Annotated in this window: 33 protein-coding genes and 2 pseudogenes; 14 read left to right on the top strand and 21 right to left on the bottom strand. The window is 71.8% G+C overall.

Annotated elements, in window-relative coordinates; translation table 11 throughout:
• The 3 genes from G3I19_RS07840 to G3I19_RS07830 form a co-directional block, all read left to right on the top strand.
• Nucleotides 1–1,052 (top strand): alpha/beta hydrolase (locus tag G3I19_RS07840; RefSeq protein ID WP_164261091.1); only part of this gene is annotated, 1,052 nt, incomplete at its 5' end.
• 128 nt (nt 1,053–1,180) lie between these two features.
• The gene (locus G3I19_RS07835; protein ID WP_164261089.1) at nt 1,181–1,363 is read left to right on the top strand and encodes a CsbD family protein; all 183 of its coding nucleotides are present in this window, start codon (nt 1,181–1,183) and stop codon (nt 1,361–1,363) included.
• A gap of 152 nt (nt 1,364–1,515) precedes the next feature.
• Nucleotides 1,516–2,133: a TlpA disulfide reductase family protein gene (locus tag G3I19_RS07830; protein WP_164261086.1), complete on the top strand. Its 618-nt coding sequence runs from the start codon at nt 1,516–1,518 to the stop codon at nt 2,131–2,133.
• Nucleotides 2,134–2,227: 94 nt separating this feature from the next.
• Here the strand turns inward: G3I19_RS07830 and G3I19_RS07825 are convergent, their stop codons facing one another.
• From G3I19_RS07825 to G3I19_RS07790, 8 genes are all read right to left on the bottom strand, one after another.
• A complete protein-coding gene (locus tag G3I19_RS07825; protein WP_164261083.1) occupies nt 2,228–3,871 on the bottom strand; it encodes an adenosine deaminase in 1,644 nt (547 codons plus the stop codon).
• 142 nt (nt 3,872–4,013) lie between these two features.
• Nucleotides 4,014–5,270 carry a cytochrome P450 gene (locus tag G3I19_RS07820; RefSeq protein WP_164261080.1) on the bottom strand — a complete coding sequence of 419 codons (1,257 nt, stop codon included), beginning with the start codon at nt 5,268–5,270 and terminating at the stop codon, nt 4,014–4,016.
• A gap of 31 nt (nt 5,271–5,301) precedes the next feature.
• Nucleotides 5,302–6,624: a cytochrome P450 gene (locus G3I19_RS07815; RefSeq protein ID WP_239074056.1), complete on the bottom strand. Its 1,323-nt coding sequence runs from the start codon at nt 6,622–6,624 to the stop codon at nt 5,302–5,304.
• Nucleotides 6,621–7,229 carry an ATP/GTP-binding protein gene (locus tag G3I19_RS07810; protein ID WP_164261077.1) on the bottom strand — a complete coding sequence of 203 codons (609 nt, stop codon included), beginning with the start codon at nt 7,227–7,229 and terminating at the stop codon, nt 6,621–6,623. The genes G3I19_RS07815 and G3I19_RS07810 overlap by 4 nt, the downstream gene beginning before the upstream one ends.
• Complete coding sequence (locus G3I19_RS07805) at nt 7,207–7,572, bottom strand: DUF742 domain-containing protein (protein WP_164261074.1); 366 nt, start codon at nt 7,570–7,572, stop codon at nt 7,207–7,209. Before G3I19_RS07805 ends, G3I19_RS07810 begins: the two co-directional genes overlap by 23 nt.
• Entirely contained in the window at nt 7,569–7,979 is a 411-nt protein-coding gene (locus tag G3I19_RS07800; protein WP_164261071.1) for a roadblock/LC7 domain-containing protein, read from the bottom strand. The genes G3I19_RS07805 and G3I19_RS07800 overlap by 4 nt, the downstream gene beginning before the upstream one ends.
• Before the next feature lie 2 nt (nt 7,980–7,981).
• Nucleotides 7,982–9,544 carry an ATP-binding protein gene (locus tag G3I19_RS07795; protein ID WP_239074055.1) on the bottom strand — a complete coding sequence of 521 codons (1,563 nt, stop codon included), beginning with the start codon at nt 9,542–9,544 and terminating at the stop codon, nt 7,982–7,984.
• 301 nt (nt 9,545–9,845) lie between these two features.
• Entirely contained in the window at nt 9,846–10,691 is an 846-nt protein-coding gene (locus tag G3I19_RS07790; protein ID WP_164261105.1) for a DUF5753 domain-containing protein, read from the bottom strand.
• A 105-nt stretch (nt 10,692–10,796) separates the two neighbouring features.
• Between G3I19_RS07790 and G3I19_RS07785 the strand changes: the two genes are divergently transcribed.
• Complete coding sequence (locus G3I19_RS07785; RefSeq protein WP_164261069.1) at nt 10,797–11,282, top strand: ATP-binding protein; 486 nt, start codon at nt 10,797–10,799, stop codon at nt 11,280–11,282.
• A gap of 50 nt (nt 11,283–11,332) precedes the next feature.
• Here G3I19_RS07785 and G3I19_RS07780 read toward each other — a convergent pair whose 3' ends face one another.
• The 4 genes from G3I19_RS07780 to G3I19_RS07765 form a co-directional block, all read right to left on the bottom strand.
• Complete coding sequence (locus tag G3I19_RS07780) at nt 11,333–12,133, bottom strand: ABC transporter permease (RefSeq protein ID WP_164261066.1); 801 nt, start codon at nt 12,131–12,133, stop codon at nt 11,333–11,335.
• A complete protein-coding gene (locus G3I19_RS07775; protein ID WP_164261063.1) occupies nt 12,121–13,164 on the bottom strand; it encodes an ATP-binding cassette domain-containing protein in 1,044 nt (347 codons plus the stop codon). Before G3I19_RS07775 ends, G3I19_RS07780 begins: the two co-directional genes overlap by 13 nt.
• A gap of 66 nt (nt 13,165–13,230) precedes the next feature.
• Complete coding sequence (locus G3I19_RS07770) at nt 13,231–13,437, bottom strand: MbtH family protein (RefSeq protein ID WP_164261059.1); 207 nt, start codon at nt 13,435–13,437, stop codon at nt 13,231–13,233.
• Nucleotides 13,434–23,789 carry an amino acid adenylation domain-containing protein gene (locus tag G3I19_RS07765; protein ID WP_343235020.1) on the bottom strand — a complete coding sequence of 3,452 codons (10,356 nt, stop codon included), beginning with the start codon at nt 23,787–23,789 and terminating at the stop codon, nt 13,434–13,436. Before G3I19_RS07765 ends, G3I19_RS07770 begins: the two co-directional genes overlap by 4 nt.
• Before the next feature lie 350 nt (nt 23,790–24,139).
• On the opposite strand from G3I19_RS07765, the gene G3I19_RS07760 reads away from it, so the two are divergent.
• A complete protein-coding gene (locus G3I19_RS07760; protein ID WP_164261040.1) occupies nt 24,140–24,463 on the top strand; it encodes a hypothetical protein in 324 nt (107 codons plus the stop codon).
• Between the two features lie 103 nt (nt 24,464–24,566).
• On the opposite strand, the gene G3I19_RS07755 is transcribed toward G3I19_RS07760, so the two are convergent.
• From G3I19_RS07755 to G3I19_RS07745, 3 genes are all read right to left on the bottom strand, one after another.
• Complete coding sequence (locus G3I19_RS07755; RefSeq protein ID WP_164261037.1) at nt 24,567–25,061, bottom strand: DUF2867 domain-containing protein; 495 nt, start codon at nt 25,059–25,061, stop codon at nt 24,567–24,569.
• Between the two features lie 155 nt (nt 25,062–25,216).
• Complete coding sequence (locus G3I19_RS07750) at nt 25,217–27,616, bottom strand: phosphoketolase family protein (RefSeq protein ID WP_164261034.1); 2,400 nt, start codon at nt 27,614–27,616, stop codon at nt 25,217–25,219.
• A 39-nt stretch (nt 27,617–27,655) separates the two neighbouring features.
• A complete protein-coding gene (locus tag G3I19_RS07745) occupies nt 27,656–28,333 on the bottom strand; it encodes a universal stress protein (protein ID WP_164261031.1) in 678 nt (225 codons plus the stop codon).
• A 236-nt stretch (nt 28,334–28,569) separates the two neighbouring features.
• On the opposite strand from G3I19_RS07745, the gene G3I19_RS07740 reads away from it, so the two are divergent.
• The 3 genes and pseudogenes from G3I19_RS07740 (at nt 28,570) to G3I19_RS07730 (ending at nt 32,696) form a co-directional block, all read left to right on the top strand.
• Nucleotides 28,570–29,229 carry a response regulator transcription factor gene (locus G3I19_RS07740; protein WP_164261102.1) on the top strand — a complete coding sequence of 220 codons (660 nt, stop codon included), beginning with the start codon at nt 28,570–28,572 and terminating at the stop codon, nt 29,227–29,229.
• 562 nt (nt 29,230–29,791) lie between these two features.
• Nucleotides 29,792–31,642, top strand: a pseudogene (locus tag G3I19_RS07735) (2-oxoacid:acceptor oxidoreductase subunit alpha); the annotation flags it as partial.
• Nucleotides 31,635–32,696 (top strand): 2-oxoacid:ferredoxin oxidoreductase subunit beta, encoded by a 1,062-nt coding sequence (locus tag G3I19_RS07730; protein WP_164261028.1) that lies wholly within the window; start codon nt 31,635–31,637, stop codon nt 32,694–32,696. The pseudogene G3I19_RS07735 and the gene G3I19_RS07730, both read left to right, overlap by 8 nt.
• Nucleotides 32,697–32,809: 113 nt before the next feature.
• Here G3I19_RS07730 and G3I19_RS07725 read toward each other — a convergent pair whose 3' ends face one another.
• On the bottom strand, nt 32,810–33,208 hold the full coding sequence (locus G3I19_RS07725; protein WP_164261025.1) for a helix-turn-helix domain-containing protein: 399 nt from the start codon (nt 33,206–33,208) through the stop codon (nt 32,810–32,812).
• Between the two features lie 120 nt (nt 33,209–33,328).
• On the opposite strand from G3I19_RS07725, the gene G3I19_RS07720 reads away from it, so the two are divergent.
• Both G3I19_RS07720 and rarD read left to right on the top strand, forming a co-directional pair.
• Nucleotides 33,329–34,183, top strand: coding sequence for an SDR family oxidoreductase (locus tag G3I19_RS07720; RefSeq protein WP_164261022.1), 855 nt, complete (start codon nt 33,329–33,331; stop codon nt 34,181–34,183).
• Between the two features lie 184 nt (nt 34,184–34,367).
• Nucleotides 34,368–35,372: an EamA family transporter RarD gene (gene rarD / locus G3I19_RS07715; RefSeq protein ID WP_164261019.1), complete on the top strand. Its 1,005-nt coding sequence runs from the start codon at nt 34,368–34,370 to the stop codon at nt 35,370–35,372.
• 81 nt (nt 35,373–35,453) lie between these two features.
• On the opposite strand, the gene G3I19_RS07710 is transcribed toward rarD, so the two are convergent.
• The 5 genes and pseudogenes from G3I19_RS07710 to G3I19_RS07690 form a co-directional block, all read right to left on the bottom strand.
• Nucleotides 35,454–36,035 (bottom strand): TetR/AcrR family transcriptional regulator, encoded by a 582-nt coding sequence (locus G3I19_RS07710; RefSeq protein WP_164261016.1) that lies wholly within the window; start codon nt 36,033–36,035, stop codon nt 35,454–35,456.
• Between the two features lie 191 nt (nt 36,036–36,226).
• A pseudogene (locus G3I19_RS07705) lies at nt 36,227–37,048 on the bottom strand (ABC transporter permease); the annotation flags it as partial.
• Between the two features lie 415 nt (nt 37,049–37,463).
• The gene (locus G3I19_RS07700) at nt 37,464–38,399 is read right to left on the bottom strand and encodes an ABC transporter ATP-binding protein (protein WP_164261093.1); all 936 of its coding nucleotides are present in this window, start codon (nt 38,397–38,399) and stop codon (nt 37,464–37,466) included.
• A 386-nt stretch (nt 38,400–38,785) separates the two neighbouring features.
• Entirely contained in the window at nt 38,786–40,069 is a 1,284-nt protein-coding gene (locus G3I19_RS07695; protein WP_164261013.1) for an outer membrane lipoprotein carrier protein LolA, read from the bottom strand.
• 405 nt (nt 40,070–40,474) lie between these two features.
• Complete coding sequence (locus G3I19_RS07690) at nt 40,475–41,485, bottom strand: polyprenyl synthetase family protein (RefSeq protein WP_164261010.1); 1,011 nt, start codon at nt 41,483–41,485, stop codon at nt 40,475–40,477.
• A gap of 177 nt (nt 41,486–41,662) precedes the next feature.
• Here G3I19_RS07690 and G3I19_RS07685 point away from each other — a divergent pair, with 177 nt between their 5' ends.
• The 4 genes from G3I19_RS07685 to G3I19_RS07670 all read left to right on the top strand — a co-directional run bounded on the left by G3I19_RS07685 (nt 41,663) and on the right by G3I19_RS07670 (nt 47,169).
• A complete protein-coding gene (locus G3I19_RS07685) occupies nt 41,663–43,177 on the top strand; it encodes an oligopeptide:H+ symporter (RefSeq protein ID WP_239074054.1) in 1,515 nt (504 codons plus the stop codon).
• A gap of 12 nt (nt 43,178–43,189) precedes the next feature.
• Complete coding sequence (locus tag G3I19_RS07680; RefSeq protein WP_164261004.1) at nt 43,190–45,187, top strand: CocE/NonD family hydrolase; 1,998 nt, start codon at nt 43,190–43,192, stop codon at nt 45,185–45,187.
• 111 nt (nt 45,188–45,298) lie between these two features.
• Complete coding sequence (gene fahA / locus G3I19_RS07675; protein WP_164261001.1) at nt 45,299–46,525, top strand: fumarylacetoacetase; 1,227 nt, start codon at nt 45,299–45,301, stop codon at nt 46,523–46,525.
• Nucleotides 46,522–47,169, top strand: a complete 648-nt coding sequence (locus tag G3I19_RS07670; RefSeq protein WP_164260998.1) for a GPP34 family phosphoprotein — start codon at nt 46,522–46,524, stop codon at nt 47,167–47,169. Before fahA ends, G3I19_RS07670 begins: the two co-directional genes overlap by 4 nt.
• Nucleotides 47,170–47,504 lie beyond the last annotated feature (335 nt).

The following is a 47,504-nucleotide window of genomic DNA, read 5'->3' as shown; positions in this document are numbered from 1 at the left end:
CCCGCACCGCGGCGGCCGGCATCCCCTATCCGGCGGCCGACGGCACCATCGACGCCAACGCCGCGTGGGCCAAGCGCGTCGCCGGCGCCTGTGCCCGGCACGCGGGCCGGACACTGCCCTTCTTCAACACGGTCAGCATCGCCCGGGACATCAACCGGATCCGGATCGCCCTGGGGCTGCGGACACTCTCCTACACGGGCACCTCGTACGGCACGTACGTCGGGCAGGTCTACGCCTCGCTGTTTCCCGCGACATCGGGCCGGGTGCTCCTGGACAGCACCGTCCCGCCGGGCGGGGTCAAGGCGGCCATCCAGAACAAGGGCCGCGGCGCCGAGGACGCCTTCGGCGGCTTCGCGCGGTGGGCCGCGGACCGGGACAGTACCTACCACCTGGGCGGGTCGCCGCCGGACGTACGGCGGACGGTCCTGTCCACCGTGCGGGAGCTCAACGCGACACCGCTGCCGCTGATGACCGGGAAGAGCCTCACCGGGAACCAGCTGCTGGAGGCCGAGGAAGCACTGCTCGAACAGCGGGACGACTTCCCCGGGCTTGCGGAGCTGCTCGGCGCGGCCCACGCCGGCTCCGTCCCGGCCGACGTCACGTCGAAGCTCCAGTTCGGCAGCGTGTTCCCGGACAACTTCTTCAGCGCGCAGGACGCCATCGTCTGCAACGACACCCGCTGGCCGAAGGAGGTCGCGGGCTACCGGCGGGCGGTCGCCCGCAGCGCGTCCCGGTTCCCGCTGACAGCGGGCTCTCCGGCGAACATCTGGCCCTGCGCCTTCTGGCCCGTGACCGGCTCCGAGCACCCGCCGAAACCGGTGCCGCGCGGACCGCACAACATCCTCATGGCGCAGAACACCGCGGACCCCTCGACTCCGCTGAGCGAGGCCCGCCGGACCCTGCGCGCCTTCGGGGACCGGGCGGCGATGGTCACCGTCGAGGCGACCGGCCACGGGGTGGCCATGTCGAAGGGGTGCGCGGCCGACGCGGTGGCGGACTTCCTGCTCGGCGAGGGGCCGGCGCGGTCACGGCACTGCCCCGCGGCGCGTTGAGACACCGGAGGGCGAGTGACGGTGAGTGACGGCGGCCCAGCCGCACGATCGGCTCCGATATCAGGCGGTATGCCTGGAACAGTCCTACCGTGAGCTGGTCAGCGATCCCCACCGTACGAGGAGCAGCAATGGGCGACGACAGCGCCATGGACAAGATCAAGGGCAAGGCCAAGGAAGCAGCCGGCAAGATGAGCGGCGACAAGCGCCAGGAGGCCGAAGGCAAGGCCGACCAGGCGAAGGGCAAAACCAAGGACACCCTCGGTGACGCGAAGGACCGCGCCCAGGGCGCGAAGGACTCGTTCACGGACTGACGCCCTCGCGCACCGCGGGCCCCCGCCGGAAGGCGGGGGCCCGCGGTATGTGTCCGGCTGGGGCGAGGCCACCGAGCCAGCCTCGCCGGGGCAAGGCCGGCCGGACGCCGGGGCCTTCCGGTGCCCTGCAGCGGTCATGCGAAAATTTTCACATGAAACCCGCGTGCCTCACCCGAAACCCTGACGGCCGCCGCACCCTCCGGTTCGGTATGGCGGCGGCCGTCTGTATATGCACCCTGACGGCCTGCGACTCCGGTTCGGGCGGGGGCAGTTCGGCCGACGGCGGCCAGAGGGCAGCAGGCGGCGGGATCACCACGGTGGCGAAGGCCGACCGTGTCCCGGCTCCCCAGCTGTCGGGAAAGACCCTGGACGGCGCCACACTCGATGTAGGCACGGCTTACCGGGGGAAAATCGTCGTACTGAACGTATGGAGCTCATGGTGCGGCCCGTGCCGCGGTGAGGCCAAGAACCTGGCGGAGGTGTCGCGGCAACTCCACTCCCGCGGCGTCCGGTTCGTCGGGATCAACACCGGTGACCCCACGGCGGGCACCGCCCTGTCGTTCGAGAAGGAACGGGGCGTGCCATATCCGAGCCTGCACGACCCGGCGGGCAAGCTCCTGCTGCGCTTTCCCCGGGGGAGTCTCAACCCGCAGGCCATCCCCTCCACGGTGGTGGTCGACCGTGACGGCCGGATCGCGGCACGGGCCGCCGGAGGCGTCAGTGTGGCTCAACTGCGCACGATGCTCGACCCGTTGACCGCCCGAAAGTAGCCGGAAACGCAGCGGCAGGGAAGGAGAAAGGAGGGCAGGCCGGGCCGCTGGGAGTGCGGCCCGGCCTGCCCCGGACGGGAGACGGTCCGGAGAACTACGCCTGGTGACGGGCCTCGAAGGCGGCGCGCTCGGTTTCGTAGCGCCACTGGAGCGTGGCCTTGGGGCTGGCGTTCAGCAGCTCCCGGCAGCGCGCGGTGACCCTGCCCGTGCGGGGGTCGCTGGTGGCGCAGGCGGCGGTGGGGCGGTGGTCGCCCACGGCGCGCCAGAGGCTGCGTCCCTGGATGAAGGCGTGCTCCAGTGAGGTACGGGCGCTGTCGCGCAGCTGACGGTACGACAGGTGGTGCTCGGTGACGGCGCGGGCGTACTCGACGGTGATGTCGGTGCCCGACACGCCCTGGTCGTCGGTGGACAGCGCCACCGGGACACCCGCGGCCAGGTAGCGGTTGATCGGGTGGCCGGCGCCGCAGACTTCGAGGATCTGGCAGTTGCTGGTCAGCGGCACCTCCACCGCGATGTGGCGGCGCGCCATGGTGCGCAGGAGCTGCTGCGGCCGGTCCTCGTCCATGATGTCGACACCGTGGCCGATGCGCTCGGCGCCCGCGGTCTCGACGGCGTCCCGGACGTGGAACCTGAGGTCTTCGCGCGGGGCCACCTTGCTGGTCAGTTCACCGGCGTGCAGCGTGACATGGGCTGTGCGGTAGACCGAGCGCAGGTACTTGATCATGCGCATCTGCAGGTGGTAGTCGCGCAGCGCGACGGGCGCGTCCTCGGCCTGTACCAGGTTCACCCCCACATAGCGGGGGTCCTTGTCGGCCATCTCGAAACCCGCGAGGAGCTGGGTGAAGACGAACTGCGGGTCGGCGGCCCGGCCGACCTGGAAGTCGAAGCGCACCTGCACCTTGCAGGCGGGCTGCGGGTCGGGGGCGTCGCAGCCGAGGGTGTCGCGCTGCTCGGCCATCTCCCGGGCGGTCTCGGCCTTCGCGTCGTCGAGGACGCGGTGCAGCTTGCCGCCGGCGAGCAGCGCGTCCCGCATCCGGCCGAAGTCACCGGTCCACTCCAGGTCGGCGCCCAGCTTCTGGAGGGCGGCCCCCTGCGGGGTGAACAGCGGTTCCACATAGTCCTGGTGGTTGGCGGCGGCCACCTTCGTCACCTCGGCGACGAGCCGGCCGCGGTGCGACCCGGTGACGGCCTTGAACTTGCCGAAGGTGGCGAAGAAGTGGTCGTGCCCGCTCTCGGCGGGCGACTCCTTGAAGTCCTCCATGGACCAGGCGTGGATGACGTCCTGTCTGAAGTCGTGGTCGGACACGGCGTCCTGGGCGGGCCGGGCCCCGGGTCCGCAGGGCGGCGCGGAGGCCGACAGCGTGGTCGTGTCGATACACAGCCCGTCGTCCGCCGCGAAGCCGATCAGCGCCTCCACCGGCACAGCGCCTGACAGGTGGGTGTGCAGGTCCCCGCCCTTCGGCATCGGACGCAGAAAGGAGCGGAGCCGGTCCGGGTTGTCCCGCACACGGTCGAGGTACCGCTGGGTCCCCGCGGTGGCCCCGTCCTGCCAAGGGCGTTGCACGGCGGGCCTGTTCGGGGGCGCGGCCGCCGACGCGCCGGGCACCGTGGCAGCCAGTACGGCCGTGGCCGCGGCGAGCAGCGCGGTCCCGGCGCGCAGTCCGGAGAAGGACCGGGCCCTGCGGACGCGGCCGGGGTCACGGGAGAAATCGGATCGGGAGGTTCCGTCTGTGGTCATGCGCAAAGAAATACCGGATCTTGATCCACTTTACGGTGACATTCGCCCGATCACACCGGTACGAGTGATGCCGGCAGCCCCAACCCCCCACCGGCGACCGGGTGTCCGGCACGGGCCCGGTCGTCGGACGAGGCATTTCCGGTCAGTCCCGGGCGGTCAGCCGCACCGGCAGCGTGGCGGTGCTGTTGGAGAACAGGGACGGCACCGGGGCCAGCCGGTCCGGGTCCGCGGCCAGGGTCAGACCGGGATACCGGGCGAACACCGCCGGCAGGGCGATTGCGGCCTCCAGCCGGGCCAGTGGCGCGCCGAGGCAGAAGTGCGGTCCGTGCCCGAAGGCCAGATGCCTGCGCTGCTCACGGGTGATGTCGAAGCTCCCGGCGTCCGCTCCGTGCTGTCCCTCGTCACGGCCGACCGCGCTGTACGGCGCCATGACGGCCTCGCCCCTGGGGATCCGTACGCCGGCGATCTCGACGTCCTCCAGGGGGTAGCGGAAGGGGAAGTTCCCGATCGGGGCGTCCCAGCGCAGGGTCTCCTCCACGACATCGGCCCAGACCGATGCGTCACCGTTTTCGGCGATGGCCCGCTGGGCGGGGTGGGTCAGGAGGGCGCGCACCGCGTTGGTGATCAGGCTGAGTGTGGTCTCCTGCCCGGCGGAGAGCATCACGAGGAGCGTCCCGACGAGTTCGTCCTCGCTCATGGCCCCCGGGTCGGACTCGCGTGCGGCGACCAGGGCGCTCGTCAGGTCGTCGCCCGGGTGCTGCCTCCGTGTGGCGACGACCCGGGCAAGGAGCCGGTACTGCTCGGTCTGGCTCGCGCCGACCTCCTCCGGGGAGAGGTCGGAGCGGAAGATGTTGTCCATCAGCTCGCGCAGCCGCGGCCGTTCGTCCTCGGGGACGCCGAACAGCTCGCAGATGACCCGCATGGGCACGGGGTGGGCGAAGTGCAGCCGCAGGTCGACCGACCCGTCCGGCCCGGCGTGCGAGGGCAGCGCGTCCAGCAGCTCCCGCACGATCCGCTCGATCCGGGGGCGCAGCGCCTGCACCCTGCGCGGGGTGAGGGTATCGGTCACCAGCCGGCGCAGCCTGCGGTGCTCCCGGCCGTCCGCCGTGACCATGTTGGTGACCTTCACCATGCCTATGAGCGGCCAGTCGTCGGCTATCTCACCGCGCCTGATGGCGCTCCAGTTGTGCCAGTCCTTGCTGAAACGCGGATCGGCCACCAGGTCGTTCAGCAGGGCGTGGTCGGTCACCGACCAGGCCAGGACGTCTCCGGGGAGCCGGACCCTGACCACGGGTCCGAGTGCGCGGAGGGTGGCGGCCTCGGCGTGGTGGTCGGCGCCGTACGGATCCAGGGTGAGGAGCGGGACCTCCGGGGATGGGGGCGCCGGGTTCGCGGTCATGTGCTTCTCCTAGGTCGCTCGCCATTGCTCGCTACTGCTCGATACTGCGCCCGCTGTTGCTCGTTCGGGTCGTGGCGGCCCGCGCGGATGTGCCGTCGCCGGTGTCCGCTCCGTACCGCGCGGAGAAGACCACGGGCAGCGCGACGGGGACGCGTGTCCAGGGCGAGGGGCGCCAGGCAACGTCCGATGCGGGGATACCGAGCCTCATGTCGGGCAACAGATGAAGGACGGTGTGCACGGCGGTACGGGTGATCAGCCGGGCCGGCACCTGGGCGGGGCACACATGCGCGCCGGCCGAGAAGGCGAGATGCGCACGGTTGCCCGGCTCCACCCCGCCGCCGTCGGCGCGGGCCACGGGGTCGTCGTTGGCCGCGGAGATCCCGAGGATGAGTACGTCTCCGCGCCTGATCTGCTGTCCGCCCAGCTCGGTGTCGCGCAGCGCGTAGCGGGCCGGCATGTTGTTCATCGGCGGGTCGCGCCACAGCGCCTCGTCGAGCGCGTCGTCCACTCCGAGCCGCCCGCCGTGCATCCGGGCCGCGAACCGCGGGTCGGTGAGCATCAGCCGCAGCGTGTGCGAGATCCACGCGGTGACGGTCTCGTTGCCCGCGGAGATCATCACGACCATCGACTGGAGCTGCTCCGCCTCGTCCCGCAGATCGGGGTGGCCGAGCAGGGCGGTCGTCAGGTCGTCGCCCGGTGCGGCACGCCTGGCCCGGAGTGTGTCGGCGAGGATCTGCTCGAAGTGCCGGTTTCCGCTCTGCGAGTCGTCGGCGCTGCCGAACAGCGCGATGAGCGCGCTGAGCAGCTCACGCCCTTCGCCGCTGTCCAGGCCGAACAGCGAGGCGATGGAGAGCATCGGGACGATCGTGGCGTACTCGTTGACGAGGTCGGCGTCGCCACGTGCGGAGAACCCGGCGATCAGCCTGGCGCACACCGACTCGACCTGGCGCCGGGTGCGGCGCTGGTCGATCCGGGCCACGCCGTCGTCGAGCGGCCTGCGCAGCCTGCGGTGCTCCGGGCCGTCGGCGCCGATGACGTTGGCCCGCCAGGCCATCATCGGGAGCAGGCCCGAATCCGGCGACACCACACCGGAGTTGAGGTCGCGCCAGTTGCGCGCGTCCCGCGAGTAGACCTGCTCCTGACGGGTGATGGTCAGCAGTTCGCGGTAGCCCATGACGAGCCAGGCGGGTACCCCCGGCTCCAGTTCCACCTTGGCCACGCTGCCCCACTGTTCGCGCAGCCCGCGGTAGGCGGCCTGCGGATCGCTGGACCCGACGGCCTCGGACAGCGGGAGCAGACCGGTGGTGTGGCCGCGGCGGGCCGGGCAGGACGGCGGCGGAAGGGGATGGCTCATGAGGCGCTCTCCGGTACGCGCGCCGCTCCGGCGCTCATCACATAGTGGACAAGGCTGATCAGTGCGTCGAGTGACGAGGTGCGCTCCCGGGCGTCGCAGATGACGACAGGCGTCTGCGGCAGCAGGTCGAGCGCGGCACGCAGTTCCTCGGCCGAGTGGTACTCGCTGTCCGGGAAGCGGTTGACGGCGACGGCGAACGGCAGCCCGCGGATCTCCAGTTGCTCCAGCACGTCGAAGCTGTCCTCGATCCGGCGGGTGTCGACCAGGACCAGGACCCCGATGGCGCCCTCGGCCAGCCCTTCCCACAGGTCCCAGAACCGGCGCTGACCGGGGGTTCCGAAGAGGTAGAGCACCAGCCGGGAGGTCACCGTGATCCGGCCGAAGTCCATGGCGACGGTCGTCGTGGTCTTGGTGCCGGTGCCCGCGAGGTCGTCCACCCCGATGCTCGCCCGGGTCATCACCTCCTCGGTGCGCAGCGGTTCGATCTCACTGACCGAGCCGACCAGTGTGGTCTTGCCGACGCCGAACGCACCCACGACGAGGATCTTGACCGCCTGCTGGACGGTGTCGGCCAGATAGCGGTCAGCGGAGACGGCGGAGACCATCGAGTACCTCCTGAAGCAGTTGTCCGTCGGGCTGCACGGCCCGCGGTACGCCCGAGCGCGCCGACAGATGACCGCTGTCGACGAGGTCGGACACCAGCACTTTGACCAGGCTCACCGGCAGTTGGAGGTGGGCCGCCGCTTCCACCAGGGACAGCAGCCGCCGGCACATCCGCAGCAGCGCGCGCTCCTCCCGGGTGGCGGAGACGGGGAGGTCGTGCGCAGTGCTGACGGCGATGAGGAGGGTCTCCACACCGATGGTGTTGCGTGTGGGGCGCGAGCGTCCCTTGCTGATCACATAGGGGCGTAACGCCCGGTCCGTGTATCCCCCCTGCGGGTCGCTCACCGAGCGGATCCCGGCCTGGGAGGGCTGCTGAGGTTGGCCGCGCCGATCCTCATGACCTGCGCCTGCATCTGGCGGGCCACCATTTTCGGGTCGACCACCGGGCCTGTCACCACGGCGAGATGGACGTTGTCGGCGCTGCGCATGAAGAGGAAGCCGCCGTTGAACTCCACCATCTGCTGGTGGACCGAGCCGCCGTCCTCGCCGAACTCCCGTCCCAGGCTGCGGCCCAGGGACTGCAGCCCCGAGCAGTTCGCCGAGAGACGGTCGGCCGCGTCCCGGTCCATCCCGTCGGAGCTGACCAGCAGGAGCCCGTCCGCGCTGAAGACGATCGCCTCACGCACCCCGGGGACGGCCGCGACCTCCGAGATCATCCAGCCACGCTGCTGGGGATTGTCCACGTAACTCATGCTCACGCCTGTCCTTCTGCGGAATCGGGGGTGTGGGGGGACGAACCGTCGGCGCCGTCCTGCGGGCCGGCGCCCGGTTCGGGCGCGGAGCGGCCGCCCTCGAAGAACTGCTCCATCCAGTCGCCCGCCTCCTCGGGGGTCGCCCGGGACATGGAGCCGGTCCGGTTCTCGTCCGGCGGCAGGTCGGACGGGCGGTACTCGTCGCGGCGCGAGCGCCGGCGCGGGAGCCGTCTGGTCCGCTCGCCGCCCTGCTCGTAGAGCGGAATGGCCTGTTGGGCCGGGTCGGCGGGCACCGCGGGGCTCTGCGAGGTCTGCCCGGGGAGCGTGGCGGAGGGCGGATGGCCCGCCTCGGGGGCGGGAGCGGGCGGCGGTACGGAGGCCGGGCGGTCGGCGGGCGAACCCGGCGGGTCGATGGCTTCCAGTACGTGGCTGGGGATCAGCACCACGCCACGGACACCGCCGTACGGGGATGGCCCCAGGTCGACACGGAAGCCGTGCCGCCGGGCGAAGCGCCCCACCACCGCGAAGCCGGTCTGCGGGATCTCGCCGACGTCGCCGACGCCCAGGAGCCTGCGGCCCGAGGCGACTTCGCGTGCTTCGGCGAGCCGGTACTCGTCGAGGCCGAGGCCGCCGTCGTCCACTTCGATGACCGCGCCGCGCTGCACGGTCCGTACGGTCACCGGTACCGCGGTGCTCGGCGGGGAGTACTCGGTCGCGTTGGCGAGCAGTTCGGCGAGCAGATGGATCAGCGGTTCGACGACGGGCGCGGCGATCCCCACGTCGGGGTCGCCCGAGACCTCGACACGGGTGAACGCGACGATCCGCCCCGACGCGGCCCGCACCACGTCGACCAGGGCCAGCGGCTTCTGCCACTGCTGTCCCGGCCATTCGCCGCACAGCACCTTGAGGCTCTGGGCGTGCCGGGCCTGCTGGGTCGCCGCGTGGTCGACCCGCATGGTCGATTCGAGGAGTTCGGCGTCGCCCGGGTACCGGTCGGCGAGCCCTGTCACCGCGGCCTGGATCCGGTGTGCGGAGGTCTGGACCCGGCTGGCGAGCTCGACCAGGGCGAGCCGCTGTGACTCCTCGCGGTACTCGACGGCTTCCCGTACCTCACCGAGCAGCCGGTCGAGGAGCCGGGCCACGCTCTCGTCCAGCGGCCATGTCCCGTTCGACGGGCCCGGGTCCTCCCGGCCGGCCAGGGCCGCGGGCAGCCGCTGCCCGACGGCGTGCTCGACCTCGGCCTGGACCAGGTCGCTCTGCTGCTGGGCCCGGCGGCGCCACTCGGTGTCGCGCAGCGCCGTGCGGTCGGCCTGTTCCGCGGCTTCGCGCAGATGCCGTGCCGCGTCGGCGTCGGCCGCCCGGTGCTGCCGGCGCAGTCTCACCAGAAGCGTGAGCAGGGCCAGGGCCGCGACGAGGTACGCGGTGACCGGGACCGGGCCGGTGGCGCCGCTGCCCGCGAGCGGTACCACGGGGGCCGCGAGTGTGATGAGCGCGAGGCCCATGACCGCCGGCCAGAGATATGGCGTCCGTCGTGGCGGGGGGACGGACGCGGGAGAACGGGCCATGGAGAACCTTTGAATCGGCTTCGATTTGGCTGGGAGCCGTTGCTCGGATGGAGGAGAGCCACGGCCTCACGAGGGGGGTGTCACCACGCGACGGGCCGATGCGGCGACCACGGTCATGGGACCCGTGGCGGTGTCGTCCGTCGCCACTCTGACAGGCTGCCACCCCGCACTACACGTAACTGCACGAACACCCTCCGCCTACCGGACGGCTCAGCGAGATCGTATAGTCGCCGCGCTCATCCGCGGGGCCGTTTCCGGCCATACCGTCCGTATCGATCACGCACGGCATATTCCGGTCGGCTCACGCCGGGTACGGGTCGGGCAGCGGGACACCGGCGGCCGGGGCCGCGCCGCAGGCGGAATCCATCAGCATCCGGTACGCGGAGACCACCGCATCGTCATGGGTCACGAGGGCGTCGCCCCCCGGGCCTCCGACGACGGCGTGGTCCGGGATCTCCTGGACGGGAAGCCGGAGCAGTTCCAGCGGCGGAGCCCCGGTCAGGGCGTGCGGCCCGGCCGTCAGCGGCATGACCTGGAGGGTGATGTTCGGGCGGGCGGTCGCGCGCCGCAGGGCGTCCAGCTGCTCACGCATCACACCGGGGGACCCCACGCAGGTGTGCAGGGCGGCCTCCGGGATCAGCCCCCACAGAACGGCCTCCCGCTCCCGGAACCGCTCCTGCCTGGCCCGCAGGAACTCCGTACGCCGTGCCCGTACGGCGGGTGGCGCCTCCGGGTGCCGGACCGCCTCGACGGCCGCGGCGTAGGCGGGGGTCCGCAGCAGGTCGGGGACCAGTGCGGGGTGCCAGATCCGGACCACCCCTGCGGACGACTCGATGCCGATGACGTCCCGCTGCCAGGGGGGCAGGATGTCGCGCCAGCGGTGCCACCACCCGGGCTCGTTCGCCCTGACCAGGCTGGCCCTGATCCGCCGCGCGTCGTCCTCGGGGTGGTTGTAGTACTCCAGGAGGTCCCTGACCTGTCCGGCGTCCAGAGCTGTCTCCGCCCGCTCGATGCGCCGCACCGTGGCCTCGGACAGATCCAGCGCCGCCGCGACCGCGGCCAGGCCGCATCCGGCGCGCTCCCGGGCCAGGCGGAGCTGTTCGGCGACCACACGGTGCTCCAGGGTCGGACCTGAGCGGGCTCTCACGGCGTCCATCTCCTTCGCGGCGAACCGGGCAACCGTAGTGTCACATTCTGTGTGATTCACACTCTGACAGTTGCAGAGTATGCCGAACATGTTGATAGTGCATATATGTCTGAATTCGATGGTGATGCCTCTGCCGCGCACTCCGACGACTGGGGCGACTGGGACGACGACGCCAGGGAAGACTTCGCCTACCGCTGGTCGACGCCGCGCATACCCGAGGGGGTCGTCGACTCCCGGCAGCACGTCCGCGACGCCATGCTGGCCTGGGGCGAGCCGGAGGAGCGGACGGAGACCGCCGTCCTGCTGGTCTCCGAGCTCGTCACCAACTCCGTGCGCTACAGCGCCCGTTCGGCGACCGTACGGTGCTGTCTGCGGCGGTCCTGCTCCCGGATAAGGATCCAGGTGTGGGACGCGGGCGGTGACGGCATTCCGGCCCAGCGCCGGCCACCGGCGTGCGAGACGGAGCCGGACGGCGCGGCCCGGGCCGGTCTGTCGGAACGCGGCCGCGGGCTGCTCATCGTCACCGCCCTGGCAGCCGCCTGGGGCACCCGTCAGGACGCCGGCGGCCGGCTGGTCTGGGCGGACGTCTGACTCCGCGGCCCCTACTCGAAGCCCCTTCCTCGAAGCCCTGACCGGCGTCCTCAGCGCACAGTGATCCGGTGGAAGCGCCGCAGGGCCAGCGCCATGAAGGCGCCGGTGATCACACAAGCGCACAGCAGGGCGTACGGAAGAGCGTGCACGACGGGCCACGCGCCGCCCACCGGGACTCCGCCCGGCGGCGGGTTCCCGAAGAGCGCGCGCACAGCGGTGGCCGTCGCCGACACGGGGTTCCACTCCGCGACGGCCCTGAGCGGCCCCGGCATCGTCTCCGTCGAGACGAACGCCGACGAAACGAAGGTCACCGGGAAGAGCCAGATCAGTCCGGCACTCTGTGCCACCTCCACACTGCGGGCCATCAGCCCGATGGTGGCGCCGACCCAGGACATGGCGAAGGCGAAGAGCAGCACCAGGAGGTAGGCGAGGGCCGCATCGGCCACCGAGCCCGCGATCCGCCACCCGACGAGCAGTCCGCAGAGCGACGTCACGGTGAGCGTGACGACGCTCATGGTCAGATCGGACAGGGTCCGGCCCAGGATCACCGCCATTCTGGGCATCGGCAGCGACCTGAACCGGTCGACGATGCCCTTGTCCATGTCGTGGGCGAGCCCGAGCGCCGTGAAGGCCGCGTTGAAGGTGACCGCCTGCGCGAAGATCCCGCCCATCAGGAACGTCCGGTAGTGCGCGCCGCCGAGGCTCCCGCCGAACACATAGGCGAGGAGCAGGACGAACATCACCGGCTGGACGAGTGCGGCGATCACGGATCCCGGTGTGCGGCGCAGATTGAGCAGATTGCGCCAGGCGATGATGGTGGCGTCGCGAGCCACCCGGTTCATCCGTGCCACGGCTGTCCCTCCCCTGCTCCCGGGCCGGGGACACTCCCGGCGGATACGGCCGCTGCCACCGGCACACCCGCGGTCCCCCGGGAAGGACCACCGGTCAGGGCGAGAAAGACGTCGTCGAGCGTGGGCGGGGCCAGTTCCACGTCCTGCACCGCTATGCCGGCGAGCCGCAGACACCCCAGCGCGTACTCCAGGGTGTGCGCGCCGTAGTCGGTGGTGACCGTGAACCGGCCGGTACGCCGGTCGAGTTCGGGTTCATGGGCCCCGAGGGAGCCGAGTATCCCAAAGGTCTGCGACCTGGCCTCCGGGTCGGGGACGGTCAGCGCGAGGCGCTCGCCGCCCACCCTGGCCTTGAGGTCGGCTGCCGGGCCGCGCGCGATGGCGGTGCCCCGGTCGATGACGAGGATGCTGTCGGCCAACTGGTCGGCCTCTTCCAGGTACTGGGTGGTGAGCAGGACGGTGGTGCCGGCGCCGACGAGCTCCCGGACGGAGTGCCAGGTGTCGGACCGGCCGCGGGGGTCGAGGCCGGTGGTGGGCTCGTCCAGTACGACCACGGGTGGCCTGGCCACCAGGGCGCCGGCGAGGTCGAGGCGCCGGCGCATTCCGCCGGAGTACGTCCCGCTCGGCCGGTCGGCCGCCTCGTCCAGGCGGAAGTCGGCGAGCAGTTCGGCCGCCCTGCGCCGGGCGGCAGCCCGGCGCATTCCATAGAGCCTGGCCACGAGACAGAGGTTCTCGCGTCCGGTGAGCTTCTCGTCCACGGCGGCGTACTGGCCCGAGAGACCGAGTCTGCGGCGCACCCCTTCGGGGTCCGCGACCACGTCACGGCCCGCCACCCTGGCGTGCCCCGCGTCGGGTCTCAGCAGAGTCGACAGGATCCGCACCATGGTGGTCTTGCCCGCGCCGTTGGGGCCGAGGACACCGAGAACGGTTCCCGGAGGGACTTCGAGATCGACACCTCCGAGGGCCTGTTTCGCACCGAACCGTTTGGTGATCCCTTCCGCCTGGATCGCTGGGGACGTCGGCTGAGCCGTCATCACTGCCTCTCGTCGGGTGCGTTCGGCCCGCCGGGCACACACCCGGCGGGGCACTCTTACGGCAGGTCAGCCGACGGCGATCCGTGCGCTGCGGGGTGTCAGGTCGGTCCAGTTCCGGTCGACGTAGGTGAGGCAGGCACCGCGGTCGGCGGGCCCGAACACCGCGTCCCAGCCGGCGGGTACCGCGGCGAACGAGGGCCACAGGGCGTGCTGTCCCTCGTCGTTGACCACGACGCGGTGCTGGGTCTGCGGGTCGTCGAAGGGGTTGGTCATGACAGGTCTCCTTGTACGGTGCGGTGTGTGGCGCGCAGGGCTGCGGCCACGGTGGTTCCGATCTGCTCGCGGGCCGCGGGCTGCATCATCTGCGCGTGTGCGCAGGCCACGTCGTAGTTCTCGATCGGCCCGGTGATGTACGGCGCCCAGAGGCCGGTTCCGAAGGTGTCGGCGGGGCGGCCTTCGGCAGCGGTGAAGAAGAGCGCGGGCCCATCGAAGGTGCGGGGGGTGTAGGCCCGCATCAGCCGTGCCTGTCCGGCGAAGTTGTCCACCATGTGATCGATCGTGGCCGGTTCGAGGGCGCCCAGCGGGCTGCCGGTCCTGCGGAACTCGTCGCGTACCGTCGTGGCGTCCACGGGGGCGCCCGTGTCCAGCGCGGCCCCGTCCACGCCGAGGTTCCCGAGCAGCGCCCGGAAGACCGTGTCGCGGTCGGCGCTGTCCAGGTCGTCGAGCGGTGCGACGGGGAACGCGTCGAGGATGGTGAGCAGGGCGACGCGCTCCCCCGCCTCCTGGAGCTGGACGGCCATCTCCTGGACCACGTTCCCGCCGAACGACCAGCCGAACAGGTGGTAGGGGCCGTGCGGCTGGACCTTCCGCAGCTCCGCCACGTAGACGGCGGCCATCGCCTCGATGCTGGCGGGGAAGGGAGCCGAGCCGTCCAGGTTCGGGGTCTGGAGTCCGTACAGCGGGCGGCCCTCGTCCAGGTGCGGAAGCAGGCCGGCGTACGACCAGGCGAGGCCGCCCGCGGGGTGGACACAGAACAGCGGGGGGAGTTCACCGGCCGTACGCAGCGGCAGCAGCGTCGCCAGCGGACTGTCGGCCGCACCGTCGAGCCGGTCCGCGAGCCCGGCCGGGGTCGGGGCCTCGAACAGGGCGCGGATGCCGAGTTCCACGCCGAGCGCCGTACGGATGCGGCCGATGAGACGGGTCGCCAGCAGGGAGTGCCCGCCGAGCGCGAAGAAGTCGTCGTCGATCAGGACCTGGTCGAGTCCGAGCACTTCGGCGAAGAGCTGGCAGAGCACGTCCTCGCGCGGGGTACGTGGGGACCTGCCGCTCTCCCCGTCCCGGGTACGCGGTGCGGGGAGCGGCAGCGCCGCACGGTCGAGCTTGCCGCTCGGCGTCAGCGGCAGCCGCTCCAGCATGAGCCAGCCGGACGGGACCATGTACGCGGGCAGGTGGCGCGCCGCGTGGGCACGGAGCCCGGCGAGGTCGGCCGGTGCGGTGCTGTCGGCGGGCACGACACAGGCGGTCAGTCCGGCGCCGGCGCCGCTCCCGTGCACGACCACCGCGGCCGCGTCGACGCGCGGGTGGGCCGCCAGTACGGCGGCGATCTCGTCCGGCTCGACGCGGAAGCCGCGGACCTTGGCCTGGTTGTCGGAGCGTCCGGCGAATTCCAGCTCGTCGTCCCGGGTACGGCGGGCCCGGTCCCCGGTGCGGTACATCCGGGTGCCGGGCGGCCCGTACGGGTCGGGCAGGAAGGTACGGGCGGTCTCCGCGGGTCGGCCCGGGTATCCCAGGGCGAGGCTGTCGCCCGCGAGGTAGAGGTCGCCCACGACACCCGCGGGTGCGGGGCGCAGCGCGTCGTCGAGCACCTGGACGCGGGTGCCGGTCACGGGGGCGCCCAGGACCGGACGGGCCGCTGCCGTCAGCCGGGTCTCCAGGGTGTCGACGGTGGCCTCGGTGGGCCCGTAGAAGTTCCAGCCCTGCGTCCTGGGGGCGGCGCGCAGTTCGTTCCACAGCTCGGGCGGCACGGCTTCGCCGCCCAGGATCAGCACGGCGGGGTGGTGCGCGCCGTCGGCGAGCAGCCCGCTGTCCAGGAGCTGCCGGGCATGGGTCGGCGTGGTCTCCAGGACGTCGAGCCGGTCCGCCCGCACGCTCGCCACCAGGGCTTCGGGGTCGCGCCGTGTGAGGTCGTCCACGAGGTGCACGCGGTGGCCTTCGAACATCCACAGCACCGGGTCCCAGGCGGCGTCGAAGGAGAGCGTCGCGGTGAGCGCGGCGGTCAGCCGGGCCCGGCCCGCGGTGCGCGCGGCCGGTGCGAAGACCTGGTCGCTGTGGTGTTCCAGAAGACGTGCGAGGGAGCGGTGGGAGACGAGTACGCCCTTGGGCCGGCCGGTCGAGCCCGAGGTGTGGATCAGATACGCGGGATCGTCCGGGCCCGGGCGGTGCGGGGGGCCCGGTGCGGGCAGGGCCAGAGCGCCCGCCGACCGGTCGCTGTCGAGGACCGTGAGGTGCCACGGCCCGGGTATCCGCCCGGCGGTGCCGGCAGCGGTGACGACGGTGCGCGGCCGGGCGTCGTCGAGTATCGCTGTGATGCGTGCCGCGGGCAGGCTCTCGTCCACCGGCGCGTACACACCGCCGGCCTTGAGTATGCCGATGAGCGTGGCGACGGAGTCGGTGCACCGGGGAAGCAGGACGACGACCGGGTCACCGGGGCGCACCCCGGCGTCGGCGAGGAGCCCCGCGATGCGGTCGGAACGGGCGTCGAGTTCGGTGAAGGAGAGGCTGCCGTCGGGTGCGGTGACCGCGATGTCGCTGGTCCGCGCGGCGGCAACGGTCCGGGCGAAGCGGTCGAGCACGGTGCCAGGTCCGCCGTGAGCGGTCCGGCCCTGCCCGAGAGCGAGGAGACGGGTCTGTTCGGCCGCGGGGATCAGGGCGAGGCCGCGGACGGGGGTGTCCGGTGCGGCGGTCGCACCCTCGACGAGCCGGGCGAACCAGTCCGCGAGGTCGCGGGCGGTCCCGGGGTCGAAGAGGTCACGGCTGAACTCCAGCGTCCCTTCGAGCCGGTGGTCGCCTGCTTCGCCCCGCTCGGTCAGGCTCAGCGAGAGGTCGAACTTGGCTCCCCCGGTATCCACCGCGCTCATCTGCGCCTGGAGGCCGGGGAGTTCGAGCTGGGGACGGCCGGTGTTGTTCAGGGTGAGCATGACCTGGAAGAGCGGGTGCCTGCTCAGCGAGCGGTCGGGCCCGAGCTCCTCGACCAGCCGCTCGAAGGGGACGTCCTGGTGGGCGTAGGCCGCCAGATCGGCTTCGCGCACCCGGCCCAGCAGCTCCCGGAACGTGAGGGCGCCTTCGGTACGGACTCGCAGGGCGAGCGTGTTGACGAAGAACCCGACGAGTCCGTCCAGCTCCTCGTCGGTCCGGCCGGCGACCGGTGTGCCCACCGTGATGTCGTCGCCGGCCCCGGTCCGGTGCAACAGGGCGGTCAGTGCCGCGTGCAGCACCATGAAGGTACTGGTGGCGGTGGAGCGAGCGAGCCGGGTGACGGCATCGGTGATCTCCGGCGAGAACCGCAGTGCGACGGTGCCGCCCCGCCCGCTGGAGTGTGCCGGGCGGGGGCGGTCGGCGGGCAGCACGGTGTCGGACGGCGCCGAGTCCAGTTGCTTGCGCCAGTAGGCGAGCTGGCGCGCGGCCAGGCTGTCGGACCGGTCGGCGGCGCCGAGGACGGCGCGCTGCCACAGCGTGTAGTCGGCGTACTGCACGGGCAGCGGTGTCCAGGCCGGTGCACGGCCTGCCGACCGGGCGCTGTAGGCGCCGGCCAGGTCCTGTGCCAGCGGACCCATCGACCAGCCGTCCGCGGCGATGTGGTGGACCGTCAGAAGCAGGACGTGCTGGTCGTCGGCGAGCGCGAACAGCTCGGCTCGCAGGGGAAGTCCGCAGGCGAGGTCGAAGCTGCGGACGGCGGATGTGTGGAGGGCCTCGGCGAGCCCGGCCGGATCGGTGGCGGTCACCGGGAGTTCGGGGCGGGCGTCACCGGGAGCGAGCACGGTCTGCTGGGGACCGCCCCCGGTCTCCTGGATGAGGGTGCGCAGGCTCTCGTGCCTGGCCACCACGTCGGCCAGCGCGCAGCGCAGAGCGTCCCGGTCCAGCGTTCCGGTCAGCCGCACGGCGACGGGGATGTGGTAAGCGGCGTCGTCGGGGTCCATCTGGTGCAGGAACCACAGCCGCTGCTGAGCGGGCGAGAGCGGCAGCCGGTCCGGGCGGGCCGCCGGCCGCAGCACGGGCCGCGCCGCGCCCGCCGTACCGAGCCGTTCGGCCAGAGCGGCGGGGGTGGTCGCCTCGAAGAGCGTACGGACGGGGAGTTCGACGCCGAAGGCCGAGCGGATCCGGCTGACGAGGCGGGTGGCCAGCAGGGAGTGGCCGCCCAGGTCGAAGAAGTCGGCAGTGCGGGCGACACGTGTGTGTCCGAGGGTCTCGGCGAACAGGGCGCACAGGATCTCCTCCTGTGCCGAGTGCGGCGGGTCCGCCTGCTCGTCGCTCCCGGGCGCTCCGTCCGGCAGGGCGCCGAAGTCGACCTTGCCGTGCACGGTCAGCGGCAGCCCGGGTACGGGCACGACCGAGGACGGCACCATGTACGCGGGCAGCCGCCCGGCCACGAAGGTGCGCAGGGCACTCGGTGAGAGGTCCTGGCCGTCGCAGGGGACGGTCCACGCCACGAGCCGTCCCCCGCCGGACGCGTCGGGGCGTACGGTCACAGCGGCCTGGGCCACTGCGGCGTGCCGCAGGAGCGCCGCCTCGACCTCTCCGGTCTCGACCCGGAAGCCGCGGACCTTGACCTGGCCGTCGGCCCGGCCGACGTACTCCAGGTGTCCCCCGCGGCGGCGTACCAGGTCGCCCGTGCGGTACATCCGTGCTCCGGGCTCGCCGAAGGGGTCGGGCAGGAAGCGGTCGGCGGTGGCGGCTGCCCCGTTCTCGTATCCGCGGGCGAGGCCGGCGCCGGACAGATAGAGCTCACCGGTCACTCCCGGGGCTGCGGGGCGCAGCCGGTCGTCGAGCACCCTGGCGCGCATCCCGTCCACCGGCCGGCCGATGTGCGGGCGGGTCCCGGCGGTTATCCGCCCCATGACGCTGTCCACGGTGGCCTCCGTGGGCCCGTACAGATTCCAGACCGCGATGTCCTCCAGCGCCGCGAGTTCGTTCCAGAGCGCCTCGTTGACCGCTTCTCCGCCGAGGGCCAGCACTCGTGGGCGGGGCCGCCCGGGTGCGAAGAGGCCGCAGGCGCGGAGCTGTTCGAGAAAGGAGGGGGTGGTTTCCAGGACATCGATCGCGCTGGTGTGCAGGTAGGCGGTGAGCGCTTCGGGGTCGCGCCGTGACGCGTCGTCCACGAGGTGCAGTTCATGGCCCGCGACCATCCACAGCAGCGGATCCCAGGACGCGTCGAACGTGGTCGCCGCGGTGAGCGCGACCCGCAGCGGCAGTCCGTTGTTGGCCCGCTCCGCCGGTCCGATGAGCCGCTCCTGGTGGCCGGCGAGCAGACCGGCGAGCGAGCGGTGTTCGACGACCACGCCCTTGGGGCGGCCGGTGGACCCCGAGGTGTACAGCACGTACGCCGCGTCCCTGGGCCGGGGCGGCTGCGGCGCCGGGCCTGCCGTGCGGGGCTGCGGGATGGCGTCGCCGATGAGGAGCCTGGTGTGCTCGGTCGCGGGGAGCGCGCCGGCTGTTCCGGCGGTCGCCAGGACCAGGGCGGGCGCCGCCGTGTCGAGGATCAGCCGGTTGCGGGCGTGCGGGTGCGAAGGATCCAGCGGCACATAGACGGCGCCCGCGCGCAGCACTGCGAGCAGGGCCACGATGTGGAGCGAGGTGCGCGGCAGTGCGACCGCGACCCGGTCGCCGTGCCGGATGCCCGACTCGTGCAGCAGCAGGGCGAGTTGTTCCGTACGGTCACGGAGGCCGCCGAAGCTGAGGGCGCCGCCGGCGTCCACCACCGCGGTGCGGCCGGGGGTGACGACGGCCTGTGTGGTGAGGACGTCCACGACCGTACCGAGCGCGTCCGCCGGTTCGATGTGGCGGCCCTGCGAGGGTGTCCGGTCGTCCGCCGGGTCGCCGAGTGCGGCCGTGCGTTCGGCGTCCGTCAGGAATCCGGCGTCGGAGACCGGCCGGTCCGGGTGGTGCAGCAGGGCGGTCAGGAGGCGGGTGTAGTGGTCCGCGAAACGCTCGGCGCTCGCTCGGTCGAAGAGGTCCTCGCTGTACTCCAGTTCACCGGTGATCCCGGCAGGCGCCCCTGCCGCGTCATGGTGCTCGGCCAGGTCCCACGTCAGGTCGAACTTCGCGCCGGTGCGTCCGGCGTCCGGGTCGTGCTCGGCCTTGAGCCCCGGCAGGGAGACCACCGGCGCCGGAGCGTTGTTGAGGCTGATCATGACCTGGAAGAGCGGGTGCCGTGCGGGGGTACGCGGCGGGTTGAGTGCTTCCACGAGCCGCTCGAAGGGCAGTTCCTGATGGGCGTAGGCACTCAGGTCGGCGTCCCTGGTACGGCTCAGCAGCTCGTGGAAGTCAGGAGTGCCCGAGGTGTCCGTCCGCAGGACGAGGGTGTTGACGAAGAAGCCGACGAGTTCGGCGAGGCTCTCGTCGGTGCGCCCTGCGACCGGTGTGCCCACGGCGATGTCGTCCCCGGCGCCGAGCCGTGCCATCAGGGCGGCGAGCGCGGTGTGCAGCACCATGAAGGTGCTCGCGCCGTCGTGCGCCGCCAGGTCCACGAGGGCCCGGTGGGTGGCCGCGTCGATCCGCAGCGCGACGGTGGAGCCTCGCCCCGAAGGGCGGGCCGGTCGCGGCCGGTCGGCCGGGAAGGAGATCTCGGCTGGCAGCCCGTCCAGGGCCGCGGACCAGTGCTCCAGCTGGCTTCCCGCCAGGCTCTGCGGGTCTGCGGGGTCGCCGAGCAGAGTGCGCTGCCACAGTGCGTAGTCGGCGTACTGGACCGGCAGCGGATCCAGCTCGGGCTCCGTGCCGGCGCGGCGTGCGGTGTAGGCGTGCGACAGGTCGCGCAGCAGCGGGCCCATCGACCAGCCGTCCGCCGCGATGTGGTGCAGCGTCAGCACCAGCAGGTGGCTGTCGGGGCCGGTGGCGGTCAGCTCAGCCCGCAGCGGGAGGTCCCGGTCCAGGGCGAAATCGGCCCCGCCGGTACGGATGTGTGCCGTGTCCTGCCCGGGGGTGAGCAGTGGCACCCGGATGTCGTCCGGCGCGAGGACCCGCTGGTGGGGGCCTTCGTCGTCCTCGGCGAAGACGGTGCGCAGGCTCTCGTGGCGCCGTACGACGTCCTCCAGCGCGGCGGCCAGCGCCGCCCGGTCGGGCGATCCGGTCAGCCGCAGGGCGACCGGCAGGTGATAGGCACGTCCGCCTTCGCCCATCCGCTCGATGAGCCACAGCCGCTGCTGGGCGAAGGACAGCGGGATCCGTGCGGGGCGCGGGAGAGCGGGCGTCACGGCGGGCCGTGCTCCGTGCGCGGTGCCCAGCAGCGCGGCCAGCCCGGCCGGGGTGGGTGCTTCGAACAGCGAACGGATCGGGAGCTCTACGCCGAAGTGCGCACGCACCAGACTCACCAGCCGGGTCGCCAGCAGGGAGTGGCCGCCCAGTGCGAAGAAGCTGTCGTCCCGGCCGGCCCCGGGCAGGTCGAGGCACTCGGCGAAGAGAGCGCACATCTCGGCCTCTTCGGGGGTACGCGGCTCGCCTCCCGCCCGGGCCGCCACCGGGGCGGCGCGCGGGAGCCTGGCCGTGTCCAGCTTCCCGTTCGGGGTGAGCGGCAGCCGTTCGACGGCGGCATAGGCGGTGGGCACCATGTGCTCGGGCAGCACGTCCGTGAGGGCGTCGCGGATATCGGCGAACACCGGTGCGGGCGCCGCGCGGCTCACCAGGTAGGCGGCGAGCCGCTCCACTCCCCCGCCCGCCGGGCCGGCGAGCGTCACCGCGGCTTCGTCGACGCCGGGCAGCGAGCGCAGCGCGGATTCGATCTCACCGGTCTCGACCCGCTGTCCCCGTATCTTGATCTGCTGGTCGCTGCGGCCCGCGAACTCCAGGGTGCCGTCGTCGCTCCAGCTCACGAGGTCTCCGGTGCGGTACATCCGGCCGCCGCGTGCGCCGAACGGGTCGGGCAGGAACCGGTCCGCCGTCAGGCCCGGCGCGCTCTCGTAGCCGCGGGCGACGCCTTCGCCCGCGAGGTAGAGCTCACCGGTCGTACCGACGGGCAGCGGGTGGAGCGCCGAGTCCAGGACGTAGGCACGCGCACCGGACACCGGCCGGCCGATCGTCGGGGTCCCGCCGGAGATCCGGGTCGTGACCGCGTCGACCGTGGCCTCGGTAGGGCCGTAGAAGTTGAAGACCAACAGGTCCTGATGCTCGGCGAGTTGGGACCACAGCGCGGCGTCGACCGCTTCCCCTCCGAGCGCGATCACCTGGGGCCGGTGCACCGGAGAGCCGAGCAGTCCTGCCGTGATCATCTGACGGAGGTAGCTGGGAGTGGTCTCGATGGCATCGATACGCCGGTCCACCAGGAACGCGACGAGCGCCTCCGGGTCCCGGCGCGTCCGGTCGTCCACGATGTGCAGCTCGTGTCCGGCCAGCATCCACAGGACCGGGTCCCAGGAAGCGTCGAACGAGGTGGCGGCCGTGAGGGCGACACGCAGCCGGCGGCCGAGCGCGCGTTCCGCCAGGGCGTGGGCCTCCCTGCGGTGGTGGGCCAGCAGGTTGGTCAGGGAACGGTGCTCGACGACCACGCCCTTGGGGCGGCCGGTCGAGCCCGAGGTGTAGATGACGTACGCCGAGTCGCGGGGGCCGGGCAGCGCGGAATCCACCGGCGCGGACAGTGGCACGAGGGGGTCGGCTGCCCCCGGCTCCACCAGGGGCAGCGCGCCGCCCGGGTCGGTACGGTCCGCCGACTCCCGTGTCGCGACCAGCGCGACCGGCCGGGAGTCCTCGATCATGTGGGCGAGCCGGTCGGCCGGGTAGGTGGGGTCGAGCGGCACATAGGCGGCCCCCGTCCGCATGACGGCAAGCATCGCGACCACCAGCTCGGCCGAGCGGGGCAGTCCGACCGCGACCCGGGTGCCCGGGCCGGCGCCGATGGCGGCGAGCCGCGCCGCGAGGGAGTTCACCCGCGTGTCGAGCGCTCCGAAGGTCAGCCGGATGCCGCCCGACACCACGGCGGTGTCCAGCGGACGCTCACGGGCCTGGGCGGCGAACTGCTCGGGCAGCGTCCCGGTGGCAGGAGCCGCCTGCGGCGAGCCGGGCTCCGCGATGTCCCCCGAGGCCAGGGCTATGAGGCGACGCTGCTCCGTGTCACCGACGGTGCGCAGTGAACCGATCTGCCGGGTGGGGTCATCGGTGAAGGACTCGACCAGGCGCAGGAGGCGGTCATGGTGGTCCGCCAGTTCCCGCTGGGTGTACAGCCGTGGGTTGCCCAGCAGGTCGATCCGGAGTCCGCCGCCCCCGTACGAGGCGTGCACCGCCACCACCAGGTCATCGACCGGGCCGACGGAGAGGTTGTGCAGGGTGGCGGTGCGCGGTCCGAAACGGAGTGTGTCGTCGAACGCCAGCACATTGACGGAGGGACCCACCAGCCGGCCGCCCGCACCGGAGAGCCCTCGGTCGTGGCGGAGATCCTCCGAGGGGTACCGCTGATGCCGCAGCACATCGCGGGCCTCGGCCGACGCACGCTTCGCCACGTCGCACACCCGGTCGGCCGGAGAGACCCGCAGCCGCAGGGGCAGGATGTTGGAGAGCATGCCCGGTGTCGTACGGGACACGGCGGTCCGCCGCCCGGTGACCGGCAGCCCCAGCACGACCTCGCGCACACCGCGATTCCGCTGGAGATAGGCCGCCACGGCCGCCATGAAAAAGGTGGGCCAGGCGACGCCGGAGGCTCGGGCGGCAGTGCGCAGCCGTTCGGCCCCGGCCGCGCCGATCTCACCGCTCACCGCCCGGAATCCGTGTCCGGGGGCGGCCGCCTCCTCACCGGCGAGACCCACCGCCGGAGGGGCACCGTCGAGGTGACCGGCCCAGAACTCCTTGTCGGCGGCGCGCAGCCCGGACGACTCGTAGGCCCGGTCCTCGTCGATCAACGGCCCCAGCGGCGCGGGAAGTGACGCGACGGGCTCCGGGTCCGGCAGGGTCAACCGCGTGTAGGCGTCGGCGATCCGGCCGAGCGCGAGCACCGCGCTGTAGCCGTCCAGGGCGAGGTGATGCACCTGCTGGTGGAAGAAGTAGCGGTCAGCGGCGAGCCGGTAGAGCGTCATCCGCACCAGTGGCCCCGCGGCCGGGTCTGCCGCGGTCGCGAGATCCGCGGCCATCAGACGCCGCGCCTCACCCGCCGGGTCCTGGTGGCCGGAGAGGTCGACCGACGGGACCTCGACGCCGCTGTGCGGGCTGACCCGCTGATGCGGGACACCGTCGTGCTCCCCGAAGGTGAGCCGCATCGCCTCCGTCTCGCGGGTGACATGGCGGACCGCTTCCCTGAGACGTGCGAGATCGACGGGGCCGGGGATGACGGCGTACTGCGCCACGTTGTACGACGGGTTGCCCGGGTCCAGTTTCTGCGCGAACCAGAGCCCCCGCTGAGCGGCGGTCAGCGGGAGAGCCGCTTCCCGTATTCCGGCACGGCTTTGGCCCGCACTGCTGTCGCCGGTCCGCCGGATCTTCCGTCCGACCGGTACTCCGGCCCCTTCGTGACGAACCACAGCTACTGCCTCCGATGCCGACATCGCCTCAAATGCGCTATCAACAAGCACTTCGGAGCCGAGGACGCCATGGACTGCCCCTGTGGCCCAGATCACATGTGCGCGGCACCGAAGGGGCGAACCGGGGCCTTTGGGTCACCGGCTGGGACACGGAGGCAGCCCGGGAAGGGACTGCGTCACAACGGGCGCCCGGGACCAAGCCGGATCCGCTTCGGTATCGAATGACGGCGGAAACGCACGCCCGTCCGAGAGTTGGAGAACCCTTGAGGAATCCTGTTTCCCTGCCCCGCTGGGGCGCCGCCACCGCGGCCGCCGGTCTGCTGCTGCTGGCGTCCGCCGGCGGAGCCGCCGCTGCCTCCGCCCCCGCCGGTGCACGGCTGGGCGCGGCTCCCGCACACAGCACGGCGCGGCCGGCACCGGCCACGCCCTCACTCGCTGACGCCTACCACGGCGTACAGGGCGTCAACTTCTGTCTGCTGGCCCGCTGCACCGTCGGCGACCAGGGCACCGGTGCGGGGCCCACCGGGCCGAGCAACACCCAGGGGGCGAACTTCTGCCTGCTGGCTGTCTGCACCGTCCGCCCCTGACAGGGCCCAGCCCTGGCGCGGAGCAGCCCGCACGGTCTTCCTGACGGAACCGTGCGGGCGCCGCCCGGCGGCCTGCACGCCGCCGGGCAGGAAGCCTTCGCCATCAGGAGCGGGGCCCCCTGGAAGCCGTATGCTTCCGGCCGGCCAGGCCGAGCAGCCAGGGCACCGCCAGGTGGTGGACCGGTGCGGCCGCGGCCCACACCAGCCGGGAGAGCCGCCGGTGGTAGCGCACGAAGGTGACCCAGACGACGCCGGAGTCGTCCACGACCACGACGTTGCGGGCGGCGATCAGGGGTGAGCGCGCGTCGAGTGTCACCGACGCGGAGCCGGATTCCGTGAGCTCCCAGCCGAGGACGTGCCCCGGCGACGGCCTCGGACCCATTCGCAGCCCCAGTACGAGGGTCCAGCCCCGCAGCAGGATCCACCGCACCACCGCCGGAGCGTCCTCGAAGGTGGCCCGCGCCCACTGCTCCGGGGTCCCGGAACGCGCCTGCCGGGAGCGCAGTTCGAAGGCGGAGGCGTAGTCGGCCGTGGCGGACTCCCCGGCGGTCCGGGCCGCTTGCGGCACTTCCACCCGGCGCACCCGAGGATGTGTCATCAGAAGAGCCCCTTCCACTGCGGTCCGATCACGGGGGTCCGATCACGGCGGTCCAGTCACGGCGGTCCGGTCACGGCGCCACCGATTCTGCCGCCAGAAGCCCGCCGGCGCGGCGCGAACCGCGGGAATGTCCCGGGTGTCACCGCGGGAAGGTCTCAGGTGTCGAGGGGCAGCGGCTGCCAGCTCCAGTCGGCGACCTCGGGAAGGTCCGTGCCGTGTTCCCGGATCCAGGCGTGATGCCTGAGACGGGCGTCCTCCATGGTCTGGCGCGCGTGCGTGGCACGTACCGCGAGCCCGGGGACACGGTCGATGACGTCCAGGACCAGCCGGTAACGGTCCAGGTCGTTGCGGACCACCATGTCGAAGGGGGTCGTCGTGGTCCCGGACTCCTTGTAGCCGCGTACGTGCAGGTTCTCGTGACCGGTCCTGCGGTAGGAGAGGCGGTGGATCAGCCACGGATAGCCGTGGTACGCGAAGATCACCGGCTTGTCGCGGGTGAACAGCGCGTCGTACTGCATGGCCGACAGCCCGTGCGGATGCTCCGACTCCGGGAGCAGCCGGGCCAGATCGACCACGTTGACCACCCGCACCGCCAGCCCCGGCAGATGACGGCGGATCAGCAGGGCCGCCGCCAGCACCTCCTGGGTCGGTACGTCACCCGCGCAGGCCAGCACGACATCGGGCTCCTCGCCCTCCCGCTCGGTGCCGGCCCACTCCCAGACCCCTGCCCCGCGTGCGCAGTGGGCGCGCGCCTCGTCGAGGGTGAGCCAGTCGAAGCAGGGCTGCTTGCCCGCCACGACGACATTGACGTAGTCCCGGCTGTGCAGCACGTGTTCGGCGACGGAGAGCAGGGTGTTGGTGTCCGGCGGGAGGTAGACGCGTACGACTTCCGGGGACTTGTTGAGTACGTGGTCCACGAAACCGGGGTCCTGGTGGGAGAAGCCGTTGTGGTCCTGGCGCCAGACGTGCGAGGTGAGCAGGTAGTTGAGGGAGGCGATGGGGCGGCGCCAGGGCAGGGTGCGGGACACCTTCAGCCACTTGATGTGCTGGTTGACCATCGAGTCGACGATGTGGACGAAGGCCTCGTAGCAGGAGAAGAACCCGTGCCGGCCGGTGAGGAGATAGCCCTCCAGCCAGCCCTGGCAGGTGTGTTCGGAGAGGATCTCCATCACCCGGCCGTGCCGGTCGAGGTGCTCGTCGACACCGAGGGTCTCCGCCTGCCATGCCTTTCCACTGGCCTCGTACAGGGCCTGAAGCCGGTTGGACGCGGTCTCGTCGGGGCCCACCACCCGGAAGTCACGGCGCTCGGCGGTGGCCGCCATGACCGACTCCAGCAGATCGCCGAGGACCCTGGTCGGTTCGTGCAGGGTCGCACCGGGCCGCGCGACCTCCACGGCGTACTCGTCCAGGGCCGGTACGGGCAGGTCGAGCAGACGGAGACCGCCGTTGGTGTGCGGGTTGGCCCCGAGGCGCAGCGGTCCTTCGGGGACACAGGCCAGGACCTCGGCGCGGGGCCGTCCCGCCGGGTCGAAGAGGTCTTCGGGCCGGTAGGAGCGCAGCCACGTCTCCAGCTGCCTGAGGTGCTCGGGGTTCTCCCGCACCTCGGGCAGCGGCACTTGGTGGGCGCGCCAGGTGCCCTCGACCGGCAGCCCGTCGACGCTCACCGGGCCGGTCCAGCCCTTCGGCGTACGCAGAACGATCATGGGCCAGCGGGGGCGCTCGGTGCTGCCCTCGTCGCGGGCCGCCCGCTGGATGAGCGCGATGCGGTCCAGCGCGGTGTCCATCGCATCGGCCATGGCCCGGTGGACCGTGTCCGGATCGGCGCCTGTGACATGCAGGACGTCGTGCCCGTATCCGCTCAGCAGCCCGTCCAGCTCGGCCTGGGGGATGCGCGCAAGCACCGCCGGGTTGGCGATCTTGTATCCGTTCAGATGCAGGATCGGCAGGACGGCGCCGTCGTGCACCGGGTCGAGGAACTTGTTGGAGTGCCAGGACCCGGCGAGCGGCCCGGTCTCCGCCTCGCCGTCCCCGATGACGCAGGCGACCAGCAGGTCCGGGTTGTCGAAGACCGCTCCGTACGCGTGGGAGAGCGAGTAGCCCAGCTCGCCGCCCTCATGGATCGAGCCCGGCGTCTCGGGTGCGACATGGCTGGGGACGCCCCCGGGGAAGGAGAACTGGCGGAAGAGCCGGGCCATGCCCGCCGCGTCCCGCCCGATGTCCGGGTACGTCTCGGAGTAGCTGCCCTCCAGCCAGGAGTTGGCCAGGACGGCTGGGCCTCCGTGGCCTGGCCCCCAGACACAGATCGTGTCCTGGGCGCGTGCCTTGACGACACGGTTCAGATGCGTGTGGACCAGGTTCAGTCCGGGAGATGTGCCCCAGTGGCCGAGCAGGCGGGGCTTGATGTGCTCCGGCCGCAGCTCCTCGGTGAGCAGCGGATTGTCCATGAGGTAGATCTGGCCGACCGCCAGGTAGTTGGCGGCCCGCCAGTGGGCGACCAGTGACGCGAGTTCCTCGTCGGTGACCGCGGCCGGTGCTTCCGTGCTGGTCTCGCGCATGATGCTCCTTGCCTTGCGCCTGGGGCGTCTCGTCTTCGCTCAGCCGTGCGGGACGACCGTCACCGGGCACGGCGCGTGGTGGACGGCCGAGGACAGGGCGTGGCCGACCGGCGGTGACAGCGCGGGGCGGTTCCTGCGGCGCCCGACGACCAGCAGCCCCGCTCCCGTGGCGCCCCGGACGACCGCCTGGGCCGGGCTCTCCGTCCGTACCCGCTCGGCTGTGCGTACCTGCGGGAACTTCTCCCGCCAGGGCCTCAGCGCTTCGGCCAGCTCCGTCTGGGCACGCTCGGTGGCCCGCCGTGAGGCGCGCGAGTCGACTCCGCTCCGGGTGTACGCGTCATCCGGAAGGCTCCGGCCGTGCACGGCCCGCAGCAGGACGCCGCGCCTGGCCGCTGTGTCGAAGGCGAACTCGCACAGCGCCTCGCAGGGCCCCTCCAGCGAGAGGCCCAGCACCACGGGGCCGTCCTCGGCCGACGGCCCTGTCGCCTCCCGCTCCCGGACCAGGACGACCGGGGCATCGGCGCGCGCCACGACCCGCAGACCGATGTCGCCCAGGTAGTAGCCCGCCATCGGGACCATGTCGCGGGAACCGAGCACCACCGCCTGCGAGTCGCCGGCCGCCGCCAGCAGGGACTCCACCGGGTCGCCTTCCGTCAGCTCCTCGGTGACCGGCAGTCCGGGACAGCGCTCCTCCACCACGATGCGGGCCCGCTCCATGATCCACCGGGGCAGGCCCCGCTGGCCGTCCCCGGCCGCGCCCTCGCCCCTCTCCCCCTCTCTCCCCCGACCGCTCTCTCTCCCCCCCCCGACGCTGGTCCGAGCCCCCCGCTCCCCCGCGTTCTGCGGCACCGATAGTCCCGGCTCCCGCCCGTTCGGCCCCCGATGCTGGGATGCTGGTGGGCGCAGGGCAGGAACGGACACAAGTGGGGGGCTTCAGCGTCGTGGAGGACAGAGTGCGAGTGGTCATCGCCGAGGATTCAGTGCTGCTGCGGGAGGGCCTGACCCGGTTGCTGACCGACCTCGGTCATGACGTGGTCGCGGGTGTCGGGGACGCGGAGGCGCTGATCAAGACGGTCGGGGACCTGGCGGCCCAGGAGCTGCTGCCGGATGTGGTGGTCGCGGATGTACGGATGCCGCCCACGCACACCGATGAGGGGGTACGGGCGGCCGTACGGCTGCGCAAGGACTACCCGGGGGTCGGGGTGCTGGTCCTCTCGCAGTACGTCGAGGAGCAGTACGCCACCGAACTGCTGGCCGGGTCGAGCCGGGGTGTCGGCTATCTGCTGAAGGACCGGGTCGCCGAGGTCAGGGAGTTCGTGGACGCCGTGGTGCGGGTGGCGCAGGGCGGGACGGCGCTCGACCCCGAGGTCGTGGCGCAGCTGCTGGGCCGCAGCCGCAAGCAGGACGTGCTGGCCGGGCTGACGCCGCGTGAGCGCGAGGTGCTGGGGCTGATGGCCGAGGGGCGGACGAACTCGGCGGTGGCCAAGCAGCTGGTGGTCAGCGACGGGGCGGTGGAGAAGCACGTCAGCAATATCTTCCTGAAGCTCGGGCTCTCCCCGAGTGACGGGGATCACCGTCGGGTCCTCGCCGTGCTGACCTATCTGAACTCGTAATTACCTGACACCCTGTCAGATAGCGAGGTCGGGGCCGTATCGCGAGAGCGGCCCCGGACAGGTCCTAGACCCAAAGGATGAACACCCAGCGCGAGCGCCCGATGACACCGGAGGGCAGGAGGGGCGGTTCCAATGACCGCAATTCCGGGCAATTCGGCGTCTCAAAAAGGCGTCCACTTCATGAGCCTTCCAGGGAAGGCCACCCTTACCGTCGTAGGGTGGGTTCCGGTGTGCCCGGGCAGCCGGGCGCATCCGAGCAGCCGCCCGAGGGAGGTCCAGTTCAGTGACCAGCCAGGTCAGTAGCCCAGCCGAGCAGGCCGACGGATCCGATGAGACCGTCGTCGGGGAACAACGCGCCCTTCTGATCGACGAAGAGGGCAGGGTCGAAGAGGGCACGGTCCAAGAGGGCAGGGTCGAAGAGGGCAGCACCGGAGACGGCAGGGCCGGGGAGCGCGGCGCCGCAGCGGGGACGGACCCCGCCACCGGTCCCGGCGCGGCCCCCGGCACCAGCCCCAACACGGCCCCCGGCACCGCTCCCGGCAAGAGCCCCGGCCCCGGCACCAAAGAGGTGCGTCGGCTGAGTCGGGTGATCATCCGGTTCGCGGGGGACTCGGGTGACGGGATGCAGCTCACGGGAGACCGGTTCACTTCGGAGACCGCGTCGTTCGGGAACGACCTCTCGACCCTGCCGAACTTCCCGGCCGAGATCCGGGCGCCCGCGGGCACTCTGCCGGGCGTCTCCTCGTTCCAGCTGCACTTCGCCGACCACGACATCCTCACGCCCGGCGACGCGCCCAACGTCCTCGTCGCGATGAACCCGGCCGCGCTGAAGGCGAACATCGCCGACGTGCCGCGCGGCGCGGACATCATCGTGAACACCGACGAGTTCACGAAGCGGCCGATGGCGAAGGTCGGTTACCCGGCGTCCCCGCTGGAGGACGGGTCCCTGGACGCCTACCAGGTCCACCCGGTGCCGCTGACGACGCTGACGATCGAGGCCCTCAAGGAGTTCGGGCTCTCCCGCAAGGAGGCCGAGCGCAGCAAGAACATGTTCGCGCTCGGGCTGCTGTCGTGGATGTACCACCGGCCGACGGAGAACACCGAGCAGTTCCTGCGGGCCAAGTTCGCGAAGAAGCCGCAGATCGCGGAGGCGAACGTCGCCGCGTTCCGCGCGGGGTGGAACTTCGGCGAGACGACGGAGGACTTCGCCGTCTCGTACGAGGTCGAGCCGGCCGCCACCGCGTTCCCCGCCGGTACCTACCGCAACATCTCAGGGAACCTGGCACTGTCGTACGGGCTGGTCGCCGCGGGCCAGCAGGCGGACCTGCCGCTGTACCTCGGCTCGTACCCGATCACCCCGGCCTCGGACATCCTGCACGAGCTGTCCAAGCACAAGAACTTCGGCGTGCGGACCTTCCAGGCCGAGGACGAGATCGCCGCCATCGGCGCCGCTCTGGGCGCCGCTTTCGGCGGCTCCCTTGCCGTGACCACCACCTCGGGCCCCGGGGTCGCGCTCAAGTCCGAGACGATCGGCCTGGCCGTCTCCCTCGAACTCCCGCTCCTGGTCATCGCGATCCAGCGCGGCGGGCCCTCCACCGGACTGCCCACCAAGACCGAACAGGCCGACCTGCTCCAGGCCATGTTCGGCCGCAACGGCGAGGCCCCCGTCCCGGTCATCGCGCCCAGGACTCCGGCGGACTGCTTCGACGCCGCCCTGGACGCCGCCCGGATCGCCGTCACCTACCGCACCCCGGTCTTCCTGCTCTCCGACGGCTACCTCGCCAACGGCTCGGAGCCCTGGCGCATCCCCGAGACCGGCGAACTGCCCGACCTGCGCCCCCGGTTCGCGACCGCCCCCAACCACGAACTCGCGGACGGCACCGAGGTGTTCTGGCCCTACAAACGCGACCCGCAGACCCTGGCCCGCCCCTGGGCGGTCCCCGGCACCCCCGGCCTCGAACACCGCATCGGCGGCATCGAGAAACAGGACGGCACCGGGAACATCTCCTACGACCCGGCCAACCACGACTTCATGGTCCGCACCCGCCAGGCCAAGATCGACGGCATCGAAGTCCCGGACCTGCACACCGACGACCCCGACCAGGCCCGCACCCTCGTCCTCGGCTGGGGCTCCACCTACGGCCCCATCACCGCCGCCGTACGCAGGCTCCGCAAGGACGGCGTCCCCATCGCCCAGGCCCACCTGCGCCACCTCAACCCCTTCCCCGCCAACCTCGGCGAGATCCTCAGGAGTTACGACAAGGTCGTCGTCCCGGAGATGAACCTCGGCCAGCTCGCCCTCCTCATCCGGGCCAAATACCTGGTCGACGCCGTCTCCTACAACCAGGTCAACGGCATGCCCTTCAAGGCGGAACAGCTCGCGACGGCACTCAAGGAGGCCATCGATGCCTGACACCAACGAACTCCTGAACCTGGTGCCCAAGGCCGAGGCCAGACAGTCCATGAAGGACTTCAAATCCGACCAGGAAGTCCGCTGGTGCCCCGGCTGCGGCGACTACGCCGTCCTCGCCGCCGTCCAGGGCTTCATGCCCGACCTCGGCCTCGCCAAAGAGAACATCGTCTTCGTCTCCGGCATCGGGTGCTCGTCCCGCTTCCCGTACTACATGAACACCTACGGGATGCACTCCATCCACGGCCGCGCCCCCGCCATCGCCACCGGCCTCGCCACCTCACGCCGCGACCTGTCCGTCTGGGTCGTCACCGGCGACGGCGACGCCCTGTCCATCGGCGGCAACCACCTCATCCACGCCCTGCGCCGCAACGTCAACCTCAAGATCCTCCTCTTCAACAACCGGATCTACGGGCTGACCAAGGGCCAGTACTCACCGACCTCCGAGGTCGGCAAGATCACCAAATCGACCCCGATGGGCTCCCTCGACTCCCCCTTCAACCCCGTCTCGCTGGCCATCGGCGCCGAAGCGTCCTTCGTCGCCCGCACCGTCGACTCCGACCGCAAGCACCTCACCAGCGTGCTGCGCGCGGCCGCCGACCACCCGGGCACAGCCCTCGTCGAGATCTACCAGAACTGCAACATCTTCAACGACGGAGCCTTCGAAGCCCTCAAGGACCGCGAACAGGCCCAGGAAGCGGTCATCCGCCTGGAACACGGGCAGCCCATCCGCTTCGGCACCCCCGAGGCGCCCAAGGGCGTCGTCCGCGACCGCACCACCGGCGACCTCGAAGTCATCGACGTCACACCGGAGAACGAAGCCCACGTCCTGGTCCACGACGCACACTCCACGTCGCCGACCACCGCCTTCGCCCTCTCCCGCCTCGCCGACGCCGACACCCTGCACCACACGCCCATCGGCGTGCTCCGCGACGTCCAACGGCCCGTCTACGACACCCTCATGAACACCCAGCTCGAAACAGCGGTCGAGCGGAACGGGAAGGGCGACCTCGCCGCCCTCCTCGCCGGCAACGACACCTGGACCGTCGCGGGCTGAGAACGCCTCAGGTACCGCCTCGGGTGAGCGGGTGTCACCTCAGGTACCGCCTCGGGTGAGCGGGTGTCACCTCACGTACCGGCAAGCGTCACCCCGGGCCCGGTTCTGCTCCGTCAGGACCGGGCCCCGTCGTATGCCTCGCGCGCCGTCAGCACCGTGTCGACGTGCCGCTCGGTCCACCGGGCGAGCGCCCACACCTGCTCGGCGGCCTCCCTGCCGAGCGGCGTGAGCGAGTAGTCCACGCGCGGCGGGATGACCGGCTTGGCGTCGCGGTCGACGAAGCCGTCCCGCTCCAGCGTCTGCAACGTCTGGGCGAGCATCTTCTCGCTGACCCCGCCCACCTGCCGGCGCAGCTCGCTGAAGCGGTACGAGCGGTCGAGCAGCGCGGCGAGCACGAGCACGCCCCAGCGGCTGGTGACATGTTCCAGGATCAGGCGCGAGGGACACATCGCCTGGTTGACGTCGGGCCCGGTCCCGTCCGGCGCTCTTCCCAGCACTTCGCTTACGTCCATACCAGTACCTTACTTCAAAGTGGGTACTTTCCCAGAGTTAGTACCACCCGTAAGGTGAGTTTGAGGGGCGCACCCACGCCCCACCTGAACCCCGACCCGACCCACAGGGAGCACCACCTCATGAGCATCGTCGTCACCGGAGCCACCGGGGCCCTCGGCCGCCTCGTCATCGACGAGCTGCTCGCCAGGGTCCCCGCGGACCAGGTCGCAGCCGTGGTCCGCAACAAGGAGAAGGCCGCGGGCCTGGCGGCGCGCGGCGTCGAGCTGCGCATCGCCGACTACAGCGACCCGGCGAGCCTCGACGGGGCGTTCCGCTCCGGCGACCGGGTGCTGCTCATCTCAGGGAGCGAGGTCGGCCGGCGCGTGCCGCAGCACACCGCGGTCGTCGAGGCCGCGAAGGCGGCGGGCGTCGCCCAGCTCGCGTACACGGGCATCCTGGGCGGCCCCGACGCCGACTTCCAGCTGGCCGACGAGCACAAGGTGACCGAGCAGCTGATCCTGGACTCCGGGCTGCCGTACACCTTCCTGCGCAACGGCTGGTACAACGAGAACTACACCGAGAACCTCGCGCCGGTCCTGGAGCACGGCGCGGTCGTCACCAACGCGGGCGACGGCCGGGTCGCGTCGGCCACCCGCGCCGACTACGCGGCGGCCGCCGCCACCGTCCTCGTGTCGGACGGCCATCTGGGCCGGGTCTACGAGCTGAGCGGCGACACCGCCTGGTCCTTCGCCGAGTACGCGGCCGAGGTCGCGAAGGCCACGGGCAAGGAGATCGTGTACCGCGACGTCCCGGCGGCCACCCACCAGGAGATCCTTACCGGTGCCGGTGTCCCTGAGGCGATGGCGGCGATCCTCGCGGACGTGGGGACGGCCATCGAGCGCGGCCTGCTGGCCACCACGACCGGCGACCTGGCCCGGCTGACCGGACGCCCCACCACCCCGATCGCCACCTCCATCGCCGCCGCACTGGCGTGACACCGTGCAGCGGCCGCTGCCCTGCAACTGCGCGGCCGTACAGCGGTACCGCCTGTCGTGCGGCGGCACCGCCTGTCATGAGCGTATGACGAAACGGGCATGACAGCCGGGCCCTCCTCCCGTACCTTCGAATCCGTGCGCCTCGTGCCTTCGACGCATGCCGGACGAACTCAGGGGAGGGCCCGTGAAGGGCACCAGTGAGCAGCGGGCAGGGTTCCTGAACGGCGTTGCCGCGTACGTGCTGTGGGGGCTCGTCCCGATGTTCTGGCCCCTGCTCAAGCCGTCGGGTGCCATGGAGATCCTGGCCCACCGCATGGTGTGGTCGCTGGGCGTCGTCCTGATCGCCCTGCTCGTGATGCGGCGCTGGGCCTGGATCGGCGAGCTGGTCCGCGCGCCCCGCAAGCTGGGCCTGGTGGCCATCGCCGCGGTGGCCATCAGCGTCAACTGGGGCGGCTATATCTGGGCCGTGAACGACGGTCAGGTCGTCGAAGCCTCGCTCGGCTACTTCATCAACCCGCTGGTCACCATCGCGATGGGCGTCCTGCTCCTGGGCGAGCGGCTGCGCCCCGCCCAGTGGGCCGCCGTCGCCACCGGCGCCACGGCCGTCGTGGTGCTGGCCGTCGGATACGGCAAGCCGCCCTGGATCTCACTGATGCTGGCCTTCTCCTTCGCGACGTACGGGCTGGTCAAGAAGAAGGTGAATCTCGGCGGCCTGGAGTCACTCACGGCCGAGACGGCGCTGCAGTTCCTGCCGGCGCTGGCGTATCTGCTGTTCCTCGCCGGGCGCGGCGAGTCCACCTTCGGCCCGCCCGCGCACGGCGTGCTCCTGGCGTCCACGGGGCTGGTCACCGCGATCCCGCTGATCCTGTTCGGTGCGGCGGCGATCCGCGTACCGCTCTCGACTCTGGGACTGCTCCAGTACCTGACGCCGGTCTTCCAGTTCGGCCTGGGCACCCTGTACTTCCATGAGGCGATGCCGCCGGAGCGGTGGGCGGGGTTCGCGCTGGTATGGCTGGCGCTGACGGTCCTGACCTGGGACGCCCTGCGGAACGCCCACCGGACCCGAGCACGGGCCGCTCAGCTGACGGCCGAGGCGCGGGAGCGGGAGCGGCCGAAGGAACCGGGGCCGGTACGGGAGCAGACGCAGGAGCCCGCCCGGGAGCAGGGGCAGCAGGTACCGGGCGCGTGATCCGGCCGGTGGCGCCGCCCGGCCGGCTCCGTGTCCCGTCCGGTCACGCCCCGCCCCTCCCGCTCCTCCAGCTGCGGGCTGTCAGCCGCCCAGCGCCCTCAGGACGTGGGCGATCAGCCGGGTGATCTCCTCCGCGTCGTGCGGGGGCCTGCGCAGGCTGTGCCGGTAGTAGAGCGGGCCGTAGAGCAGCTCCACCCCCAGGTGGAGATCGGCGTCCTCGGGGAGTTCGCCCTGCTCCTGGGCGCTGCGCAGCCGGCCTGTCGCGCCCCTGACCCTGGGATCGATGAACTGTTCCTGCACGGTCCTGGCCAGGTCGTCGTCGTACTGGATCTCGGTGAGGATCCCGGCGTACGCGGGGCCGAGCGGCGGATGCGCGAGGAGCCGCACCACTCCGCTCATCTGGCTGTGGAGGTCGGCGGCCAGGTCGCCGGTGTCGGGGAAGGGGCGGGTCTTGATGACCGCGTCGTCCAGCGCTTCGAGCACCAGCGCGCCCTTCGACGGCCACCAGCGGTAGATCGTCTTCTTGCTCACACCGGCACGGGCGGCGATCGCCTCGATGGTGACGCGGGCGTACCCCCGCTCGATGCAGAGCACGAGGGCGGCCGCGAGGATCGCCTGCTGTGATTTCTCACTGCGGCGTGCGGGGTTGGGCGTGAGGTTCACCGCTTGAGTCTATTCACCGGTCAGGGGCGGGGACGATACGTAGCGTCTTGACAGCGGAAGGTGTACGTCCGAGAATATGGCTGGGGAAACGGTACGTGTCGTGTCGAGCCGCGTCGGGGGACGGCTTCTCGGTACGGCACGTGCCCTCCCTTTCTCTCTCTCCCCCCCGGGCAGACTTCTCGCTCCCCCGGTCAGGCCGCGATGTCCTTCGTGGTGAACCGCGCCCAGGCCGCCGAGCCGAACACCACGGCGTACAGCCCCTGCAGGCCGAGGTTCTTGACGATCTCGTCCCAGTAGACCGGTGCCCGCAGCAGGTCGGCGAAGGACAGCCAGTAGTGCGGGAACAGATACGGCTGGAGCGCGTGCAACTGGGGGATCCCGTCCAGGATCTGCACCGTGATCACCAGGCCGACCGTCGTCGCCATCGCGGCGATTCCGCTGCTGGTGAGGGTGGAGACGAACAGGCCGACGGCCGCGACCCCGACCAGCGAGGCGGCGACGACGGCCGAGATCAGCGCCGCCCGGCCGAGGCCGTCGGCGAAGGAGATCTGGGTCCCCGAGATCGTCGTGACATCACCGAGCGGGAAGAGCAGCGCCCCCACCGCAAGCGCGGGGGCCGCCACGACCAGGGTGGCGGCCAGACAGAAGGCCACGGCGCAGACGAACTTGGCGAGCAGCAGCCGGGTCCGGCCGGCCGGGGCGACCAGCAGATAGCGCAGCGTCCCGGCACTGGCCTCACCCGCCACGGAATCCCCCGCGATGACACCGATCGCCATCGGGAGAAAGACCGGCAGGGTCGCGGCGAGCGCCGCGAAGACCAGGAACAGGCCGTTGTTGGTGATGTCCGTGAGGAAGGCGGGGCCATTGCCGCTGGGGTCACGGGCCGTCGAGCCATGGTCCGACTCCAGCTTGACGGCGATCCCGATGAGGACCGGTACCGCGGCCAGCACGGCGAGCAGGGCGATGGTCCGCCAGCGGCGGAAGGTGGTGGTCAGCTCGGAGGCGAAGAGGCCGAGCTGCCGGCGCGGGTACGAGGCAACGCGCGGCGCCCCGGGCCCACCGGGAGCGGGGCCGGCGTTTCCGGGACTGGAGCTTCCGGGGCTGGAGCTTCCGGGGCTGGAGCTTCCGGAACTGGAGCTTCCGGAACTAGCGCCCTCGGGCCGGTCGTTTCCGGGCTGGCCGTCCCCGGGCCGGTTGTCTCCGGGCCGGTCGCCCCCAGGCCCGCCGTCCCCGGGCCGGTCATCCCCGGGCCGGTCGCCCCCAGGCCCGCCGCCCCCGGGCCGGTCATCCCCGGGCCGGTCGCCCCCAGGCTCGCCGTCCCCGGGCCGGTCATCCCCGACCCGGTCGCCCCCAGGCCCGCCGCCCCCGGGCCGGTCATCCCCGGGCCCCCCGTCCCCAGGCCCCTGTTGCGGCTTCTGCCGGGACGCCTCAGCCTGCGACATCGAAACCCTCTCCGGTGAGTGCGACGAAGGCGTCCTCCAGGGAGGCCCGTTCGACGCCGAAGGACCTGACACGGACGCCTTCCCGTACGAGAGCGGCGTTGAGGTCCGCCACATCCGTCTCCGCCGACGGGATGTCGCCGGTCACCCGGTCCCCCGCCACCTCCACACCGGTGACTCCCCGTTCCCCGAGTACGCGGGCTGCCACGTCCGGGTCGGGTGTGCCGATGGCGAGGCGGCCGCGGGTCGCGAGATCGGCGACGGGGCCCTGGGCCAGCAACGTGCCCCTGGCCATCACGGCCGCGTGGGTGCAGACCTGTTCGATCTCGTCCAGGAGGTGGGAGGAGAGGAAGACGGTGGTGCCGTCCTCCGCCAGTTCCCTCACCAGGGTCCTGATCTCCCGCATGCCCTGCGGGTCGAGCCCGTTCGTCGGCTCGTCCAGGACGAGCAGTCCGCGCGGCTGGAGCAGCGCGGCGGCGAGACCGAGCCGCTGCTTCATACCGAGCGAGTACGCCTTGGCCTTCTTGGCCGACGCGTGGGCGAGCCCGACCCGTTCGAGAGCGGCATCGACGCGGGTGCGCCGGGTGCGGGGGTCGGCCTGCGGGTCGGCGGAGTCGTAGCGCAGCAGATTGTCACGCCCGGAGAGGAAGCCGTACAGCGCGGGGCCCTCGATGAGGGCTCCGACCTCGGGCAGGACACTGCGGGCCGCGCCGGGCATCGGCCGGCCGAGCAGGCTGGCGGTGCCGGAGGTCGGGGCGATGAGCCCGAGGAGCATCCGGATCGTGGTGGTCTTGCCGGAGCCGTTGGGCCCGAGGAAGCCGAAGACGCTGCCGCGCGGGACGGCGAGGTCCAGGCAGTTCACGGCGAGTTGGCCGCCGCGGAAGCGTTTGGTGAGGGCATGGGTTTCGATGACGGCTTCAGGCATGGCGATGGTCCCGTCGGTTCGGCGCACCTGCGGACCAGGCTAACGGGACCAGCCGGCCGGCCCGGCCGGGCCACCGCCCCGGGGCCGGACCAGGACCAGCCGGTCATCCGGACCAGGGCCAGCCGGGCCACCAGGCTCCGCGACCAGACCCGGACCAACCAGCCAGCCGAACCCACAACCGGACCAGGACCAACCAGGCCACCAGGCTCCGCAACCAGACCCGGACCGACCAGCCAGCCGGACCACAACCGGACCAGGACCGGCCAGACCAGGACCGGGCCAGGCCACCTGGCCCCGCAACCGCGCACGGGCCCGGCGGAGCTTGCCGGGCCCTGCGCCCGGCCGGAGCTTGCCGGGCCCTGCGCCGGCCGGGCCCTGCGCCGGGCCTACTTGGCCGCGTCGGCCGCCTTGACCAGTCCGGCCTTGTCGACGGTGCCGACGAAGACCTTTCCGTCATCCGTCATCAGCGCGTTCACCAGCCGGGTGTGGAAGACCGTGCCCGAGCCGAACGAGCCCGTCACCCTGTCCCCCAGCGAGCTGAGGAACTTCTGCGCGTCCGCCGGGACGCCGCTCTTCTGCGCGGAGCCGCCCGGCGCACCGATGCCCTTGCCGCTGCCGGTGTCGATCCTGGCCACCGACGTCCAGCCCTTGCCGATGATGTTCAGGCCCTTGAAGTCCTCCGGCGAGGCCGGCTTCAGGTCCTTCGGGCCGGCCTGAGGCGCCCGGTGCGTACCGGCCTTCGGGGCGGCCTCCGGAGCGGCGCCCTCCGTCACCTTCGCGCCCTTCGGCGGAGTGAAGGTGAACGTGGAGGCCGCGGGCTTCCCGAAGTCGACCTTCGTGAAGCCCACATCGATCGCCGCCTTGCCGCCGCTGCTCGGCGTGAGGGTGAACTTCAGCGGGGTGCCCGTCTTCGAGTCCACCGCGATACGGACCGAACCGATCGTGGAACCGGACTGCTTCGGCTTGATGAGCAGCTGGTACGCGTCACGGCCCGCCACCTGCGCGGTGCCGTCGACACTCACCGAGGTCGTCGGGCCGACGGCCTTCAGCGTCTGCTCGGCGAGATCCTTCGGAGTGGCCGGGAGCTTGTCGGTGTGGCCGGTGTGGCCGGTGTGGCCGGTGCGGCCCTTCCGGCCGTCCGCCGATGCGCCGGTCTTCGCGTGGTAGACCTCGTTCGACTTGCTGTCGTACGCCCAGACCTGACGGTCGTTGTGGATCAGGCTGTACTCGGCGGCGCTGTCCATGATGGACACCCGCTGCTTGTCGGGGCCGTCGGCGGCCACCCGCAGGGTGTGCGTGCCCGAGGCGAGCTCCATCAGCTTGGATTCGGGCGCTGCGCTCGACCCGCCCTTGTCACCCCCGCCGCTGACCGCGCCCCCGCCGATGCTGCCGGCCAGTCCGCCCAGCGACGGGATGCCCAGGTCCGATTCGGCCTTCACCGTGCCGGAGAGCTGCTGGGTGTCCGATGCGGCCATCTTCTCGATGAGCTGCTGCGCCGAGATCTTCGGGAGGCTGGGGTCGCCCGAGCTGGCGAGCGCCGGCACGAGGCCGATCGTCACCGCGGCCACCCCGGCGACTCCGACCGGGACGAGATAACGCGCCGCCTTCCGGCGGGCCGCGGCGGAAGTCCCGGCCTCTCCGGTGCCCTGTGCAGTGTCGTTCGGTGCCATGTGTGCCCTACCTCCGTGATCGGCGGCGATCCGTACGGTTGCGCTCGTCCACCCCGCGCCGCCATTCTCACCCGAATTGGTGGGGTGTGGTGCAGTCCATCTCACCAAATTCCCGGGCCGTACGCGTCAGCCCCCGGGAGCAACTGCGCCTAGTGCTGCGGTATGACAGACGGCGCCGGCAACGCGCCCCGCCCCGTAGGGGAAGCGGCCGGACGGGGAGCAGGCCTGGGAGCCGGACGGGAGCTCGCCTGGGAGCCGGACGAGGAGCCGGACGGGGAGAGAGGCCCACCCGTCCGAAGGAACCGCCCGGCGCGACCGGCCCAACGGACGGCGAAGGGCCCGTCCGCCGATACGCGGCACGAGCCCCGGCACGGTGGCGGCAGATCCTGACCGCCCCAGCACGTCCTACCCGACGCGGTGCACCACCGCGCCGCACAGCTCCTCGAGAGCGGTCTTCGCGAAGCACTCGGGCAGCGGCGCCAGTGAGGCCCTGGCCTCCTCCGCGTACCGCACGGTGTCCTGGCGGACCTGCTCCAGGGCCGGGTGCGCCCGCATCAGCCGCAGCGCCTCTCCGTGCCGGGCGTCGTCCGTCAGGTCGCCCGACAACAGCTCGACCAGGGCGAGATCGTCCGGGCGGCCGTGCTCGGCGGCCTGGGCTCGCAGCCGCAGCACCGGCAGGGTGGGGATGCCCTCACGCAGGTCGGTACCCGGTGTCTTGCCGGACTCGTGGCTGTCGCTCGCGATGTCCAGGACGTCGTCGGCCAGCTGGAACGCGGTGCCGAGCCGCTCGCCGTACTGCGTGAGGATGTTCACCACGCTCTCGTCGGCGCCGGACATCATCGCGCCGAACCGTCCGGAGACGGCGATCAGGGAGCCCGTCTTGCCCGCGATGACGTCGAGGTAGTGGCCGACCGGGTCGCGGCCGTCGCGCGGGCCCGCGGTCTCCAGGATCTGGCCGGTGACGAGGCGTTCGAACGCCTCGGCCTGGATGCGTACGGCCTCCGGGCCCAGGTCGGCCAGGATGTGCGAAGCGCGCGCGAAGAGGAAGTCGCCGGTCAGGACCGCGACCGAGTTGTCCCAGCGCGCGTTGGCGCTGTCCACCCCGCGGCGCACTTCCGCCTCGTCCATCACGTCGTCGTGGTAAAGCGTCGCCAGATGTGTCAATTCGACCACTACGGCCGAAGGTACGACTCCGGGCGCATAAGGGTCACCGAACTGGGCAGCGAGCATCACAAGAAGCGGACGAAAGCGCTTACCCCCGGCACGCACAAGATGCTGCGCGGCCTCCGTGATGAAAGGGACCTCGCTCTTGGTGGCATCGAGCAGCCCGGCCTCGACAGCTGCCAATCCGGCCTGGACATCGGCCTCAAGTGCCTGGTCCCGCACGTTCAGCCCGAATGGCTCGACGACGGTCACGAGGGGATCTCCTGTCTGCTGACGATCACACGGATTGTCGATGTGTCGCTGTCCGCACTCAAGTCAGCGTATCCGGTCCTCTTTCGATCACCATGAGCGCCTGCCCGCCCACCCCGAGCACATACCGAGCGTGACCGGTATGTTCAAAACAAGTCGATTCGAATGGGAGCAGTACCTTTGTCCGGAACAGAGCCGCAGCCGGGACAGGCGCCACCGTCCCAGCCCCCGCCGGAGCCGGGCGACGACCACTCGTTCTTCGGCCAGCCACGCGGTCTGGCGACCCTGTCGGGACTGGAGATCTGGGAGCGGTTCTCGTTCCTCGGGATGCAGGCCATCCTCGTCCTCTACTTCACGGCTGCGGTCAACCAGGACGGTCTCGGCATGTCGCCGGGGGCGGCGGCGTCCATCTCGGCGGCGTACGGCACGCTGGTCTATCTGGTCTCGGTGGCGGGCGGCTGGCTGGCCGACCGCATTCTCGGCTCCTACCGCGCGGTCCTCGGCGGCGGCATCCTCATCGCGCTCGGCCACTACTCGATGGCGGTCCCGACAGCTGCCATGACCTGGGTCGGCCTGGGGCTCATCTCGCTCGGTACGGGGCTGCTGAAGCCGAACGTGGCGACGCTGGTCGGCAAGCTCTACCGGACCGAGGACCAGCGCCGCGACGCCGGCTTCGCCCTCTACTACATGTGCATCAACATCGGTGCCTTCCTCGGTCCGCTGATCACCGGCTGGCTCGGTGACCACAAGGGCTGGCACTGGGGCTTCTCGGCCGCCGCCGTCGGGATGACGCTGGGTCTGATCCAGTACGTCCTGGGGCGCCGCACCATCGCGGGCCGCACCGACGCCGCCGAGCAGGCGCTGCCGCCCGCGGCGATGCGCCGCGCCGTCAAGATGATCGTCGGCGGGGCGCTGGCGGTCGCGGTGATCGCCGTGATCCTGGGGCTCTCCGGCTGGCTGACGCTGGACCGCACCGTCGACGCGCTGACCATCGTCTCGGTGGCCGCGCCGATCGTCTTCTTCGCCGTGATGTTCCGCAGCCCGCGGGTGACGAAGGCCGAGCGCGGCCATCTCCGCCCGTACATCGTGCTGTTCCTGGCCTCGGTGGTGTTCAACTTCATCCTCTTCCAGGCGTACTCGACGATGATCCTGCTCGCGTCGACCAACGCCAGGACGGAGATCTTCGGCTACCACTTCCCGGCCAGCTGGTACGCGTCGGCGCTCGGTGCCTTCGAGGTGGCGCTGGCGCCCGTGGTGGCCGCTCTGTGGGTCCGGATGGGCAAGCGCCAGCCGCACGCGTCCAACAAGATCGCGATCGGCACCATCCTCGGCGGGCTCTCCTTCCTGATCATGGTCCCCGCCACATCGGGCCGCACGGGCACCGACTGGCTGATGTCCGTCTGGTGGATCGTCGGCTCGTACGCGCTGCTGGGGCTCGGCGACATCCTGGTCGAGACCTCGGGCATGTCCGCCACCACCAAGCTCGCGCCGGCCGCCTTCGCCAGCCAGACGATGGCCCTCTGGTTCCTGTCGCTCGCCCTCGCCAACGGCATCCAGGCGCAGATCGTGAAGTTGTACGGCGAGGTCTCCGACCCGGCGTACTTCGGTGTCAACGGCGCCATCGCCGTCGTCGCCGGGCTCGCGGTCGTCGCCGCCGCCCCCTGGCTCAAACGCACCATGCACCCCGTCCACTGAGGAGCGCCTGCCGTGGCTCGAATCCGCACCGAATTCCCGTACGAGACCCGCCGCGAGGACGTCTGGATCCCGCTCCCGGACGGCACACAGCTGTACGCCAGGATCTGGCGCCCGGTCAACGCCGACGGGCCGGTCCCCGCCCTGCTCGAATACCTTCCGTACCGGCTGAGCGACTGGACGGCGCCGCGGGACTGGCAGCGGCACCCCTGGTACGCGGGCCACGGCTACGCCTCCGTCCGGGTGGATGTGCGCGGCCACGGCAACTCGACCGGTATGCCGGGTGACGAGTACGACGCCCAGGAGCTGGCCGACGGGGTGGCGGTGGTGAACTGGCTGGCCGAACAGGACTGGTGCACCGGCAAGGTCGGGATGTTCGGCATCTCGTGGGGCGGCTTCAACTCGCTCCAGATCGCGGCCATCGCCCCCGAGCCGCTCAAGGCGATCGTCACGGTCTGCTCCGCCGACGACCGCTACGACAACGACGTCCACTACATGGGCGGCTCGGTGCTCGCCGTGGACATGCACGCCTGGGCGGCCACCATGCTCGCCTTCGTGTCGCGGCCGCCGGACCCGGCGCAGGTCGGCTCGGTCTGGCGGGACATGTGGCTGAGCCGTCTCGAGGCCGTCGAGCCGTTCATCCACACCTGGCTCGCCCACCAGACGCGCGACGACTACTGGAAGCACGGCAGCGTCTGCGAGGACTACTCGGCGATCAAGGCGGCCGTCCTGACCGTGGGCGGCTGGCACGACCCGTACCGGGACACCGCACTGCGGCTCGTCGGGAATCTGGACCCGTCGCGGGTGCGGGGGCTGATCGGCCCGTGGTCGCACCAGTATCCGGACCGCGGGCTGCCGCCGGGCCCGGCGATCGGCTTCCTCCAGGAGACCCTGCGCTGGTGGGACCACCATCTGAAGGGCGCGGACAACGGGGTGATGGACGAGCCGCTGCTGCGCTCGTGGATCAGCGAGTCGCACCCGCCGGCCACGGTCTACCCGGAGCTGCCCGGCCGCTGGGTCGCGGACACGGCCTGGCCTTCGCCGCATGTCACCCCCGTGTCGTACGCGCTCCAGGGTGACCCGATGGAGGTCAGGTCGCCGATGCAGACCGGTCTTGACGCCGGACGGTTCTTCCCGTTCGGCAATGACTCCGACCTGCCGCCCGACCAGCGGGACGAGGACGCGAAGTCCGTCTGCTTCGAATTCCCGGTCCGCCAGGCCCCCATCGAGATCCTGGGCCGCGCCAGGGTGCACCTGTCGGTGCGCTCCGACGTCCCGACCGGTCAGGTCGTCGCCCGGCTCTGCGATGTCGCGCCGGACGGCTCGTCCACTCTGGTCACCCGGGGCGCGCTCAACTTCTCGGCGCGCCACGGGCGGGACCGGTCGGACCCCTGGGAGCCGGGGGCCACCGAGTCGCTCACCTTCGAGCTGAACGGCGTCGGCCACACCTTCCCGCCCGGTCACCGCATCCGCCTGTCGGTGTCGTCGGCGTACTGGCCGTGGATCTGGCCGCAGCCCGACTCGGCGCACGGCTGGACCCTGGACCCGGCGGCCTCGACGATGGAACTCCCGGTCCGCGCGCACACCGAGGACCACATCACCTTCGATGAGCCCGAGCAGTCGGAGCCGCTCGCGGTGGAGTATCCGGACAATCCGGACGAGCGCCCTGAGCGTCTCGTCGTACGCGATGTGGCGAAGGGCGACTGGCGTCTGGAGGTGGACCCCCGCTACGGGGGCACCCGGATCTACCCGGACGGCCTGGAGTTCAGCGAGGACGCGCTGGAGACGTACACGATCAACGAGGCGGACCCGCTGACGGCGCACACCCGCTCGGACTGGTCGATCCGGCTGCACCGCCCCGAGACGGGCTGGGACGCCCGGGTACGGACCAGGTCCGAGATCACCTGCGACGCCCGGGACTTCATCACGTCGAGCGAAGTGGTGTGCCAGGAAGGCGACGAGGTGGTCTTCCGGCGGAGCTGGGAGAAGCGGATCCCGCGCACGGCGGGGTAGCGCACCGGGTACGGCGGGGCGGGGCACCGCGAACGTTTCACCAGCTGACGCGGCACGCCTCGCCCCCGTACCGTGGGTCTGTCCACAGACCTGAAAGCGAGGCAGCACCCCATGCCCGAGCAGAGTCCGCTCGACCTTCCCGAAGGCGACCCCTTCGGCCCGCACAACCTGCCGTACGGAGTCTTCTCCACCCCCGAGGATCCCGACCGGCGCCGGGTGGGTGTACGGATCGGCGGCCATGTACTGGACGCGGGGGCGGCGGCGACCGCACTCGGCTCCCCGTACGGCACGCTGCTCGCCCACCCCACGCTCAACCCGCTGCTCGCGGCGGGCCGTACGGCGTGGCGCGATGTGCGGCGCGCGCTGACGGCCTGGGTGACCGTGCCGGCGCACCGCCAGGTCATAGAGCCACTGCTGCACCCGGTCGCGGAGGTCACGATGCACCTTCCGTACGAGGTCGCCGACTACGTCGACTTCTACGCGAGCGAGCACCACGCGACGAACGTCGGCAGCATCTTCCGGCCCGACTCCGCGCCGCTGACGCCCAACTGGAAGCATCTGCCGATCGGTTACCACGGCCGTTCGGGCACGGTCGTCGTGTCGGGCACCGATGTCGTACGGCCCGCGGGGCAGCGCAAGGCGCCGTCGGACCCGGCGCCGGTCTTCGGGCCTTCGGTCAAACTCGACATCGAGGCGGAGGTCGGCTTCGTCGTCGGCGTCCCGTCCGGGCGGGGCGAGCCCGTGCCGCTGTCGGGGTACCGGGACCACGTCTTCGGCGTCCAGCTGCTCAACGACTGGTCGGCGCGCGACATCCAGGCCTGGGAGTACGTGCCGCTGGGCCCGTTCCTCGGCAAGTCCTTCGCCACGTCGGTCTCGGCCTGGGTGACACCGCTGGAGGCGCTGGACGCGGCACGGACCGCGCCGCCCGCCCGCGAACTGCCCCTGCTGCCCTACCTCGACGACGCGTCGGCCGAGGAGCCGGGCGGCCTCGACCTGCGGATCACGGTGGCCATCAACGGGCAGCCGGTCTCCGAGCCGCCGTTCGCCGGGATGTACTGGACGGCCGCCCAGATGCTGGCCCATACGACGGTCAACGGCGCCTCGCTCCGCACCGGGGACCTCTTCGGCTCGGGGACGGTCAGCGGGCCGTCGGCCGAGCAGTGCGGCTCGCTGCTCGAAATCACCTGGAACGGCAGCCGTCCCCTCGAAGTCGGCGGCGGCAAGCGGACGTTCCTGGAGGACGGTGACGAGGTGACGCTGACCGCCTGGGCGCCGGGGCCGGACGGGACCCGGGTCGGCCTCGGCGAAGTGACCGGAAGGATCGTGCCCGCACCATGAGCCAGGAGGCGCCGACACTCCCCGAGGAACTGCTGCTGCTCGCACTGGACCCGGGCCGGGGCAGACCGTTCTGCCGGAACCGTTATCTGGAGTTCGGGATGGCCGGCGCGGCCCTGGCCGAACTGGAGCTGCAGGGACGGATCTCCGAGTCGCACGGGAAGGTGACGGTGGAGCAGCCGCTGCTGCCGCACGACCCGGTCCTCGCGCAGGTGCTTGAGCTGCTTCCGGCCCCGGACAAGAGGAAGTCCGCCGGGGGCGTCGGCGCCCGCTACTGGGTCCGCCGGAGCGGCCGCACGGTGGAGGGCCTGTATCTGGACCACCTGGTGGACGAGGACGTCCTGACCCGTGAGACGCGCCGGTTCGCGGGGCTGCTGCCCTACTACCGGCATCCGGCGGGCCCGCGCGGCTGGTCGGCTCCGGCCCGCGACCGCTTCCTGACGGCGGAGGCGGCCGGCTTCCCCGACCCGCGCAGCCGGGCGCTGGCGGCGCTCGTCTCGGCGGTCGGCCTGTCGCGGATCGTCGCGCGGGAGGGCTGGACGTCCCGCTCGGCGATGCGGACCCTGATCAAGGAGGAGTGGCCGGCGCACGCGGTGCACCGCACCATCCAGCGCGACCGGGCAAGACGGAGCAGCGGCGGGGGCTGAGCCCCCGGCCCTGCCCCCCGGCCCTGTCCCCGGCCCTGCCCCTTGTCTGCCCCTGGGGGCCTGTCCCCTGGGGCCTATCCGGGGCCTGGCCCTGGGAGTCTGGGCCTGGCCCTGGAGGCTTTGCCCTGGGCCTGGGCCTGGCCCTGGGGGCTTTGCCCTAGGTATGGGCCTGGGCCTGGGGCAGCCTTGCTGCGCCGCTCCCCCTGCTTCGCCTTGCCTGTCTTAACCCTCCGGGTCGTCCGGGTAGTCGGAGAAGTCCGGCTCGTCCCAGGCGCCCGGGTCGTCCGGCTCGCCCTGCGCGGGCGCCCCGGCGGAGGCCGGGGCGACAGCCCGGG

Source organism: Streptomyces sp. SID10853 (genome assembly GCF_010548145.1).
Classification (GTDB): domain Bacteria; phylum Actinomycetota; class Actinomycetes; order Streptomycetales; family Streptomycetaceae; genus Streptomyces.
This window is presented reverse-complemented; position numbering and strand designations above follow the sequence as displayed.

What these genes read in the sequence shown, in the direction of transcription:
- G3I19_RS07825 (WP_164261083.1), bottom strand. Translation starts at nt 3,871, where the DNA reads ATGACCACAGACGGAACCTCCCGATCCGATTTCTCCCGTGACCCCGGC.
- G3I19_RS07745 (WP_164261031.1), bottom strand. Translation starts at nt 28,333, where the DNA reads ATGGAGCGGGCCCGCATCGTGGTGGAGGAGCGCTGTCCCGGACTGCCG.
- G3I19_RS07775 (WP_164261063.1), bottom strand. Translation starts at nt 13,164, where the DNA reads ATGACGGCTCAGCCGACGTCCCCAGCGATCCAGGCGGAAGGGATCACC.
- G3I19_RS07830 (WP_164261086.1), top strand. Translation starts at nt 1,516, where the DNA reads ATGAAACCCGCGTGCCTCACCCGAAACCCTGACGGCCGCCGCACCCTC.
- G3I19_RS07815 (WP_239074056.1), bottom strand. Translation starts at nt 6,624, where the DNA reads ATGAGCCATCCCCTTCCGCCGCCGTCCTGCCCGGCCCGCCGCGGCCAC.
- G3I19_RS07700 (WP_164261093.1), bottom strand. Translation starts at nt 38,399, where the DNA reads ATGCCTGAAGCCGTCATCGAAACCCATGCCCTCACCAAACGCTTCCGC.
- fahA (WP_164261001.1), top strand. Translation starts at nt 45,299, where the DNA reads ATGCCCGAGCAGAGTCCGCTCGACCTTCCCGAAGGCGACCCCTTCGGC.
- G3I19_RS07820 (WP_164261080.1), bottom strand. Translation starts at nt 5,270, where the DNA reads ATGACCGCGAACCCGGCGCCCCCATCCCCGGAGGTCCCGCTCCTCACC.
- G3I19_RS07835 (WP_164261089.1), top strand. Translation starts at nt 1,181, where the DNA reads ATGGGCGACGACAGCGCCATGGACAAGATCAAGGGCAAGGCCAAGGAA.
- G3I19_RS07785 (WP_164261069.1), top strand. Translation starts at nt 10,797, where the DNA reads ATGTCTGAATTCGATGGTGATGCCTCTGCCGCGCACTCCGACGACTGG.
- G3I19_RS07670 (WP_164260998.1), top strand. Translation starts at nt 46,522, where the DNA reads ATGAGCCAGGAGGCGCCGACACTCCCCGAGGAACTGCTGCTGCTCGCA.
- G3I19_RS07725 (WP_164261025.1), bottom strand. Translation starts at nt 33,208, where the DNA reads ATGGACGTAAGCGAAGTGCTGGGAAGAGCGCCGGACGGGACCGGGCCC.
- G3I19_RS07800 (WP_164261071.1), bottom strand. Translation starts at nt 7,979, where the DNA reads ATGAGTTACGTGGACAATCCCCAGCAGCGTGGCTGGATGATCTCGGAG.
- G3I19_RS07750 (WP_164261034.1), bottom strand. Translation starts at nt 27,616, where the DNA reads ATGCGCGAGACCAGCACGGAAGCACCGGCCGCGGTCACCGACGAGGAA.
- G3I19_RS07755 (WP_164261037.1), bottom strand. Translation starts at nt 25,061, where the DNA reads ATGACACATCCTCGGGTGCGCCGGGTGGAAGTGCCGCAAGCGGCCCGG.
- G3I19_RS07695 (WP_164261013.1), bottom strand. Translation starts at nt 40,069, where the DNA reads ATGGCACCGAACGACACTGCACAGGGCACCGGAGAGGCCGGGACTTCC.
- G3I19_RS07810 (WP_164261077.1), bottom strand. Translation starts at nt 7,229, where the DNA reads ATGGTCTCCGCCGTCTCCGCTGACCGCTATCTGGCCGACACCGTCCAG.
- G3I19_RS07770 (WP_164261059.1), bottom strand. Translation starts at nt 13,437, where the DNA reads ATGACCAACCCCTTCGACGACCCGCAGACCCAGCACCGCGTCGTGGTC.
- G3I19_RS07720 (WP_164261022.1), top strand. Translation starts at nt 33,329, where the DNA reads ATGAGCATCGTCGTCACCGGAGCCACCGGGGCCCTCGGCCGCCTCGTC.
- G3I19_RS07795 (WP_239074055.1), bottom strand. Translation starts at nt 9,544, where the DNA reads ATGGCCCGTTCTCCCGCGTCCGTCCCCCCGCCACGACGGACGCCATAT.
- G3I19_RS07730 (WP_164261028.1), top strand. Translation starts at nt 31,635, where the DNA reads ATGCCTGACACCAACGAACTCCTGAACCTGGTGCCCAAGGCCGAGGCC.